Genomic DNA, 55,507 nt, shown 5'->3' with positions numbered 1-55,507 from the left:
ACTCCGGCAGCCAGCCGGGCTGCGTTTCGTCCTGCGTTTCGCCGCCTGCCGATTCACCGGCGAACGCGCGGCGCATGAATTCCATCTTGCGTGCGAGATGCGTGAGGCGCGCGAACAGGGTGTCGACGCGCTCGCGCTGCGCATCGAGGTGCGCGCGGCCGGCGTCGGTCAGCGCGTAGCGCTTGCGGTTGCCTTCCGCCTGCGACACGACGAAGCCGACTTCCTCGAGATACGTGAGCGCCGGATACACCATGCCGGGGCTCGGGCTGTAGAAACCGTTCGAGCGCGTGTCGAGCGCCTTGATCAGTTCGTAACCGTGGCTGGGTTGCTCGGCGACCAGCGCGAGCAGCAGCAGCTGGAGATCGTCGGAGCTGAACTGGCGGCCGCGCGGCATGCCGTCGTCGCCGAAATCGCCAAAGCCGCCGCGTCCGCCGCGGCCGCCAAACGGGCCGCCGCCGAATGGGTCGTGACCGCGCCGATGGCGGCCGATTGCTTGCCAGACGCTGGCGTACCAGTCAGGGCCGGCATGCGCACCATGACCGTCGCATCGGGCATGGCCGCGGGAGGGGTTGTGTCGCATGATCGTGTCCTATGTATCGTAAAACATATCGAAAGATATATATCGAAAGATAGGGTGTCAAGGAGGATTATTGGGGAAAGATGGTCGGCGGGGGCGCGGCGGGATGTCCGTATCAGTCAACGGATACGGCCGCGTCAGGCAAAACGCGGGCGCGCATTCAGGCAATATTGCTCGGTTCAGCGCGGACGTCGTATCGCTGAAGTTGTTTCGTATTACTGAATTCGAACCGTGTGTCGCCGGATCGTTTCTTCGACACCGTGCACTTCGCTCTCGCGCTACCGGCGCGGTGTAGACATGCGTGCTTACGTGTCGCACGCGATTCAGGCCGGCGGCGAGAACCGCAAAACGCGGCGATTCGAGCCGCCGGCCTGTTGCCCAAGACTTCAGACCGCGCTGGCTGCGTCGATCTTGCGGATATCTTCATCGTCGAGCCGCACGCGGATCGCTTCTCCGAGCAATGCGAGCTGCGCGAGCGACGTCGCGCTCGCAATCGGTGCGGTGATCGTCGGTCGCGCGATCTGCCACGCGAGCGCGATCGCGGCCGGTTGCGTGCCGTGCTTCGCCGACACGTCGTCGAGCGCCGCGAGAATGCGCAGGCCGCGCGCATCGAGATAACCGGCGACGCGATCGCCGCGCACGCTCTTCTTCAGGTCGGCCTCGCTGCGGTACTTGCCCGACAGGAAGCCGCTCGCGAGCGCGTAGTAGTTGACGACGCCGAGCCTCAGGTCGCGCACGACCGGCTCGAGATCGCGCTCGTACTCGGCGCGGTCGATCAGGTTGTATTCCGGCTGGATCACCTGATACGCGGGCAGCCCGTTGCGCTTGCTGACGTCGGCGGCCTCGCGCAGGCGTGCACCGCTGTAGTTCGACGCGCCGATGATGCGCACCTTGCCCGCGTCGATCAGCGTCTGGTAAGCGGAGAGCGTTTCTTCGAGCGAGGCCGTGTCGGCGAGATCGCGGTGCGAGAAATACAGGTCGATGTAGTCGGTCTGCAGGCGGCGCAGTGAATCGTCGGCGGCCTTCAGGATGTTGTCCTTCGTCAGGCCAGCGCGCGCCGCGAGCATGCCGACCTTGGTCGCGATCACGACCTGGTCGCGCTTGCCGGAACGCTTGAGCCACTTGCCGATGATCGTTTCCGATTCGCCGCCGCTGTTGCCGGGCGCCCAGGCCGAATAGACGTCGGCCGTGTCGATGAAGTTGATGCCGGTATCGGCGAGCGCGTCGAGCAGCTCGAACGATGCGTTTTCGTCGACGGTCCAGCCGAAGACGTTGCCGCCGAAGGCGAGCGGGGAAACCTGGATGTCCGACGTGCCGAGGGTACGTAGTGCCATTTTGCTCTCCGGAATCTGGGGGTGACGGGATGGGACGACAGGATTGGCCGGGATGAATGCGACGTGAAGGCGAACGGGCGAAGCGCTTGCGCCGTTGTCGCGGACGCCGGAACATTCTCGCCGATCGAGCGGAATCGCGCAGCGGGCGCGCGGTCATGAAGACGGAGGAATTGCAGCGGACAGCGGATGTGCCGTCCGCCAGATGGATGATCGGTGCGGCTGCGTTCGATCGGGAACTGAATCTTGCGGCGTCTGGGGGAGAGACCGGCGGAGACCGGCGTATCGCACCACTTCGACGGAGCGCAACGAAAAACGGGCGGCAACGTTGCCACCCGTGATCGATCGGCGCCCTAATCCGTTACCGCAACTGCACGGCCGCCAGAAACAGCACCATGCTGCCGATCGCGCCATCGAGTACACGCCACGCAACAGCCTTGCGGAACCACGGCGCAAGCAGCCGCGCGCCATATCCAAGCCCGAGGAACCACACGACGCTGACCGACATCGCGCCGATCGCGAACGCCAGCCGCGAGCCTTCCGGCTCGCGCGCGCCGGCGGTGCCGATCAGCAGGAACGTATCGAGATACACATGCGGGTTGAGCCACGTGAATGCGAGCGTCATCAGCACGATCGCGACCGCGCTCTGCGGCGGCGGCGCGACGGTGTCGCCGCGCACGTCGAGCGTTTCGTGTCCCGGCTTGAACGCGCGGCGCAGCGCGTTGATGCCGAACCACGCGAGGTACGCGAGGCCGATGTACAGCACGACGTGGACGAAGGTCGGATAGCGTTCGACGAGGACTGACGCACCGCCGACGCCCGCGCCGATCAGGACCATGTCGGACAGCGCGCACAGCAGCACGATTTTGCCGACATGCGAGCGCATGATGCCTTGCCGGAGCACGAACGCGTTCTGCGCGCCGATGGTGACGATGAGCGACCCGCACAGGGCGGCGCCGTGGGAAAAAGCGATCCAGTTCATGATGGGGAGCGGTGAAGCAGTAGACGGGTGAATCGGTTGGCGCTAGTCTGCGGTCAGCCAGAACATAAGAGAAGCTAATTCACCTAATGCCGATTAAGGAAATCTAATGCTCGACTACGCATTGCTCGACGCTCTCGCGGCGGTGATCCGGCACGGTTCGTTCGAACGGGCGGCCAGGGAGCTGAACGTCACGCCGTCGGCGGTATCGCAGCGCGTGAAACTATTGGAAGAGCGCGTCGGCAGCGTGCTCGTCAAGCGCGGGCAGCCGTGCGTCGCGACGACGTCGGGCGCGTTGCTCTGCCGGCATACGGAGCGCGTGCAGTTGCTCGAGGCCGAACTGGGTGGCCGAATGCCTGCACTGCCGGGCCAGATCGCGAGCGCATGGCCGATGCTGCGCGTGGCCGTCAACGACGACAGCGTCGCGACCTGGTTCATCGATGCGGTCGGGCCGTTCTGCACCGAGCGCGAGACCTTGCTCGACCTCGTGATAGACGACCAGGACTACACGGCCGCGCGCATTCGCGACGGCAGCGTGCAGGGCGCGGTGACCGCGCAGGCTGAACCGATCCAGGGATGCCGGTCGACGCGGCTGGGGCGCATCCGCTATCGCGCGGTGTGTTCGCCGGCGTTTTACGACCGCTATTTCGGCGCGGGCATCACGCGCGATGCGCTGCGCCGTGCGCCGTGCGTCATGTTCAATCCGAAGGACGGTTTGCAGGCGCGCTTCATCCGGCGCGTGACGCGCGCGGATCTCGATCCGCCGCAACACTGGATCCCGCACGTCGCGGGTTACCTGCGTGCATGCGAAACGGGGTTGGGATGGGGGATGTGCCCGGACCGGATGGTCGATCGCCAGCTGGCGGCGGGCGAACTGGTCGACATGTCGCGCGGGCGGACCGTCGATATCGACCTGTACTGGCAGAGCTGGCGCCTGTCGATCGGTTGGCTCGACGATTTCAGCGCGGCGCTGAAGGCGCGCGCCGCGCTGTTTCTCGACTGATCGAAGCGGGCGCGGCGGACGGTGGCGGGCGGCGGCGCGCAGGCTACGCGCCGCGCGGGGTCAGACGTGGTGCAGGCCGTCGAAGTCGACGATCTGTACGAGGCGGCCGTGCATTTCGATCAGGCCGCGCTTCTGGAACTTCGACAGCGTGCGGCTGACCGTTTCGAGCGTCATGCCGAGGTAGCTGCCGATGTCTTCGCGCGTCATCCGCAGGTTGAATTCCGACGGCGAGTAGCCGCGCTTCAGGTAGCGCGACGACACGTCGAGCAGGAACGCGGCGACGCGCTCTTCGGCGTTCAGCGAGCCGAGCAGCATGGTTTGTGACGTTTCGCGCACGATCTGCTCGCTCATCAGCTTGTGCATGCGCAACTGCATCGTGCCGGCTTCCGAGCACAGCGACTTGAGCGCGCTGTACGGAATCACGCAGACCGAGCTGTCTTCCAGCGCAACCGCGGTGCGCGGGTGCGTGTCGTCGCAGATGCCGTCGAGGCCGAGCGCTTCGCCCGCGAGGTGCAGACCGGTGACCTGCTCGCGGCCGTCGTGGCGCGTGGCGACGGTTTTCAGTGAACCCGAGCGCACGGCGTACAGGTTGTCGAAGGTGTCGCCTTCGCGGAACAGCGCTTCGCCGCGCTTGACCGGGCGCGCCGCGCAGATGACCGATTCGAGGCGGCTGAGCGCTTCGGGTGCGAGGCCCTGCGGCATGCACAGGTGCCGCATTGCGCACGACGAGCAGTGCGGGGCCTGACGGGGAGCCCAGTTGCCTGCATGGGACGAGGCGGCGGGACGTGTGGCGACGGGCGTCAACATGATCGTTTGCTCCAGCGTTGAATCGACCGAATCATTGTCCCACCGCAAGTTGCCGCTGTCGGGTGACAAAACGTCGCGACCGCGCGCAGATGTCGCGGGCATCGTAGCGGCATGCAAGCATGCCGTTGCGTGTGCGCGCCGCGACGCGCACGCTGATGCCGGTGCCGCTCAACCTTCCTGATCGTCCGCATGCGCGGCGGCCGGGATCAGCAGCACGGGCAGCGTCGCATGCCGCACGCACTGTTCGGCGATGCTGCCGAGCACGAGGCGACGGAACCCGCGGCGGCCGTGCGTGCCGAGCACGAGGAGGTCGGCGCCGAACGCTTTCGCACCGTCGAGGATCAGCGTCGACACGTCGGTGAGCGACGACGCCTCGCTCGTCAGCGTCTCGCCCTTCACGCCTGCCGCCTGCATCAGCTTCTTGAACTCCGCCGCGAGCGCATTGCCTTGCGCGATGAGCTGGTCGCGCAGCACGGATGGATCGTAGCCCGGCACGTTGTAGTAGATCGCGGCGTTCTCGACGACGTAGAGCGGTTGCAGCTCGGCACCGTGCTCCTTCGCGAGCGCGAGGGCGGCATCGAACGCGTGGCGGGCTGTGTCGCTGCCGTCGATGGCAACCAGAATGCGCTTGTACATGGTGTCTCCAAGTGGCGGGTTGAATGGAAGTCGGCCGAACGGCCGAGCAGGCCGTGCGTCGCTGCGAGGCAGGGTAAACCAACGGCCGGGACTTTGCAGCGACGTGCCGGTCGTCGCGAGTGTGCATTGAATATCATCCGTATCGCGACGACGTGACTTCGATCAACGCCGATGCATCGACGTCGCGAAACCCGACTGTCGACCCGAACCCGGCGCCGATATCGATTCCAGCACCGATTCGGAGGACCGCCGCGCGAACCCGCACGTCGCTCCGCCGCCATCGGCCGTCGGCCTCGCCTCGACCCGCCAAACGAACGATCGATTCAAACGCCGCGCGCGTCACCGCGGCACGGCCGTGATTTCGATCACCCGTTCCGGCCGGCGTCCATGACCGGGCCAGTACGCGCTGCCGTACATCCGGTGAACCGGGCCGTACAGCGCGTCGCCCGCGTGCGACGGCGCGTCGAACCCCTTCTCGATCACCATGTAGCCGTCACGCAGCGCGAACGCCGGATGGTTGCCGCCCGGCCGGCTGTCGAAGCCGGCGAAGCCGTCGCCGGCCTCGGGCATCGCGTTGACGAGCGACGCGTTGCTGCCCGTGATCTGGTCGGGCGAGAAGGCGCCGCCGCTCGCGAGACGCGCGGCCTCGCGATTCTTGCCGTCGGTGTCGACGGTGCTGTCGTGCGTGTCGTCGTTGTCGAGTTCGATGCTGCGCGGATGCGCGGTGTGCGCTTGAGCTGACGTTCCCATCACGGCTCTCCTGGCGGCGAAGCGCTCCGGATCGAAGCAAATCCCGTTCCGGGCAAGACGGGAAAAAGGCGCGCGAGCGATCGCCGCGGTGGTGTGGCGCGCGCTGATTTGTCATGATTTATTTCAGCTAGAACACCCGTTTTCTACAGAGTATGATTCATTTCCTGCGAAGCGGCGACAGGGGATGCGGTCTTGCCGCCTCTGCCCGCACCGGGGGCACCGCAGCACCCTTAAGACGGGTAGTGAACAACAAATCAAGGGACTAGAGGTGGCGGATTCATGCAAGCGACTACTGCTTTCACGCACCGCGGTTATCTGTTGAATTGCGCGCCCGCGCGCGCCAGCGACGGGTCGTTCAAACCCTACGTCGTGATCTCCAGATCGAGCGACGGGGAACTCGTCGCGAACCGTTTTTTCCCGACCGAGCTCCAGTTCAACGACGAAGGTGACGCGATCGCGCACGCGCGCGACTGGGCCGTGCGCTGGATCGACGCGAGCAGTATTACGATCTGACGCCGTCGCGCGGCGGTGGCATCGTCCGTCCGGCCGATCCCCCGACGTGCCGCTGCCGATCGAAAACGCGGTAATCTTCTGGAACCCGTCACTTTATTTGCGGCCGTGCGATCGAGCGCGGCCGCCTGCATTGGCATATGTCGACATCACCCGCCCGTCAGTGGGGCCTCGAAGAAATCGTTGCCGGCTTGCGCGAATCGCGCGAGGAACTTCATCGCACGCGTCATCCGCGCGGCATCCGCGAGCTGCCGTCGCGCGACGCGATCTGCAAGATCGTCACCGGCCTGCGCGCGTCGATGTTTCCGACGCACTACGGCGCGCCGGATCTGACCGATGAAAGCGTCGACTACTACGTCGGCCACACGCTCGAAAGCACGCTGCGGATCCTCTCGGAACAGATCCGCCGCGCGCTGCCGTTCCTGCCCGAGCATGCGGACACGCCGTTCGCCGAACTCGACGAGCGCGCGTTCGAGATCGCGCGCGAGTTCGGCCGGCAGTTGCCGGCGGTTCGCGCGCTGCTGGTCAGCGACATCCAGGCTGCCTACGCGGGCGATCCGGCCGCGCAGCACATCACCGAGATCCTGCTGTGCTACCCCGGCGTGCTCGCGATGATGCACCATCGGCTCGCGCACGCGCTGCACCAACTCGGTGTGCCGCTGCTCGCGCGCTTCATCAATGAAATCGCGCACTCGGCCACCGGCATCGACATTCACCCGGGCGCGCAGATCGGCCCGAGCTTCTTCATCGACCACGGCACCGGCGTCGTGATCGGCGAAACCGCGATCATCGGCGAGCGCGTGCGCGTGTACCAGGCCGTCACGCTCGGCGCGAAGAGCTTCCCGGCCGATGGTGACGGCGCGCTGGTGAAGGGCAACGCGCGGCATCCGATCGTCGAGGACGACGTGGTGATCTACGCGGGCGCGACGATTCTCGGCCGCGTGACGATCGGGCGCGGCTCGGTGATCGGCGGCAACGTGTGGCTTACGCACAGCGTGCCGCCCGGCACGAGCGTCGCGCAGGGCAAGGTCCGCGAAGGCGGTAGCGCCGAGAAGCCGTGACGCGGCGCGCGAACGGCGCAATGGTCGTTCGCGCAGCGCAGGTGCAGGCGTGCGCCGATGCCCGCACACCGGTGTGCGAAGGGCACACACGGCTACCGCCGAACATACCGTTCGTCAGTGTTTGCCGGCCGGCGAGCGATGCTTGTACAGCACGTCCTGGTCGACGCGGATCAGGTTCTGCCCCGCATCTACGACGAAATCCACACCGTTGTACGCGCTGCCCGTCAGCAGCAGGATCGCGCCCGCGACGTCGTCGGGGCCGGCGATGCGCGCGAGCGGCGTCGATGCGCGGCTCGCGTGTTCGAAGTCGGCCTGCGTCTGGTCGTCGCTCGGCAGCATCAGCCCGGGGAACACCGCGTTCACGCGCAGCACCGGCGACGACGACAGCGCGAGCATCTGCGTGAGGTTGCCGAGCGCGGCCTTCGCGACCGTGTAGCTGAAATGGTCGCGGTGGAAGTTTTCCTTGATCTTCTGGTCGACCACGTTGACGACGACGCCCTGCGTGCCGGCCGCGCGGGCCCGTTCGTAGAATGCACGCGTGAGCAGGATCGGCGCGCGGCAGTTGACGGCCCACGCCTGGTCGAATGCCGCGAGGTCGAAGCTCGGGAAATGATCCTGCCAGAACACTGACGCGTTGTTGACCAGCACGTCGAGGCGGCCGAAGCGCGCATACACCTGGTCGATCAGCGCGGTGATCTGCCCGGCATCCGACAGGTCGGCCTGCAGCGCGACCGAATCGTGCCCGCTCTCGGCGATCGCGCGGGCCGCCGCCTGCGCGGCATCGGCCGAACGGTCGTAGTGCACCGCGGTGCGATAGCCGTGCGCGGCGAAATACTCGGCGAACGCGCGCCCGGCCCGGCGCGCGGCGCCGGTCACGAGCACGACCGGCGCGTCTGCCGCTTGCTTCGTGGACTGCATTACGTATTCGTCAGGTTGACTGAAGAAGGATTCGCGACGATCGACAGGAATTCGCGCCGCGTGGACGGATCGGTGCGGAACGTGCCGAGCATGCGCGACGTGACCATCTCGACGCCCGGCTTGTGCACGCCGCGCGTCGAGATGCACTGATGCGCGGCTTCGAGGATCACGCCGACGCCCTTCGGCTGCAGCACGTCGAACAGCGTGTCGGCGATCTGCACGGTCATCTTTTCCTGGATCTGCAGGCGCTTCGCGAACGCGTCGACGAGGCGCGCGAGCTTGGAGATGCCGACGACGCGATGGTTCGGCAGATACGCGACGTGCGCGCGGCCGATGATCGGCACCATGTGGTGCTCGCAGTAGCTCTCGAAGCGGATGTCCTTCAGCACGATCATTTCGTCGTAGCCGTCGACTTCGCTGAACGTGCGCGCGAGGATGTCGCGCGGCTCCAGCGCATAGCCGGCGAAGAACTGTTCATATGCCCGCACGACGCGTGCCGGCGTGTCGAGCAGGCCTTCGCGGGCGGGATCGTCGCCGGCCCAGCGCAGCAGCACGCGAACGGCATCCTCGGCTTCTTCCCGACTCGGCCGGGATGCGGCCGGCTCGGGCCGCGCGGATTTTTTACCCATCTAGTCACTCCATCGAATGCGGCCGCCTGCGGCGGCGCGGATATCCGGGCATTGTTTCATGCTTTCGCGGGTCGTGCGTGCGGCCTGCCGCACACCCTGCATCACTTCGGCCATTCGTCCTGCTCGTCGTTGAACAACGACGCGACGACGCCGCGCAGCCACGCCGTGCGCGGATCGTTGTGGAACTTGCGGTGCCAGTGCTGCTTCAGGTCGAAGCGCGGCAGCGGCAACGGCGGCTCGACCGGCACGATGAACGCATGCTCGGCCGCATAGGCATAGCCGATCGCATGCGGCACCGTCGCGATCAGGTCAGTGCGGCTCAGGATGAACGGCAGGCTCATGAAGTGCGGCGTCTCGAGCACCGCGCGGCGGTGCATGCGCTGCTTCGCGAGGTATTTCTCGAGCACCTCCTGGCTGCGCCCCTCGGCGCGCACCACCGCATGGCCGCACGCGAGGAACTGCTCGGCCGTGAACGGGCGCGCCTGTTCGAGCGGATGGCCGCGCCGCATCAGGCAGACGAACCGGTGCGTGAACAGACGCTGCTGGAAGAAGTTGTTGCCGTCGAGATCGGGGAAGTAGCCCACCGCGAGATCGATCGAGCCGGCTTCGAGGCCGCGGCCGACTTCGTCGTGCGCGAGCGAGACCGAGCGCAGGTTCGCGTGCGGCGCGCGCGTCGCGAACGCCTGCAGCAGCTTCGGCAGGAACACGATCTCGCCGACGTCCGACAGCGCGATCGAGAACGTATGCGTGCTCGCCGCCGGATCGAAGTCATGCGGCGCGACGAGGCCGCGCTCGATCTGCGCGAGCGCATCGCGCGCGGCCGGCAGCAGCGCGAGCGCGCGCGGCGTCGGCTCCATGCCGCGCGACGTGCGCACGAACAACGGATCGCCGAAATACTCGCGCAGGCGGCCGAGCGCGGTGCTCACGCGCGGCTGGCTCACGCCGAGCAGGTCGCCGGCGCGGCTGACGTTGCGCGTGTCGTCGAGCGCGACGAGGTAGGGAATCAGGTTCAGATCGAGCGCATCCATCGTGAGGCCGGTATCCGGGAAACGTATACAACTTATCTCCAAAATCGCATTGCCGCATAGTCGGGAAAGCGCTCAAATGGGCTCCATTATTCGAACCAATGTTCAGGAGACGAACAATGCGCACCCAGGTCGCCATCATCGGCGCCGGTCCGTCCGGCCTTTTGCTTTCCCATCTGCTGCGCCTGCAAGGCGTCGATTCCATCCTCGTCGAAGCGCGTTCGCGCGAATACTGCGAGAACCGCATCCGCGCCGGCGTGCTGGAGCAGGGCACCGTCGACACGCTGAACGAAGCCGGCCTCGGCGAGCGGATGCGCCGCGAAGGGCTCGAACATCACGGTATCGAGCTGCTGTTCTCCGGTCAGCGCCATCGCATCGACCTGAGCGCGCTCACCGGCGGGCGCGCGATCACCGTCTATAGCCAGCATGAAGTCGTGCGCGACCTGATCGCGGCCGGCGACGCGCATGGGCACCAGATGCATTTCGAAGTCAGCGAAGTCGCGCTGCACGATATCGAAAGCGAGCACCCGTTCGTCACGTTCAAGCATGCGGACGGCCGCGCGGACCGCATCGACTGCGACTACATCGCCGGCTGCGACGGCTTCCACGGCATCGCACGGCAGACGATTCCCGCCGAGCGGCTGAACACGTTCGAGCGCGTCTATCCGTTCGCGTGGCTCGGCATCCTCGCCGACGCGGCGCCGTCGCTCGACGAGCTCGTCTACGCCCATCACGACAACGGCTTCGCACTGTTCTCGATGCGTTCGCCGACGGTCACGCGCCTCTACCTGCAGTGCAAGCCCGACGAGGACCTCGCGGAATGGTCCGACGCGCGGATCTGGGACGAACTGCACACGCGCTTTTCGAACGACACCGGCTGGACGCCGACCGAGGGCCGGATCACGCAGAAGAGCGTGACGCCGATGCGCAGTTTCGTGTCGGAGACGATGCAGCACGGCCGCCTGTTCCTCGCGGGCGATGCCGCGCACATCGTGCCGCCGACCGGCGCGAAGGGGATGAACCTCGCGGTGGCCGACGTCCGCGCGCTGTCCCGCGCGCTCGGCGCGCGCTATCGCAGCGGCGACGCGACGCCGCTCGAGCGCTATTCCGCGACCTGCCTCGAACGCGTGTGGCGCGCCGAGCATTTCTCGTACTTCATGACGAACATGCTGCACTCGTCGCCGGAGGACTCGCCGTTCGTCAATCGCCTGAAGTTTGCCGAGCTGAAGTACGTGACGCGCTCGCGGGCCGCCGCGCAATCGCTCGCCGAAAACTACGTCGGCCTGCCGTTCGACGACCAGACACCCCCCGAGGGATCCCGCCTTGACAACGCGCTGTGCGCGACTCTATGATCGGCCCATCGTTCGCTAATCGAATATGGGTTCGAATAGCGAACAAATGCCGAAGGTCGACGACGGCCTTCGACGCGGCACGCGACACGCGCGTGTCCCCTCGACAGGCCGCGCATCGTGCCGCGGGTTCGTATCAGGAAGAGACATGGTCAACAAGATTTTCGAATCGCTTCAATCGGCGGTCGCGGACGTCCACGACGGCGCGACCATCATGATCGGCGGTTTCGGTACGGCAGGCATGCCGTCCGAACTGATCGACGCGCTGATCGAGCAGGGCGCGCGCGGCCTGACGATCGTCAACAACAACGCGGGCAACGGCGAGACAGGTCTCGCGGCGCTGCTCAAGGCGAAGCGGGTGCGCAAGATCATCTGCTCGTTCCCGCGCCAGAGCGACTCGCAGGTGTTCGACGCGCTGTACCGTGCGGGCGAAATCGAGCTGGAGCTCGTGCCGCAGGGCAACCTCGCGGAGCGCATCCGCGCGGCGGGCGCCGGCATCGGCGGCTTCTTCACGCCGACGGGCTTCGGCACGAAGCTCGCGGAAGGCAAGGAAACGCGCGTGATCGACGGCAAGTCGTACGTGTTCGAGACGCCGATCCACGCCGATTTCGCGCTGGTGAAGGCGTACAAGGGCGATCGCTGGGGCAACCTCGTGTATCGCAAGACCGCGCGCAACTTCGGGCCGATCATGGCCAGCGCCGCGAAGGTTGCGATCGTGCAGGTGTCGGAAGTCGTGCCGCTCGGCGGGCTGAACCCGGAACACATCGTGACGCCGGGCATTTTCGTGCAGCGCGTCGTCGAAGTGCCGCAGGCCGCGCATGCGGCCGAGCTGGCCGCCGAACGTGCATCGCAAGCCGCCTGACAGCCTGAGGAGACCCGAAATGAAACGACTGACCCGCGATGAAATGGCCAAGCGCGTCGCCCAGGACATCCCCGAAGGCGCTTACGTGAACCTCGGCATCGGCGTGCCGACGCTGGTGGCGAACCACCTCGATCCGAGCAAGGAGATCTTCCTGCACAGCGAGAACGGCCTGCTCGGCATGGGCCCGGCGCCCGCGCCCGGCGAGGAAGACGACGAGCTGATCAACGCCGGCAAGCAGCACGTGACGCTGCTCACCGGCGGCGCCTATTTCCACCACTCGGATTCGTTCGCGATGATGCGCGGCGGCCACCTCGACTACTGCGTGCTCGGCGCGTTCCAGGTGTCGGCGAACGGCGACCTCGCGAACTGGCATACGGGTGCGCCCGATGCGATCCCGGCCGTCGGCGGCGCGATGGACCTCGCGATCGGCGCGAAGCAGGTGTTCGTGATGATGGAGCACCTGACGAAGCAGGGCGAGAGCAAGATCGTCGCGCAGTGCTCGTACCCGGTCACCGGCGTGCAATGCGTGAGCCGTATCTATACGGATCTCGCCGTGCTCGACGTGACGGCGGACGGCCTCGCGGTGAGCGAGATCTTCACCGACCTGTCGTTCGACGAACTGCAGAAGCTGACCGGCGTGCCGCTGATCGACGCGACGCGCAAGGCCGCGGCCTGAACGGCAAGCGTGCCGGCGCGCGCGATCGCGCGCACGCCGGCACGCTTGGGTAGACAATAGGCGCACGCCGTTTCCCCAATCTGATGCCATGCTCGAAGACAGCGCCCGCCTGACCTCTCTCATTTGCGGCACCGAGCCGCTCAACCGGATCTGGTCGCCGCGCGCGACGATCCAGCGGATGCTCGACGTCGAAGCCGCGCTCGCGCGTGCGCTCGCCGCGCGGCAGGTGATTCCCGCCGCCGCGGTCGCGCCGATCGAACGCGCGTGCGACGCCGGCCGGCTCGACGCCGACGCGCTCGCGCACGGTGCGGCGCTCGGCGGCAATCTCGCCATTCCGCTCGTCAAGCAGCTCACCGCCCAGGTGAAGGCCGACGACCCCGAGGCCGCGAAGTTCGTGCACTGGGGCGCGACGAGCCAGGACATCATCGATACCGCGACGGTGCTGCAGCTGCGCGACACGCTCGACGTGCTCGAGCCGCTGCTCGACGAAGCGTGCGCGTCGCTCGCGATGCTCGCGCGCGCCCATCGCGCGACGCCGATGATCGGCCGCACGTGGCTGCAGCAGGCGCTGCCGATCACGCTCGGCCTGAAATTCGCGCAATGGCTCGACGCGCTGCTGCGCCATCGCGCGCGCTTCGCCGAATTGCGCGAGCGCGCGCTGGTGCTGCAGTTCGGCGGCGCCGCCGGCACGCTGGCGAGCTTGCGTGAGCAGGCGGCCGGCGTGAGCGCCGCGCTCGCGGCCGACCTGAAGCTGGCACTGCCGGCCGTGCCGTGGCATACGCAGCGCGACCGCATCGCGGAAGCCGCGTCGTGCTTCGGGATGCTGACCGGCACGCTCGGCAAGATCGCGCGCGACGTGTCGCTGCAGATGCAGACCGAAGTCGGCGAGCTCGGCGAACCGGCAGCCGCCGGCAAGGGCGGCTCGTCGACGATGCCGCACAAACGCAACCCCGTCGGCTGTGCGGCCGTGCTGACCGCCGCGGTGCGCGCGCCGAACCTCGTCGCGACCGTGTTTGCCGGGATGGTCCAGGAGCACGAGCGCGCGCTCGGCGGCTGGCAGGCCGAATGGGATGCGCTGCCCGACCTCGCGCGCCTGACCGGCGGCGCGCTCGCGCAGATCGCGCAGATCGTCGCGGGCCTCGACGTGAACACCGAACGCCTCGCCGCGAACCTCGACCTGACGCACGGGCTGATCCTCGGCGAAGCCGTGATGCTCGCACTCGGCGACCGGATCGGGCGCCTCGATGCGCATCATGTCGTCGAGCATGCGTCGAAGGAAGCCGTGCGCACCGGCGCGACGCTGTTCGACGTGCTCGCCGCCGATCCGACCGTATCCGCCCATCTGTCGCGCGACGCGCTCGCGCGGCTGCTCGATCCCGCACATTATGTCGGCGAGGCGCAGGCCTACGTCGACGCTGTGCTCGCGCTGCACGCGGGCACGACACAACCAGGAGAACACTGATGCCTTTCGCCACAGTCAACGGCGTGAAACTGCATTACCGGATCGACCGTGCCGCGCGCGACGACGCGCCGTGGCTCGTCTTCTCGAACTCGCTCGGCGCCGACCTGCAGATGTGGGCACCGCAGATTCGCCCGCTCACGCAGCACTTCAACATCCTGCGCTACGACACGCGCGGCCACGGCCATTCCGAAGCACCGGCCGGCTCGTACACGATCGACCAGCTCGCGGGCGACGTGATCGGCCTGCTCGACCACGTCGGCATCGATCGCGCGTACTTCTGCGGGATTTCGATGGGCGGCCTGACCGGTGCCGCGCTCGCCGCGCGCTTCCCGTCGCGCATCGCGCGCGCCGTGCTGTCGAACACCGCCGCGAAGATCGGCTCGCCGGAAGTGTGGGCGCCGCGCGCGCAGAAGGCGCGTGCGGAAGGGATGGCCGCGCTGGCCGACGCCGTGCTGCCGCGCTGGTTCACCGACGCGTTCGTCGCTCACGAGCCGCGCCTGTTCGACGCGATCCGCGACACCTTCGTGCATACCGACAAGGACGGTTACGCGGCGAACTGCGACGCGCTGAACGCGGCCGACCTGCGCGAGGAAGTGAAGGGCATCGCGCTGCCGGTGCTCGTCGTGACCGGCGCGAAGGACATGTCGACGCCGCCCGACCAGGGCCGTGCGCTGGCCGCCGCGATTCCCGGCGCGCGTCACGTCGAATTCGACGCCGCGCACATTTCGAACATCGAGTGCACCGACGGCTTCAACCGCGCGCTGCTCGACTTCCTGACCGCGTGAGGCACCGACGATGGACGACCAGCAACGTTACGAAGCGGGGATGAAGGTGCGTCGCGCGGTGCTCGGCGACGCGCACGTCGACCGTTCGATCCAGAACCGCACCGAAGTGACCGACGAATTCCAGAACCTGATCACGCGCTATGCATGGGGCGAGATCTGGACGCGCGAGGGCCTGCCGCGCCATACGCGCAGCCTGCTGACCATCGCGATGATGGTCGCGCTGAACCGCGGCGAGGAACTCGCGCTGCACCTGCGTGCCGCGCGCAACAACGGCGTGACGCGCGACGAGATCAAGGAAGTGCTGCTGCAGACCGCGATCTACTGCGGCGTGCCGGCCGCGAATTCCGCGTTCCATCTCGCCGACAAGATCTTCAAGGAACAGGATGGGGCCGCCTAGGTGCGGCTGAATAACACGGCCGGCTCGCGCCGGACGTGACCCGATCGCGACACCTGCCGCTGCCGGCAGGTGTCGACGACGCATGACGCGCCGGCGGCGAATCGGCGCGCAAACAAGGAAAGACGCGGCCATCAGGTCGCGTTGTTTAAACAGGAGACTCGCGATGAATCGCGCACCCGTGGTCGATGTCCAGACCTTCATCAACGAGCAGCCGTTCGGCGGCTTCCAGTGGCTCGTATTCCTGATGTGTTTCGTGATCGTGCTGCTCGACGGCTTCGATACGGCCGCGATCGGCTTCATCGCGCCGTCGCTGCTCGGCGAATGGAACCTCACCAAACCCGATCTCGCACCCGTGCTGAGTGCCGCGTTGTTCGGCCTTGCGTGCGGCGCGCTCGTGTCGGGCCCGCTGTCCGACCGCGTCGGGCGCCGTTCGCTGCTGCTCGGCTCGGTGTTCCTGTTCGGCGTCGCATGTTTCGTGTCGGCGTTCTCCAACACCATCGGGCACCTGACGGTGCTGCGCTTCGTCACCGGTGTCGGCCTTGGTGCCGCGATGCCGAACGCGGTCACGATGATGGGCGAGTTCTGCCCCGACAAGCGCCGCGCGACCGTGATCAACCTGATGTTCTGCGGCTTCCCGCTCGGCGCCGCGTTCGGCGGCTTTCTCGCCGCGTGGATGATCCCGCATTTCGGCTGGCGCAGCGTGCTGATGCTTGGCGGCGTGACGCCGCTGCTGCTCGGCGTGCTGTTGCTGCTGAAGATGCCCGAATCGGTGCGTTTCATGGTCGCGCAAGGCCAGAGCATCGACCGGATCCGCGCGACGCTTTCGCGGATCTCGCGCGATGCGCTGAACGCCGGCTCGTTCGCGATGACCGAATCCGCGCCGCAGACGGGCGGCAAGGGGATAGGCGTCGTGCTGTCGCGCTCGTATGTCGTCGGCTCGGTGATGCTGTGGCTCGCGTACTTCATGGGCCTCGTGATCTTCTACGCGTCGATCAACTGGATGCCGATCCTGCTGAAGGATGCCGGTCTCACGCCGAAGAGCGCGACGCTGATTTCCGCGCTGTTCCCGCTCGGCGGTGTCGGCGCGGTGCTGTGCGGCGTGCTGATGGACCGCTTCAACGCGAATCGCGTGATCGCCGTGTGCTACGCGCTGACCGCGATCAGCGTGTATGCGATCGGGCAGGCGGCCGGAAACGTGGGGCTGCTCGTGCTGGTCGTGTTCATCGCCGGCGTGCTGATGAACACCGCACAATCGTCGATGCCGGCGCTTGCCGCCGCGTTCTATCCGACCGAAGGGCGCGGCACGGGCGTGGCGTGGATGCTCGGTGTCGGCCGCTTCGGCGGGATCGCCGGGTCGTTCCTCGTTGCCGAACTGACGCGCCGGCACTTCTCGTTCGCCGGCGTGTTCGCGACGATCGCGGTCGCGGGCTTGCTTGCGTGCCTTGCGTTGCTGATCAAGCAGATGGCCCAGCCGCACGGCGTCGCGCAGTCGAGCGGCAAGATCGAGTCGCTCGGGCATTGAGCGGAATCGGGGCCGGGGCGATGCGCCGGCCTTTTGCTGGTTGCGAAAGGTCGTGAGCCGGCCGACACGCAACGACAGACCGGGCCGCGTCGGCGGCCCGTCCACTTTACGGCCGTCGCGCCGCTACTCCTCCGCGTCGTGTTCCTTGACGAAGTTGCGCAGATACGCGCGCAGCGCGGCCTCCTGGCTGCGGTGATCGGCAAGGTTCGCGGCGCCCATCTCTTCCTCGTCGCCGAACAGCGTGGACGGCGCGCAGTACGTACCCACTTCGATGTTTTCGCGCAGCACGCGGATCTCGTGCGTGAGCGGGTGGTACTCGGCGACCCAGTGCATGCCCTCGATGTGCTCGCCGGCTTTCAGCATCGGCTTCATCGGCATCTCCATGCAGAACAGCGGTGCAGCCGGCGAAGCGGCTGCACGCGCCCGTACCGAAAGGGTACGCCTGCATGGCGTGAAGCTCAACGGGGGCGCTTGTGAGCGCTTACTGCGGGAGCAGATGCGCGACGAGCGGGTATAGCGACAGGATCAGCAGCACGGCCATCGTCACGTTGAAGATGCGCAGCGCGCGGCGGTTCGACAGAAAGTGGCGCAGGCCCTGGCCGAACGCGGCCCACAGGCTGATGCACGGAAAGCCGATCAGGATGAACACGACGGCCATCCACGCGGCGTTCATCCCGTAGTCGGCGGACAGGCGGATCGTTGTCGCGGCGGTCAGCACCATCATCCATGCCTTCGGATTGACCCACTGGAACGCGGCGGCTTCGAGGAACGTCATTGGCCGCGGCTTGGCGCCCTGCGCCTTCACTTCGCCGGACGTGCCGATGCGCCATGCGAGGTACAGCAGGTACGCGACGCTCGCGATTTCGAGGATCGTGTACAGGACCGGCACGCGCCGGAACGCCTCGCCGAGACCGAAGCCGACGCACAGCATCAGGATCGCGACGCCGATGCTGATGCCGAACAGGTGCGGCATCGTGCGGCGGAAACCGAAATTGACGCCGGAGGCGAGCAGCATCGTGTTGTTCGGGCCAGGCGTGATCGACGTGACGAGCGCGAACAGCATGCCGGCGGGCAATGCGCTGAGGGTGAGGAAGTCCATCGCGGATTCTCCATTCGTGTTCGAGACTGGGATGGAGCCAGTGTAGCGACGGTTGTCTGTACAGTACCGGTACAGTTTGATTGACGATTGCCGGTACGGGGAGGGGGATGGGGGCCGGGACGGAATCATCGGTTGTTGTTGTTTCTCGGAAAAGATGTCCGCAGTCTCAATAAGTTGTCTTTGAATAAAAGACTGAATTCCTCGACTGCGGGATGCTTTCTATGAGTCTTGATGAACAGATGATCGGAGGATATTTATCCTTGGATGACATTAGCGCAATGTTTGATCGGCATCATCGTGTCGCTGCGATCGCGTGGAAGGCGCTCAACTGCAGGTTCACGTCCGAGCCTTTGGGAAGGGACGGATACCGAATCGTCTCCTTGATAAGCGGCGTATGCTGCCGCCGCCTCAACGACCGAGCCGGCCAGCCCTGTTGCAACCGCTCCGTATGCGCCGCCAAATGACGAAGCCGCCGCGACGATCGCTTGAGCGGCATTTGCATACCCTTGAACATTGGTTGTGGCTGGTCCCTCGTAAAGGTCAATCGCCGCCTGAACTGCGCTCCATATGCCCGTGACTGACGCGGACGACGCTAAGTAATTCATGACTTCCCCCGAGGTTTACGGTGCGGCCACTACAAATATGCGAATTATTACCACCGTACCGAGAATGATCGCAATCATTGCGATTAGCGGGACGATTATTGTTTTTCTCTTCTCCCCTTTCGCATTGAATTCTATGAAATTATATATGGCAGGATATGATTTGATTCTGATCGGAATCGCAAACATCGCAACAAGGGTGAGCGCAAAACATATGTCTCTCAAATGAGCAATCTGAATTGATATTGGAGTTCGACCGTGGCCATAAACTACTCGAATATAGAAAAAAGACAATACCGCCAAGACCAATGTCGCGTCCATCAAGCGCAGCGCAATATTTTTCATGGTGCCACCCCGTTCACTTCATTTGCTTCGTCAAATTTGACAATGTATTTGCAATGCAGAAATTATCGAATCTTCACTTAAATTTGTAATTTTCGCAAAATTAACTGCGCAGCCAAATTGTATATTTTCCGCATGCAAAATATTTTTCACTCGGTTTAAATTAGATGCTGCGGCGTAGGAGCATTCAAGGAATCGTTAACCCTAGTGCCTACGCCAGAAAACTAACCGAAAGAATATAGGCGCACACCAATTCCCCTCGAGATTGCCATAGATCTTGCCTCAAAAATGATGGTTTTACGTTTGCGCGAAATATATGTGCTCAACAATGAGATAGATTGACTTATAAGCACTGATCATGTTAATTAAATATTTCCACAAATTATGCTCATCGGTATCAACCAGTATTCCTTCGCGCGAAGTGCTTCCGTCGATTTGTGGGGAATATCCGATGAGCGGTCGAATAGCAGAGTGCTTATTCGACTAGAACGGAGCACTCTCCGCAACCACGGCTAAGCGTGTCTATGTCCCCGGTCCTTTGCGGAGTCGCTGAGCCAAGAGGAGATGACCGCGGTTGAAGGGGACGTTCGCAAGAGACTTTGTCTTCCGGATTCCATTGTGTTCCTTTTCTTTAGCAACCGGACGAGGCAAGGTGTCAAGGACGTGTTCCGTGCGCTATGCCCCGACCAGAGTCACCTTTCCGTTTGAGTAACGCGGCGCTCCGGCGAATGTGCCTCTGACCTAGTCAATTGCGCTGTGTGATCTCGCACCCCGGCGCTTGCTGGCTGCGAGATCACATTCAAAGGGAGACCGCCGCGATCGCCACCCGAACGGCCCGTTCTCAGGGAGCCCGCGCGGTCACGCTTTTGACGTTAGACAACGTTTCCGTGCGGCGTCGCTGTAGCAAGCTTCTGCAGGTGGACGCCAAAGACAGCTTTTCTGAGAATTCTGGCAGCCAAGGACACCTTTTCTGAGGCGGTGAGCATGTGATCGTCTCAAAAAAGATGTCCAAGTCATTGATTTATATAGGGTGCTGAGGACATCTTTTTTGAGAGCCCACACCGGATCGTGCTTGGCGCGCTTGCGGGAATCGGCTCGCGTTGACGATCGACGGCCGGGCCGCGAGCCGACAGGTCGATCACACCCTTCGCCAGATCAATCGCCTTGCCCTTCCCCTAGTAGACATGGGGTGACAAGAAGCACGCATGTTTCACGTCGATGCGTCGCTTTGTGTGGCGCCTCGTTTCCGTATTGTTCGGCCGCTGCCGCATTTACCGGGCCCGGCCGTCATCCGGTTTGATGCGTCGAAAAGCAAGCAACATGGACAGGTCGTACGCGATCTTCAGCACACCGCATGCGACCAGCGGCGCGCCGAGCCAGCCGAGACCGAACAGGCCGCCGGCCAATGTCGGCGCGACCGCGGCCGCGAGGCTGCGCGGGACGGACGTAAAGCTGGCCGCTGCCGGTCGCTCCGCCGGCGTGACGACCGCCATCACGTAGGCGGTTCGTGTCGGCACATCCATTTGCGAAAGCGCGCTGCGCATCAGCAGCAGCGTCAACGTCAGCGGCACCGTCGGCGCGAGAGCGGCGCCGATGAGGCAGATGCTCGACGGGATATGCGTGAACACCATCGTGTTCAGCAGGCCGATCCTGCGCGCAAGCGGCGCGGCCGCGAGCTGCGAGCCGGCCGAAAGCAGGCCCGCCCAGAAGAAGAACCGGCCGGTGGCGGCAATCGAGAGTCCGAAGCGCTGCATCAGCCACAGCGCCAACAGCGAGTTGACGACGAGACCACCCGCGAACGCGTCGACGCTGAACAGCATCGCCAGCCTGATGACGATCGGGCGCGACGGGCCGAGCGACGGCGTCGCGTGCCTTGCCGCGTGTGTCTCCGGGCGCGGCAGTCGCCGATACAGCATGCAGACGACGATACCCGTCGCCGCATAGACCAGAAACATGCCGCGCATCGCGCTCAGCGTCGTGATCCCGGTATGCGAAGCAATCGAGATCGGCAGGCCTGCCGCAAGGGACCCGACCGCCGCCGATACGGCCCCGACCAGGCTGTATCGTGCAAACAGCGCCGTGCGAGCGTCGCCGTCGGCCGCTTGCGCCAGACGCGACTGCTCGAGCGGCAGAAACAGGCTGACGTCGCCGGAGCTCGGATTGAGCGTGCCGGCGAAGGCGACGACGAACAGCGGCCACAATGTGGAGAAGCTCGCGAAGCCGATTCCCGTCGCTGCCATCAGCGCCGCCGCGAGCGTCAGCATGCGGCGCTGCGTGAAGCGGCTCGCGAGCATGCCGACCGCTATCGTCGCGATTGCGGAACCCGCCAGCGTCGTGGTGCCGATCAGGCCGACATCCAGTTGCGAAAGCCCAAGCGACAGCAGATACGCGGGCAGCAGCACGGCAATGAATCCATCGCAGAAACCGCGCAGGCCGCGGCTCGCGAGGATGAGCCATGCGGCCCTGTCCGCGCCCGCCGGCAGTATTCGCCCGACGAGCGTGAACGCGCGCCGGCTGCCAGGTGTGCGCATCACGCCGGCACCACGCGTAAAGCGCATCGTCGATGAATCGCGCAATTTGCCGCGGGCATGCGATGCGGTCGACCTTCGGCCGTTCGCGCGTAATCCACTTCATGCATGGCGCGCCTCCTGTATGCCGGACGAATGTCGTCCAATGCGTCACGGCCGTCTCCCCGCAGTGCGGCTCAATGATGGAGCAGCGGGTAGGCCACCAGCCCGACGAGCGCGGCAGCCATGACGATGACCGGCTCCTGCAGCTTCTTGAAGCGCCACAGCAGCAGCACGGTAGCGACGGCGAGCAGTGCGGTCGGCATGTCGACGATCGAGCGTTTCGCGATGACGAGGACGGAGCCCGTGATCGCCCCGACGGCTGCGGCGGTGATTCCATCCACGAACGCCCTGACGCCCGGGCGGTGCCCGTACTTCTTCACGTACGGCGCGGGAATCACGGTGAACAGATAGCAGGGCAGGAACGTGCCGAGCGCCGCGACGCACGCGCCGGGCAAGCCCGCCACGAGATACCCGATGAAGCCGACGGTGATCACGACGGGGCCGGGCGTAATCATCGCGACCGCGACCGCATCGACGAACTGCTTGTCGTTGAGCCAGTGATGTTCGGTGACGACGCCGCCGTAGAGGAACGGCACGATCGCGAGCCCGGAGCCGAACACGAACGTGCCTGCCTTCATGAAGAACGCGCCGATCTGAACGAGCTGCGGCAGATCGATGCCGCTCAGCATGCCGCTGGCCGCCGGCAGGTTGGCGGCGGCAACCGCATTCAGCCCGCCCCGGTGCAGCCACTTGGGCGGAGCGCGCCACAGCCAGCCGACCAGGCCCGCGACGAGGAACAGCCACGCGATTTCCGATTCCGTGATGAAGGTCACGGCGGCGAGCGTCACGAAGATCGCCCAGAGCAGCTTGTCGCGGCCGACCGTTTTCGTCGTGAGCTTGTACGCACTCATCGCGATGATGCCGACCACCGCGGCGCCGACGCCGTAGAAGACGGCCTGCATCCAGGACAGCCCGCCGAAATGCGCATACGCGAACCCGAGCGCGAGCACCATCAGGAACGACGGCAGCACGAATGCGAAGCCGACGAGTGTCGCACCGAGGATGCGGTAGTGAACGAAACCGAGATAGATCGCGAGCTGGGCCGCCATCGGCCCCGGCGCGAGCTGGGCCAGCGTGAGTCCTTCCTTGTAGTCGGCTTCCGTGATCCAGCCGCGGCGCTCGACCAGGTCGCGACGCATGTAGCCCGCAAGCGCAACCGGCCCGCCGAAGCCGAACGTGCCGAGGCGCAACATGTAGGCGACCAGCTCGCCGAGCGAATAGGTCGGTTCGGTTGTGGCGATGGCAGTGGTCATGACCTGGCTCCGGTCTCGTTCTTTCCGCTCGACGAGAAATGCGCGTGCAGGGCGTCGAGCACGGCGCTCATCTGCTCGAGCAATTGATCGTCGTTCTCCGTGCGCTGGCGCGTGCCGGCCATCACGGCCTCGAAGCCGATCGCCTCGGGCGCTGCGGGGCCGCCGACGTCGAGCGCGTGCACGATCTCGGCGAGCCGCGCGAGCGCAGGGTCGTTGTCGAGTCCGAAACTGGCCAGCAGCACCTCGAACGTTACGCGCTTGCCGACGTGCGTGAACGTCGCACCGTCGAAATCGAAGCCCAGCGCGTCAGCCGGACAATCGGCAGGCGATGCGAGCCAGATGAAGCGGGCGCGTGCGTCGATGAAGCGCTGGATCAGCCACGCGCTGGCGACGCGATCGACCCACATCCGCTGCCGCGTCGCCCAGGTGCGGCCCTGATATTCGTCGATCGCCAGCGGGCGGATCGCGCGGTCCGCGGCGTGCGGCTCCCCCGGCGACAGCACGGTGTCGATCAGTGCGACGAAATCCTGCAGGGCAACTTCGGCACGGGTGGCCGAGTCGCCCGGGAAATAGTCGATCGCGCGGATGGCGTCGAAATCCTTGCGCACGCGCCGCAGCAAACGTGTCAATTCCGTGGCCGACTTACCGGCGAGGGTCTTGCGGGCATCCGCAAGGGTCTGGATGAAGGCGGCGTCATCCTCCCCGCGATCGAAGAGCGCGCGGAATTCCAGTTCCTGCGATGCGTCCAGGCTCGGCGCCCGTAACAGATGAGCCGTGCCGCCACTTTCCGCAATCGCCCCCGCGAGGTCGCGCAGCGTCTCCTCATGCTCTTCGCTGTACGGCAGCAGGTAGATACCGTCGCGCAACACCGCACAGCCCTTTGCCTTCAGCGCGCGCCAGAAGCGCATGCGGGCCGTCGCGTTTTCGGTCGGAAGGGTCAGCACGAGGAGCGACCACGTAGAAATAGTGTTCATGTAGTGAACTCTATCCAATTGTTATTCACTCTACAAATTTTTTGACGCAGTCGCTGTGTCGCGTCGCACCCATGCCCGCTTCATCGTGCCCAGGCTTGTTGCAGATCCGAGCGGAGTGGGCCGAAGCGAGCACGGTGCAGGTCCGTTCGAGCACCAGGCGCCGCTTTCCGGCTAGACCTTTCATCGGCCCGATATATACCCCTCCCCCCTATATGGAAATGCGATTTCAGATATAGTCCCCCCCGGTATATGAAGGAACCACCATGAGCCACACCATCAAGGACAAGCAGAAGCTGCTGAACCGTGTCCGCCGCATCAAGGGACAGGTCGAAGCGCTCGAACGCGCGCTGGAGGACGAGCGCGGTTGCAACGAAATCCTCCGCCTCATCACGAGCGGCCGCGGCGCGATGAACGGCCTGCTTGCAGTCGTGCTCGAGGATCACATCCGCAGCCATCTGGTCGATGCCGAGGGGCACGACGACGAAGGCAGCGCGACCGAGCAGCTGATCGAAGTCGTACACAGCTACTTCAAGTAAACGGAGGCGGAATGAGCAATTTCAGCGATGACGCCTTCGGCGCAGGGCACGACCACATTTTTCTTGGCGCGGCGCACGAGCAGAACGAACGCAGGACCTGGATGGTCATCGCGCTGTGCGCGGCGATGATGGTGGCCGAGATCGTCGGCGGGTCGCTTTTCGGCTCGCTGGCGCTGATCGCGGACGGCCTGCACATGTCGACGCACGCGGGCGCGATGCTGATCGCCGCGTTCGCCTATACGTATGCGCGCAAGCATGCGAACGATCCGCGCTTCGCGTTCGGCACGGGCAAGCTCGGCGACCTCGCGGGTTTCACGAGCGCGATCGTGCTCGCGATGATCGCGCTGCTGATCGGGTACGAAGCGGTCGCGCGTTTGCTGGCGCCCGTTCCGATCCATTTCGACGAGGCGATTCCAATCGCGGTTGCCGGCTTGCTCGTCAACATTGCGAGCGTCTGGCTGCTGAGCGGCGATCATCATGGCCATAGCCACGGTCATAGCCACGGTCACGGCCATCATCACGGGCATGGTCATGGCGATCACGACGATCATGCGCACGACCACGAAGAGGAAGCGCACCGGATCTTCGACCAGCAGGGCATATTCGTCGTGTCGGTGTTCGAGGAGGGCGTCCCGCCGGTTTTCCGCGTCGCGCCGGCGACACACGAGACGAAGCGCGTCGATGCGAGCGCCGTGTCGGTGACGACGATTCGCCCGGACGGCACGCGCCAGACGTTCGCGATGCAAAGCCGCGATGGTTATCTGGAGTCGACCGAAGCCATTCCCGAGCCGCATGAATTCAAGGCGATCGTCCGCTTGAACGGTCGCGAACACGAACTGGCGTTCGAGGAGCACGATCATGGCGCGTCCGCGGCGGCGGCGCGCGATCACAACATCCGCTCCGCCTACATCCACGTGATGGCAGATGCCGCGGTTTCCGTGCTGACGATCGTCGGGCTGCTGCTCGCGCGTGCGTTCGGCTGGGTCTGGATGGATCCGCTGGCCGGCATCATCGGCGCGATGGTGATCGCGAACTGGTCGTACGGCCTGATGCGCGACACGGGCGGCATCCTGCTCGACATGAATTCCGATCGCCGTCTGACGGACAAGGTGCGTGGCGCCATCGAAGGCACTGGAGACCGCGTCGCCGACCTGCATGTGTGGCGGCTCGGGCCGGGGCACATGAGTGCGGTGGTGTCGGTGACGACCACCGATCCGGATCGGGATGCGCGCTTCTATCACGGCGTGCTGCAGCGATTCAGGAACCTGTCGCACGTCACCGTCGAAGTCGTGCCCGCGACGCGAGGACGATAAAGCATGGCGGTCAAGTCCCCTTGTGTCGACGTGTGTTCGTTCGACGGTCGCACCGGCTACTGCGTGGCATGCCTGCGGACGCGCGACGAAGCGCGCGGCTGGAAGAAGATGACGGATCACCGGCGTCATCAAATCGTGAACGACCGCGGGCGGCGGCATGCGAAACTGACGCGGGAAACGACCGACTGAACACATCATGAGCGCCCCGTCACCGATTGCCGGCAAACCTGCGATTCCGCGGACCGTGTGGGCCCTGGGTCTCGTGAGCCTCTTCATGGACCTGTCGTCCGAGCTGATCCATGCGCTGTTGCCGATCTACCTGGTGTCGACGATGGGCATGAGCGTCGCCGCGCTCGGCGTCCTCGAGGGGGCGGCCGAAGCGACGGCGATGATCGTCAAGGTGTTCTCCGGTGCGATCAGCGACTGGCTCGGGCGCCGCAAGGGGCTGCTGCTGGTCGGCTACGGGCTCGCGGCGTTGACCAAGCCGTTGTTTCCGCTGGCGTCCACGCCGGCCGTCGTCGTGACGGCCCGTCTGCTCGACCGCGTTGGCAAGGGGATTCGCGGCGCGCCGCGCGACGCGCTGGTGGCCGACATCGCGCCGCCCGAAATTCGCGGCGCGTGCTTCGGCCTGCGTCAGTCGATGGATACCGTCGGCGCGATTCTCGGCCCGATGCTCGCGATCGCGCTGATGCTGGGGTTCGGCGATCGCATCCGGACCGTGCTCTGGTTTGCCGTGGTGCCGGCCTTCGTCGCGATCGCATTGATCGTCTTCGGCGTACAGGAGCCCGAGCAGTCGAAACCGGACCGGCGCTTTCGCTCGCCGCTGCGCTGGAACGCCCTGCGCGAGTTTCCCCGCAGCTACTGGTTCGTCGTCGCGGCCGGCGCGACGTTTACGCTCGCGCGATTCAGCGAGGCGTTCCTGGTGCTGCGTGCGCAGCAGACGGGGCTCGACGCGGCATGGATTCCGGCCGTGATGGTCGCGATGAGCGTCACCTATGCGCTGTCGGCCTGGCCGGTCGGCATCCTGTCGGACCGGCTCGATCGCCGCGTGCTGCTCGCGGCCGGGATGGTGTTGCTGATCGCGGCCGATCTGCTGCTCGGCATCGGCACGTCGACGATCTCGATGTTCGCCGGCGTGGCCGTGTGGGGGCTGCACATGGGCTTCACGCAGGGCATTCTCGCCGCGATGGTGTCGGAAACCTCGCCGGCCACGCTGCGCGGCACCGCGTTCGGCGTGTTCAACCTGGTGAGCGGCGTCTGCATGCTGCTCGCGAGCAGCATCGCCGGCGTACTGTGGACGCGTTTCGGCGCATCGACCACGTTTCTCGCGGGCGCGGCGCTGGTCGTGCTGCCGCTGTGCCTGTGCCGGTTCATGCCGCGACCCGGCACGTCGCACGCGTGACGCGGCCCCGGCCGGGTCTGCCGACGTTCGTCGCAAGGCTGAGCTGACGGCCGGGCACGACGGTGCCCGAAGACCGGACCCGCCGTCGCGGTCCGCCCGGCCCCGGCCCCGGCCCCGGCTCCGGCCGGCGAAGGCCGGCCTCGCCTCCTTTCCCGCGCCGCGCATCGCTTGTCGCTTTCAGATTTGAAAGATTGTCCGGCGTTTGCGATAGAATGCCCCCCCTGTTCGCCGTGGCCATGCCCACGGACGGGCACCGGCACTCGAAGCGGCGCGCGCCGCGCTCGCGGTCCACCGTTCCCATGTCGATGCCGGCGATCTCCCTGCCGTTGGAAACACAAGTTCTGTAATTTGGATTGCTAATGAAGAAGAAGCACAACATCACCAAGTACATCGTCATCGCGATGGTGCTTGGCATTGCCGTGGGCTACGCCTGTCATAGCGCGTTTCCCGACCCGAAAATGGCCAAGGAAGTCGCCGGCTACGTGTCGCTGCTGTCCGACGTGTTCCTGCGGCTGATCAAGATGATCATCGCGCCGCTGGTGTTCGCGACGCTGACGGTCGGCATCGCGCAGATGGGCGACAGCGGGTCGGTCGGCCGCGTGGGCGTGAAGGCGTTCGGCTGGTTCTTCATCGCGTCGTTCACGTCGCTGGTGCTCGGCCTCGTGACCGCGACGATCCTGAAGCCGGGCAGCCACCTGAGCCTGCCGTTGCCTGCCGCCGACGCGGCGCTGAACCTGAAGACGGGCGCATTCACGCTGAAGGACTTCGTCGTCCACCTGGTGCCGAAATCGATCGCCGAGGCGATGGCGAACAACGAGATCCTGCAGATCGTCGTGTTCTCGATCTTCTTCGGTACCGCGCTGTCCGCGCTTGGTGACGCCGGGAAGCGCCTGACCGGCGTGATCGACGATCTCGCGCAGGTCATGCTGAAGGTGACGGGCGCGGTGATGTGGTTCGCGCCGGTCGCCGTGTTTGCCGCGCTGGCGTCGACGATCACGACGGAAGGGCTCGGCATCCTGCTCACGTTCGCGAAGTTCATGGCGAGCTTCTATCTGGCGCTTGCGCTGCTGTGGGGCGTGCTGACGCTCGCCGGCGTGGCGTTCCTCGGCAAGCGCGCGTTCACGCTGATTCGCCTGATTCGCGAGCCGTTCCTGCTGTCGTTCGCGACGGCGAGTTCCGAAGCCGCGTATCCGAAGCTGCTCGACGCGCTCGACCGGTTCGGCGTGAATCGCAGGATCTCCAGCTTCGTGCTGCCGATCGGGTACTCGTTCAACCTCGACGGCTCGATGATGTACTGCACGTTCGCGGTGCTCTTCATCTCGCAGGTGTACGGGATCGACCTGCCGCTCGGTACGCAGATCACGATGCTGCTGATGCTGATGGTGACGTCGAAGGGGATGGCGGGCGTGCCGCGCGCGTCGCTCGTCGTGATCGCGGCGACGCTCAACCAGTTCCATCTGCCGGAAGCCGGGCTGCTGCTGATCATGGGCGTCGACATGTTCCTCGACATGGGGCGCTCGGCGACCAACGCCGTCGGCAATTCGATCGCGGCTGCGGTGGTCGCGAAGTGGGAAGGCCAGCTCGGCGAACCGCGCGCCGACTCGGATTCGGACGGCGGTGGCGAAATTGAGCAGGTGAAGGTACGGGAGACGGCGACGTCGGCGTGATTACCCTGTTGTAAATGATATGCGCCGGCCCGGATTCGACACGGACTCGGGCCGGCGCAATACCCGCCAGCGGTCATTCCTTTACCCGTTTTTACCCGTATCCGGCGATTGTCCCGATTCGCCGAAAAACCTTCCGCCATTGCCGATACGCGGCATTCGAAACCGCGGCGATATTCCCGCCATCGAAAGCTGCACTGCCCCGATAGCACACGCGAACGCTTAAGTGGTCGTTCACTCTCGCGCAGTCGTACGCCCGGCCGGCGCGAGCAGCGCGCAATTTTTTTCGATTTATATGACGCTATTCTCGGCGTTGCCGATTATCGAGCGCACGCGCGATGTAATACCGACTGCACCGGGTGATTTAGCGGAAGTATTTACGCATTGCCGATTTTCAAACCACCCGGCTGCCCCCTCACGTGAATGACTCCACCATTCAGGAGAGCATCAGCCATGGTCGCCAGAAAATCGATTCAGGCCGTGCTGCTCGCCGCCGCGGTCGCCGCGATCGCGCCGGCCGCAAACGCGGGTAACACCACCGACTGGATCGCGAATACCTACGGCACGCTCGCCGCGCACGTCGGCAACGTCGCGCGCTCGATGTGGGTCGCGCCCGAAGGCGTGATCTACACGGCGTCAATGTGGGACGAGGACGAGGGCGGTGTCGCGATCTACCAGAACGGCAAGAGCGTCGGTTCGATCGGCACGCATTCCGAGTTCCAGGGCAGTGCGATCACGGGCAATGCGACGTCGCTGTTCGTCGCGCTGCAGCCCGGCAGCGGATACGGCAGCGGCGCGGTCGGGCGCTACAACCGTGCCACGCGGTTTCGCGACAAGCTGATTCAGGTCACCGCGGCGACCAACCAGCCGCGCATCGACGTCGTCACCGGGCTCGCCACGGCCGGCTCGCTGCTCTATGCGAGCGATTTCTACGGCAATCGCGTGCGGGTGTTCACGACCGACGGCGTGTGGCAGCGTGACATCGGCGTGTCGGCACCCGGCGCGCTCGCGGTCGACGGTGCGGGGAACATCTGGGTCGCGCAGAAGAGCGCAGGCTCGGTCGTCGAATTCAGTCCGGCCGGCGCGCTGCTGAACACGATCCGGCTGGCCGCCGGGTCGCAGCCGTCGGCGCTCTATTTCGATGCGGCGGCGGGGCAGCTGATGATCGGCGACGAAGGCCCCGACATGAACATCAAGCGCTATTCCGTCTCGGGCCGACCCGCGCTGGCCGGCACGTTCGGCGTGCCCGGCGGCTATCTCGACACGACGACGGGTATCAAGGGGCAGGTCGGCGCGAAGCGCTTCACCCGCATCGCCGGCATCGGCAAGGATACGGGCGGCAACCTGTATGTGCTCAACAACCCGTGGGGCGGCAGCTGGGATCTCGGCCGCAACGGCGCGACCGACATTCACGCTTACAGCAGCGCCGGCAGCCTGCGGTGGACGCTGCAGTCGCTCAACTTCGAGGGCATCGCCGCACCGGATCCGGTCACCGACGGCGCGCTGTTCTACAGCGGCACGCACGTCTATAGTGGCACCGCGGGCGGCACCTTCGTCGCGAACACCGTCGATCCGTTCACGTATCCGTCGGACCCGCGCATCAACATGAGCGATACCCAGCGCGACGAGCACTTCGGGCTGCTGACGTCCGTTGGCGCGAACCGGATCCTCGTTGCAGCGGGGCAGAATCCGCCGGTCTACTACTTCTTCCACTTCAACGCGGCCAACGGCTACGTCGCGATTCCGGACGGATCGATCCCCGGGCCCGCGTTCAACACGACCCGGCGCGTGTCGGCCGGCTTCAGCCTCGACAGCAAGGGCGGCGTCTGGGCCGGCCTCGACAAGACCGGCGCCATTTATCACTATCCGCTGAACGGTTTCGACGCGAGCGGCAAGCCTTCGTGGGGGGCGGGCGTACCCACGCCCGTGCCAGCCAGCATCCAGCCGCTGACGCGCATCGTCTATCTCGCCGACAGCGACACGATGGTGCTCGCGCAGGGTGTGGTCGGGAGTACCGACTGGACGTCGATCGGCACGCGCATTGAGGTGTATCACGGCTGGAACGCCGGCAACACGACGAAGCCGAATCCGGTCATCACGCTGCCGCATAGCGGCGCGAAGTCGATCGACGCGGCCGGCAACCATCTGTTCGTCGGCTACTGGTTCAGCAGCAGCGGGCCGCTGTGGCCGAACATCGACGCATTCAACCTCGACACCGGCAATCTCGACACGACGCTCGTCAACGCGAGCCCCGCGACCGTGGATACCAGCAGCGCGATCGACGCGATGTACAGCGTGCGCGCGTATCGCCGCTCGAACGGAGAATACGTGGTGACGAAGAACAACGTGAAGGGGAACAGCATCACCGTCTATCGGTGGACGCCTTGATGGGCGAGGCGCGGCACGCCACGGTTCAGGCGCGCCAGATCAGGCTCGCGCTCGTCTCCGTTTCCGACGCGAGGGTGAAGCCGAGCCGCTCGTAGAGGCGCCGCGCCGGGTTGCCGCGCAGCACGCCGAGCGATACGGGCACGTGCTCGCGTGCGGCTTCGATCAGCAGCTCGCGCAGCACGGCTTCGCCGATGCCTTGTCGCTGTCGCGACGGGAGGATCTGGATCTGGTGAACGTGCCATTCGTCGGCGGAGCGCGTGACCTTCAGCAAACCGATTGCATCGGCGCCGTGGCAGACGATCATCGCGTCCTCGAAGTTCGAGCGGATGCGTTGATCGTGCGCCTTGTCGTCGGTGGGTGCGCCGACGCGTTGCAGATGCTCGGTCATCGTGAGTCGGCGGAGCCTCAGCAGGAAGGGCAGGTCGGCGGCGGTCGCCGGGCGCAGGCAAATGGCAGGGGGCATGGTCGAGGAGCGATCGCGGGTGGATTCCATGGCGCGAAGCGAATGATCCACGAACGCGGTATGGCGGTCAAAGGCCGGGCAGCCGGCATTGTCATGACGGTCGACAGAAAGCCTGCATCAACCGACGGCGGCCGGTTGACGCGCTCGGGTGAACGGCCTGACTGCCCGGTAGGCCGCCGACATTCGCGCCGGCGCGACGAGGCTGTGCGGCTCGTGGAACCGCAGCGCCTCGACCGATACGCCGAGCCGCGCGGCTGCCGCCGAAGCGCTCGGGCGCAGGGTGGGCGTGCTCATTCGGCGCCTCAGTTTGCTGTCGATTCGTGAAGCAAGTGTTCGCTGGATAACCCGAAGAACACCCCGCGCATGCGCGTCATTGTGCGGCGTGCGCGCGCCGCCGAGATACGGCAGGAACGACGGCGCCCGGGCGGGTTCGCGTCGTTGCCGGGTTGGCATTCATCGCCGGCTTTTGTAAAGAAGCCACGGCAGCGCGATCGAACGACGCGTGCCGGCTCAACAGGCACGCGTCGTCACACTCAAATGCGACCCAGCAGCACCAGTATCACGACGATGACGACGATCAGCCCGACCGAGCCCGATGGCCAGTAGCCCCAGCTTCGGCTGTGCGGCCACGCCGGAAATGCTCCGATGAGCAGCAGAATCAGAACGATGATAAGGATCGTACCGAGCATCGCACCCCTCCTGAACGTGGTGACATGACGGTGGCTCCTGCCGCAATTCGCGTGCCGCGGCGGGGAGTCGGGCGAAAGCCGGCACAAGCGCGCTGTATGAATACGTGGAATTCATGCGATGAATAGTGGGCGATTCAGAAAATAAATTTCAAAAATGCGACCCCGGTCGCTATGCTGGGCCTTCGGTTTCCCCTCAAGCGGGCACGCAATGGCTGAACTTTTTCTGGTGCGGCACGGGCAGGCGTCGTTCGGCACGGACGATTACGACCGGCTGTCCGCGGCCGGTGAGCAGCAGGGCGTCTGGCTCGGCGAATACTTCGCGCAGCAGGGCCTGACGTTCGACCGGGTGATCTGCGGCACGATGAACCGGCATGCGCAGACTGTCGATGCGATCCTGCGCGGGATGGGCGGCGAAGGCACGCAGGTCGACCGCCATCCCGGCCTGAACGAATACGACTTCCACGGGCTGTTCGCGGCCGCGGCGAGCGACTATCCGGAGATCGCGCGGCTCGCGGCCGGCTCGATGAAGGAGCACTTTCGCGCGCTGCGGCAGGTGCTGCACCTGTGGTCCGACGACAAGCTGGGCGACACCGCGCCCGAAACCTGGGCGCATTTCCAGCAACGCGTCGCCGACGCCCGCGCCGCGATCCGCGAGGGCGGTAGTCAGCGCGTGCTCGCGGTGAGTTCCGGCGGCCCGATTGCAGTGACCGTGCAGCAGGTGCTCGCGGCACCGCCGTCGAGCGCGATCGCGCTGAACCTGCAGATCCGCAACAGCAGTCTTTCGCAGTTTTTCTTCAACGCCGAAGCGTTCCACCTGGCGTCGTTCAACGGCATACCACATCTCGAGGATACCGAACGACATGCGTGGCGCACCTACGGCTGACCCTACGAACGATCGCGACGATGACGAACCCTTCCCAGCCCCTCGACGTAGCTCGCCTCACGCGCTATCTGGAAGCGCACGTGCCGGGTTTCGAAGGCCCGCTCGACATGGAGAAGTTTGCCGGCGGCCAGTCGAACCCGACCTTCCTGCTGCATGCGAAGAGCGGTCGCTACGTGCTGCGCCGCCAGCCGCCCGGCGAGTTGTTGAAATCCGCGCATGCGGTCGATCGCGAATTCCGCGTGCTGAGCGCGCTGTCGGGCACCGCCGTGCCGGTCGCGCGTCCGTATCACCTCTGCGAAGACCGCGACGTGATCGGCAGCCTGTTCTACGTGATGAGCTTCGAGGACGGCCGGATCTTCTGGGATCCGGCATTGCCGGAGTTGCCGAAGGCCGATCGTGCGATCTGCTACGACGCGCTGCTGCGCACGCTGGCCGCCCTGCACGACGTGGACGTCGACGCGGTGGGCCTCGCCGACTTCGGGCGCCCCGGCAACTACTTCGAGCGCCAGATCGGCGTGTGGACGAAGCAATATCGCGCGGCGGAAACGGAGCGCCTCGACGCAATGGAGACGCTGATCGACTGGCTGCCGAAGGCCTGCCCTGAGGACACCGGCCGGCCCGCGCTGGTGCACGGTGATTTCCGGATCGACAACCTGATGTTCGCGCGCGACGACTATCGCGTGCAGGCCGTGCTCGACTGGGAACTGTCGACGCTCGGCAATCCGCTCGCCGATCTCGCGTATTTCTGCATGTGCCTGCGGCTGCCGCCGGGCGACCAGGTGCGCGGGCTCGCGGGCCAGGATCGTGCCGAACTCGGCATTCCCGACGAAGCGGCGATCGTCGCGCGCTACTGCGAACTGCGCGGGATCGAGCCGATCCGCGACTGGCATTTCTATCTCGCGTTCAGTTTCTTCCGGCTCGCGTCGATCGCGCAGGGCGTGAAGGCGCGCGCGCTGCAGGGCAACGCGTCGAGCGAGCAGGCGCTGCGCGTGGGCGCGATGGCTGGCCGGCTGGCCGAAATGGCGGTCGACGTGATCGGCGCGCATCGCTGACATCGCGGACATCGCGGACATCGCGGACATCGCGGACATCGTCGCGCGGCCGCACGAAAAACATCAATGGAGGAGCACAGCAACATGGCAACGAATCTGTTCGATCTGACGGGGAAGATCGCGCTGGTGACCGGCGCGAGCCGCGGCATCGGCGAGGAAATCGCGAAGCTGCTCGCGGAGCAGGGCGCGCACGTGATCGTGTCGAGCCGCAAGCTCGACGACTGCCAGGCGGTCGCGGACGCGATCGTCGCGGCGGGCGGCCGCGCCGAAGCGCTGGCCTGTCACGTCGGGCGGCTGGAGGACATCGCCGCGACGTTCGAATCGATCCGCGGCAAGCATGGCCGGCTCGACATCCTCGTGAACAACGCGGCCGCGAATCCGTATTTCGGGCACATCCTCGATACCGATCTCGCCGCGTATGAAAAGACCGTCGACGTGAACATCCGCGGCTACTTCTTCATGTCGGTCGAGGCCGGCAAGATGATGAAGGCGCAGGGCGGCGGCGCGATCGTCAACACCGCGTCGGTGAACGCGCTGCAGCCGGGCGACCGTCAGGGCATCTACTCGATCACGAAGGCCGCGGTCGTCAACATGACGAAGGCGTTCGCGAAGGAATGCGGGCCGTTCGGCATCCGCGTGAACGCGCTGCTGCCGGGCCTCACGAAGACGAAGTTCGCGGGCGCGCTGTTCGCCGACAAGGACATCTACGACACCTGGATGGCGAAGATTCCGCTGCGCCGCCACGCGGAGCCTCGCGAGATGGCTGGCACCGTGCTGTATCTCGTGTCGGACGCGGCGAGCTACACGAACGGCGAGTGCATCGTCGTCGACGGCGGCCTGACGATCTGAGCGCGCGATGAAACTCGACAGCTACGCCGGGCAGGCCGTGATGATCACCGGCGCCGCGAGCGGCTTCGGCGCGCTGCTCGCGAGCGAGCTGGCCGCGATGGGCGCGCGGCTCGCGCTCGGCGACCTGAACGAGGCGGCGCTCGAACGCGTGGCCGCGCCGCTACTGGCGGCCGGCGCCGACGTGATCGCGCAGCGCTGCGACGTGCGCATCGAAGCAGAGGTCGCTGCGTTGGTGAAGGCGGCGGTCGAGCGCTTCGGCCGGCTCGACGTCGGCATCAACAACGCGGGCATCGCGCCGCCGCTGAAGGCGCTGATCGATACCGAGGAAGCGGATCTCGATCTGAGCTTCGCGGTGAACGCGAAGGGCGTGTTCTTCGGGATGAAGCACCAGATTCGCCAGATGCTCGCGCAGCGCGAAGGCGTGATCCTCAACGTCGCGTCGATGGCCGGGCTCGGCGGCGCACCGAAGCTGGCCGCGTACGCGGCGTCGAAACACGCCGTGGTCGGGCTCACGAAGACGGCCGCGCTCGAATACGCGCGGCATGGCATTCGTGTGAACGCGGTGTGCCCGTTCTACAGCACGACGCCGATGGTGACCGACAGCGACATCGGCGATCGCCAGGATTTTCTCGCACAGGGCTCGCCGATGAAACGGCTCGGCCGTCCCGAGGAAATCGTCGCGACGATGCTCACGCTGTGCGCCAAGGAAAACACCTATCTGACCGGGCAGGCCGTCGCCGTCGACGGCGGTGTCTCGGCCTTCTGAGCGAAACGAACGGAACAACGGAATCTCGAGGAGTCGATCATGGACTTTGGCTACACCCCGAAAGTGGAAGAACTGCGCGAACGCGTGCGTGCGTTCATGGACGCGCACATCGTGCCGCGCATCCGTCAGTGGAACGAGGAAGTGCATGCGGGGCAGTATCCCGTGTCGTTCATGGAGGCGCTGAAGGAGCGCGCGAAGGCCGAAGGGCTGTGGAACCTGTTCCTGCCGCACCTGAAGGAGGACGAGCCGGGCACCGGGCTGACGAACCTCGAATACGCGCCGCTCGCCGAGATCATGGGGCGCGTGGGCTGGGCGTCGGAGGTGTTCAACTGCAACGCGCCGGACACCGGCAACATGGAGCTGCTGCACATGTTCGCGACGCCCGAGCAGCGCGAACAGTGGCTGCTGCCGCTCTTGCGCGGCGAGATCCGTTCGGCGTTCGCGATGACGGAGCCCGACGTCGCGTCGTCGGACGCGACCAACATCACGACCCGCATCGAGCGCGTGGGCGACGAATACGTGATCAACGGCCGCAAGTGGTTCATCACGAACGCCGCGCATCCGAACTGCCGGATCTTCATCGTGATGGGCAAGACCGATCCCGACGCGGAATCGCACCAGCAGCAGAGCATGATCCTGGTGCCGCGCGACACGCCGGGCGTGACGGTCGTGCGCAACATCACGGTGGTCAATCACTATGCGCCAGAAGGGCACTGCGAGATCACGTTCGACAACGTGCGCGTGCCGGCGCGCAACCTCCTCGGCGAGGAAGGCAGCGGTTTCGCGCTCGCACAGGCGCGCCTCGGGCCGGGCCGGATTCACCACTGCATGCGTTCGATCGGCGCGGCCGAGCTCGCGCTGGAACTGATGATCGACCGCGCGCAGTCGCGCGAGGCGTTCGGCAAGCCGCTGAACCGGCACGGCACGATCGGCGAATGGATCGCGCGCTCGCGCATCGAGATCGACCAGGCGCGCCTCCTGGTGCTGAAGGCCGCATGGATGATCGACAAGGTCGGCGCGAAGGCGGCGCGCAAGGAAATCTCGATGATCAAGGCGCTCGTGCCGACCGTATACACGGACGTGTGCGACCGCGCGATGCAGGTGTTCGGCGCGATGGGCCTGAGCCCCGACACGCCGCTCGCCGATCTGTGGACCTGGGGCCGCGCACTGCGCTTCGCGGACGGCCCGGACGAGGTGCACCTGCAGGCGATCGCGCGCATGGAGATCAAGGACGCCGTGCGCGGTTCGACCGAGCCGTACCTGACGCGGCCGCCGCGCGGCTGAGCCGCGCGCCGCGCGGGGACGCGACGTGGAGGAGCGGTAGACGCACGCCGTATTAAGATGCCGGCAAGGAGATCCGGCGATGCGTCTTTCGAAGATTGATCTGAACCTGTTCGTCGTATTCGAGGCGATCTACAACAAGCGCAACCTGACGCGCGCGGCCGAGGTGCTGAACCTCACGCAGCCGGCCGTCAGCAACGCGCTGGCGCGGTTGCGCAAGACGCTGAACGACCCGCTGTTCGTCAGCACGCCGGCCGGGATGATGCCGACGCCGATGGCCGAGAACATCGTCGGCCGCGTGCGCGAGGCGCTGCAGCTGCTCGATTCGAGCGCGCACGAAGGCGACGTTTTCGATCCCGCTTCGTCCGAGCGCGTGTTCCGGCTCAGCATGAGCGACCTGACCGAGGCGCTGCTGCTGCCCGCGCTCGGTGAACTGCTGCAGACGCATGCGCCCGGCATGCACGTGCGCAGCTACACGATGGACCGCCGCGAAGTGGCGACCGCGCTCGCGAACGGCTCCGTCGACATCGCGATCGACGCGCCGCTGATCGGCGACCCGCACCTGCATCAGGCGCTGCTCGTGCGCGACCGCTACGCATGCATGATCCGCGACGATCACCCGTTCAAGGGCGACGCGCTGACCATGGACGACTACCTGTCGATGGGGCACATCCACGTGTCGAGCCGCCGCAAGGGCAGCGGGCACGTCGATGCGGAGCTGACGCGGCTCGGGCTGCGCCGCAACATCCAGATGCGGGTGCAGCACTACATGGTCGCGCCGCTGATCGCGATGCGCGGCGATCTCGCGCTGACGGCGCCGCTCAGGCTGCTGCAGCGTTACCCGGCGCGGATTCTCGAGCTGCCGTTCGAGATGCCGGGGCTCGAATACTTCTGCTACTGGCACCGCAGCGCCGATCAGGATCAGGGCAGTCGGTGGCTGCGTGAGCAGTTGATGATGCTGATGGGCGGGATCGGCGAGCCGCAGTGAAGGGCGCGGCGTGCGCATCGCGCGTTTGCCCGCGCTTGCCGGCTCAATACGAATCCTCGTCGAAGCGCGACGATGCGCTCCGGCGCTTCATGTCCTTCAGCCAGCTCCTGACCTGATCCGGATCCTCGAACTCGCGCAGCGCGACGGCCAGGTCCTGGTTGCTGCGCTGCATGCCGGCGATGTCGCGCGCGAGCATGCGCAGGACCGTATCGGGCGCGACCTTGTTCGACGACGCGATGCCGTAGGTCCGCCGGAAATCGTTCTCGACGTGCACGATCTCCTGATCGAGTTCGCGCAGTTGTTCCTCCAGGATGCCGTTGTAGCGCGTGAGCCGCGCTTCGCTGAGGCCGTCGATCGCGCGCCGGTCGATCTGTTCGATCTCCAGCTGCAGTTCCAGCAGCTGCAGCAGGTTGCCCTTCTCGTAAGCGCGGTTGACCCGCTGCATCAGCACGGTCTTGCGTTGTTGTTCCAGCGGATCGGTTTCGCGATCGGGATGCAGCGCGCTCGCGAGCTTGCGATAGATCTCGCGGATCGACTTGCTCGATTCGGCCTGCTCGGCTTCGACGCGGGCCTGCGCGGCCGATTGCTTCGGCGCTTTCTTGCGCTTCGCGCGCTGGGCCTCGCGGGCCGCGTGAGCGGCCATGTCGCGCTCGAACTGTGCGTCGAGTTCGGCTTGCATCCGTTCGGCCAGCTCGTCCGGCGACAGTGAGTCCAGATCGTCAGCAGGTTGCGATTGCGGTTGGGGCTCCCGCGCCGGTTCCGTTGGCTCGGGCTCGGCCGCTGCGTTGCCGACGTGCCCGGATTCGGCGTGCCGGTTGTAAATGATCTTCAGCGCCGCGTCGTCGCTCACATTCAGCAAATCGCGCGCCATGTCGGCGATCAGGTCGGACAGCGTGCGCTGTTCGGCCTTGCTCAAGCCTTTCTGCAGAAACGTGTCGTCGAGCAGATGAATCAGCCGGATCCGCAGCGCCGTCGCTTCCTGTTCGAGCGGCAACAGCGCGTCGACGAATTTCTTCTGGAACGCCGGCATCACGGCTTCCCACGCGCCGAGCCGCTCGCGCCGCTTTTCGATGTGCTTGACGAGCGTATTGAACGTTTTCTGGGCTTTCGACAGGCTGGCTGTCTCGTGACCGGGCGCGATGGCGACCGCGGCACCGCGACGTGCGGTCATGGTGAATGTCCTCCGGCCGCGGCGGGGGGCGCGGCAGGCCGGTATTTTAGCCGGACGGACGCACTCCTTCCGGCGTGCGGCGTTACAGCACGGCCATCGATTCCGTCATGTTCTGCTTCATGTAGTCGAGGAAGCGCTTCTGGAACAGCATCGTGTGCTCGTGCGCGGCGCGCTCGGAGGCGTCGGCATCGCGTCGCGCGATCGCGTCGATCAGTTCGTCGTGGTCGCGCCCGAGTTTCGCAGCCGTCGGCGAACTTACGGTGAAGTCGCACGCTGCCGTCGCGGCGAGCGCCTACGGTATCGCGGTGTCGGCCGGCGCGCGGGCCGGCCTGAATGCCGATCGAGGCGTGCGCAACCCGAGACTCAACAGGATGCGAAGCGGTTGCAAACGCAACCGTATGAAGATATCGGCGAGCGCAGTACTGCGTGTCGTCAGTCGCCGAACAACTGCCCCTGCCCGGAAATCACGCGTTCGAAATCGTCGCGCAGGAACGGCAGGATCGCATCGGCGACCGGCTGCAACTGACGGCTCACGTAGAACGCGTAGTCGATCGGCGAGCGCATCGTCTCGAGCGGCTCCGGGCCGGCCGTCGTCATCACGTAGCTGATCCAGCCGCCGCGCTGGTACTGCAGCGGCCGGCCGCGCGCCTGGTTGAATTCGTCGGCGATCCGCGCGGCGCGCACGTGCGGCGGCACGTTGCGCTGGTATTCGCTCAACGGCCGGCGCACGCGCTTGCGATAGATGAGTTGCGCGTCGTATTCGCCGGCGAGCGTGCGGCGCACGTAGTCGCGAATGAAGTCCTGATACGGTTCGCGCTTGAACACGCGCCGGTAGAGCTCGCGCTGGAATGCCTGCGCGAGCGGCGTCCAGTCGGTGCGCACCGTTTCGAGCCCCTTGAACACGAGGTCCTCGCCGCCGTTCGCCGCGAGCGCGAGGCCCGCATAGCGCTTCTTGCTGCCTTCTTCTGCACCGCGCACGGTCGGCATCAGGAAGCGCCGGTAATGCCGCTCGTACTGCAGTTCGAGCGCGCTCTCCAGCCTGAAGCGGTCGCGCAGGTGCGCTTGCCACCAGCGGTTCACGTGCTCGACGAGCGCGCGGCCCTTGGCGGCGGCTGCGTCGTCGTCGTGCTCGCGCCCGAGCCAGACGAAGGTCGAATCGGTATCGCCGTAGATGACTTCGTAGCCCTGCGCCTCGATCAACTCGCGCGTGCGATGCATGATCTCGTGGCCGCGCATCGTGATCGACGACGCGAGGCGGGGATCGAAGAACCGGCAGCCGGTCGAGCCGAGCACGCCGTAGAACGAATTCATGATGATCTTCAGCGCCTGCGACAGCGGTGCGTTGCGCTGGCGTTTCGCTTCGTCGCGGCCTTCGGACACGCGCCGCACGATGTCGGGCAGGCAATGCGCGGTGCGCGAGAAGCGCGCGCCGAGAAAGCCCGGCACCGACGTGTCGTCGCCCGGATGCGCGAGCCCCTCGATCAACCCGGCCGGATCGATCAGGAACGTGCGGATGATCGACGGATAAAGGCTCTTGTAGTCGAACACGAGCACCGAGTCGTACAGGCCGGGCCGCGAATCCATCACGAAGCCGCCGGGACTGTTCTGGCCCGTCACGTCACCGAGGTTCGGCGCGACGTAGCCGAGCCGGTGCATGCGCGGCAGGTAAAGGTGCGTGAACGCGGCGACCGAGCCGCCGGTGCGATCGGCCGCGAGGCCCGTGACGGTGGCGCGTTCGAGCGCGAAGGACAGCAGGTCGGCCTTGTCGAAGATGCGCGTGACGAGTTCGCAATCCTTCAGGTTGTAGCGCGCGAGCGCGGGCCTGTCGTGATCGAAGCGGCGCTGGATCTCGTCCATCCGCTGATACGGATTGTCGATCGACTTGCCTTCGCCGAGCAGCGACTGCGACACGTATTCGAGGCTGAACGACGGAAACGTCCACGTCGCCGATTTCAGCATGTCGATGCCGTCGAGGATCAGGCGGCCGGCCGCGCCCGCGAAGAAATGGTCGGGCTGCTGGCCGTGCGCGCGCCACTCGAGCACGCTGCCGCCGCGGCCGAGCTTCAGCGGCGCGCCGTATTGTTCCGCATGCGCATGCAGGATGCGCAGGTCGAACTGCACGAGGTTCCAGCCGATCACCGCATCGGGATCGTATTCATCGAACCATTCGTTGAGGCGTGTGAGGATCTCGGCCCGGCTGTCACAGTAGTCGAGACGGAAGTCGACGGCCGACGCGTCGCCGTTCGGCGGGCCGAGCATGTAGACCTGCCGTTGTCCGCAGCCCTCGAGTGCGATCGAATAGAGCTCGCCGTGGACGCTCGTCTCGATGTCGAGCGACACGCAGCGCAGTGTCGGCCGATAGCCGGTCGCGGGTTTCAGTTCGGCGTCGGTCAGCGTGCCGTCGTGGCCGGCCGTGCCGCGAAACAGCACCGGTGCGGTAATGAAGCGCTCCATCGCGTAGCGGTCGGGCGGCTGCACGTCGGCTTCGTAGACGTCGACACCGGCCGCGGCGAGGCGTTTCTGGAGTCCGGACAGGTGGCGGTAGCGGCGGCAATAGAGGCCGGCCACCGCGCGCTGGCGGAAGTCGCGCAGCGCGAGCGGGCGCAGTTCGGCATCGCGTTCGCCGGCGAGCGTGCGTTCGGCGAGCGCCTGCTGCTCGACCGGCACGAACGCGACGGCTTCCTGCGGGCGCAGCCGCACGCGGCGCGGACCGTGTTCGGTTGCCAGCCAGAACTCGATCTCGATGCCGGATGCGGTGTCCCGCCAGTGGCGGGTGAGGATGAAACCTTGCTCGAACTCCGTCAAAACGCTTGCTCGTCGTGGATGCCCAGGCGGCGGATTTTAGCGCCTCTCGCGCGGTTCCCGCCGAAGGGCGGATCGATGGCATCAGGTGGCAGGAAGCCGCCGCGCGACCCGCCACGCAGCGCATCGACCGCGTGCGGCAGCCGGCGTCGCGTGCGGACCGGACGACGCGTGTGCGTCACGTATTCGCCGACCGGGCGTTTAGCGCCGATGCGGCATTCAAGCCGGCATCGGCGCGAAATTCCGCTTCAGGTGTTCCGCTCGCCGTGGCCGCTGATACAGATAGCCCTGCGCGTACTGAATCCCGACCGCATGCAGTGCGCGATGCTGCTCTTCCGTCTCCACGCCCTCGGCAATGATCTTCAGGCCGTAGTGGTGGGCGACCGCCGCGATTCCTTCGATCAGTTTCGCGTTGCCCGTCGTGAGCTGCGAGATGAACTGTCGGTCGATCTTCACGTAGTCGAAGGGAAAGCGCGACAGCATGTCGAGGTTGCTGTGATGCGTGCCGAAGTCGTCGATTGCGAACTTCGCGCCTTTCGCGCGCAGTGTGGCGAATATCTCGGTGGTGCGCGGATTCTTCTCGAGCAGGATGCGCTCGGTCACTTCGAGGACCAGCGTGCTGCCTTGTGGAAGCCTGCCGATCGTGTCTTCGACGACGGACACGAAGCGCGCGCGTTCAAGATCCTTCGGCGCGACGTTGATCGCGATGCGTAGCGGCACCGACGGCGCGAGTGCGGTCAGTTCCGATACGGCCCTCCGAAGCACGAACTCGGTCACCTTCGGCAGGACCGCACTTGATTCGACCTGCGGCACGAACACGGCCGGACTGATGGCCCCCCATTTCGGATGGTGCCAGCGCAGCAGCGCCTCGACGCCGACAGTCCTGCGCGTTTCGACTTCGATGATCGGCTGGTAGACGACATGAAATTCGTTGCGCTTCAGCGCATTGCGAACGGCCTTCAGCAACAGCCGGCGCGGCGCCATCGCGAGCAGGTACGTGGCCGCGACGAGGCCGTTGACCAGCAGCGCGATCGTCAGGCAGATGAGTCGGTAGCGCCGCTGCACCTGCGAAACGTAGGGTTCCGCCGAGCTGACGGAGACTGTGAATGGCCACGCGTTCGACGCAATCTTGCTGCCCGTGGCCGGCGCCGCGCTGAGTGACGGGACGAACGCACCATGCCGATCGATGCTTCCTGCGCCCTCGATCGACAGGGTGGCCGTTTCCGCCCCGAAGCGGGTTCCGTGCGCGAGCACGTCTGCCACATAGTCGCCTTCGACCAGATAAAGGACGCCGGAGTCGGGCGCGGTCGCGCGAAACGCCACCAGCACCGGAACGTCACGCTGAAACGGCGTTTGCCGAAGCAGCGTGATGGCCGTCATCCCCGGCGCTGGCGCGTGAATGTACGCGTCGAGCGGGACGTTGATCGCGCCCAGCGCCGACGAGCAGGTGACGCGACCGCTGTTCGCCAGCCCGACGGCCCGAAGATAGCGCAGGTGAGTGCCCACTTCGGCGAGCGTCCTGAAGATCGTCGTGCAGGGCCGCCCGACCAGCGCGTTCAACTCATCCGGATGCCGCGTGCGAATCCCGTCGAGGATGCGGTCGACCGATATCACGATGTCGTTCGCGACGTCGCTTTCGTGCCGTGCAATCGAGTCGCGCGCCAGACGCCCTGCAACGACGAGCGCCAGCACGAACACGAGGATGCAGACGATCAGGGCAACCGGGAAGACGATGTGCGACCACGCGCCGCTGCGCTGGAACGCGGGTTTCGGGCGCGGTGCGAGCGCGGATGGTCCTCGGGTCGTACTTGTTGTTGTGCGCATGTGAATGCAGGTCGAACCGGTCGATGAATTGGCGCGAGGCATTCGCCGTGCCTGGCCGGGGCACCGCGGCTCGCGCCCATATCGGGACGCAAATCGATTCTACGCTCGCGAAACGCACGAAGCGGCATCGCGGCGGGAGCACAGGATTCGAGGCGCTCTTTCGTAACATACATCGACAACGGATGTATGTCGGTATCGCACACCCAAAAAAAACCCGGCCGCATCGATGTGCAGCCGGGACAGAAGACACCGTCTCTTGGCACGAGGATGGTGCGCGGCAAGTATAAGGCGTGACACGCTCAATTACGAAATATTGCTAGCCAAAAAGTGGCGAAATATCGAGATTGATGCTTATAGAGAAATATTTGCATCGCGCGTCACATCTAGCGGCCGCGCTTCAGAAGTCGTTGCGCATCTTGTGAAGCAGGTCGCGAGGCGATTGATGCGTGTCCATGGCGGTGAGGACGTCGGTCAGGAACCACGGCAGGTTCAGTTGCGTATCGGAATCGCCGACGCAGATGCGGATCGGTGGCGCCTTCGACGCCGCGCGGGAGCCGGGCGCTGCGCCGGCGGACGTCGAGGACGGCACGCAGTTTCTCGCTTGCTGCGCAACCGGCGCGGTGGCATTGTCCGTGGCGGTGCCGGCGACCGCCGGCAAGCTGACGGCGGCAAGCAGGGTCAGGATGGCGAAAGGGGCGGCGCGTTTCATGCGATTCTCCGGCGATGCACGTTCGACACCGTCGGCGGGCCCGAGTTCGGCAGGTTGCCGATGCCGCACGCGTGACAACATCGGCATGTCCGACGCGGTCGAACGCGGTGCGTGAGTGGTCTCGCGCACCGGATCGATCATTCAAACGTCAAGAATCGTTTGGATCCCCCTCAGACGCTTGCGATGCTGAATGCGCTCATTTATCGTGCCGCCACGACGGCGCCGATACAGGGCGTCGAGCCAGTTCGCAAGGAGCATTCGTCATTACCGCATTCAATCGTCGCACGCATGTTCGTGCCTTTCTCGTCGCATCGGTCGCGTATTTCAACCTGTCACAGCCCGCGTCGGCGGCCTATACGGAATCGTGGATGAGCGACCACGACGTCAAGGAATACGCACACCAGGTCAAGCATTCACCCGTGGCAGCAAGCGGTGCGGCGGCCGTGAAGCCGGGGCGGCAACCCGGTTCTTGGCGGTCGAATGCGCCGGCCGCGGCGCATGCCGACGCGAAACCCGTGTCGAAGGCGCACGCGGCACCCGCGAAGACCCGCAAGGTCGAGCATGCGGTCGGCATCGATCCGAAGGCGCCCGTCGTTGCGAAGCCGAAGGCCGTGCGGGCGACGCACAAAAGCGTGGCCATTCAGCACTGACGTTGCACGCAGGCCGGCACGTATCGATAACCGAAGCGTTCGAGCATCACGGAGAAACCCATGTCGCTGATGGACCGCCTGCTGTCACGCGGCGTGCAGAACGGCACGTCGAGAAGGCGCGTGATCGTGCGTGTCTGGCTCGACGAGCACGGGCGTGTCCGCGATCTCAAGGTCAGGCGCAGTTGCGGCGACGCCGCGCTCGACGAGAAGGCGCTTCACGCGATTGCGGTCATGCGCTTCCCCGGCGGTCATCTTGGCTCGGGCGGGAAATCGGCGAAGCGCTGGCACGATCTCGATTACCCGGTGGACTGACGACGCGTCGAGGCTATCCGTCACAGCGCTTCAATCCCGTGTAATCGTAGAAGCGGCTTCCGGCGGCGAGCTTCTCGCCGTCGCACGCCGTCAGGAAATCCGTCTCGCGCTTGTTTTACAGCATCTTCACGATGACCCGCGCGCCGTTGCGATACACGTCCCGCGCGAGCCGGCCCGTATGCAGGTGCTCAGGTCAGTGCAGGCCTGCCGATGCGATCGAGCGCATCGTGTCGGTGATGCGCACGCAACGCGACAGGCCGAACGTCTCGGCTTCGCGGCGTTCCGGTTCGCTGCTCGCGACGGCCACCGCGCGCTCGGGCGGCACGCCCAGCGCCTGCAGCGCGATGTCGAACGGATGCTGGCTTGATACGGAGTCCTGCTGATTGGCGTCGGTCACGACGACCGAGAAGCGGTCGAGGTTCGCGCGGCCGAACTGGCCTTCGAACATGTCGCTGAGCCGGGCGGCAGGCAGCGTCGTGACGAGACCGAGTCGATATCCTTGCTCCGACGCGCTGTCGAGCCACTGGATGATCGCATCGCGCTGGTTGCGCGATTCGTGCGAATCCGGTGTCGCTTCGATCTGCGCGAATGCGGCGTCGAGACGGGTGACGATGGCTTCGATGACCACGGTGATTCCTCTCCTGAGACGTGACGATCCGTTCGCGGACGGGAATGCCCCACACCTTAGCGTCGATCCTGAAATTTCAACCAATTAATATTTATAGTCGACTCATACGATTCGACTAATGAGTGGGGCGGTGAGCCAACACCGGCGCGGGATGCGCCCGATCCCATGTTTTGCGGATGATTTGCATCGTATCGACGGGCTTCCATGTGATGCACCAAACGTGCGCACGCAACGAATGCACCGGATCCGTGCAGACAAGAAAACGGCGTATCGGGCGAGGTGCGCCCGATACGCCGTCTTGCGATGCCGTGTGGCAGTCTGCGATCAGTGCAGCTTGATCGACGGCTGGTTGAGGCTTTGCAGCCAGTGGCTCAGCGACTGAAACAGTGCGCGCTTCAGTCCGTACACGCTGAACAGATGCTTGCGGTACAGGAACTTGTACAGCCCGATCGCGGCGAACCCGTCGACGATCAGCGAGCGCGAACGCACGCCGAGGTCGGCCTGATACACGGCTCCCGCCCGGCCGAGCGACACGACGGTGCCCGCGTCGCGGAACGTGAAGCCCGGCGTCGGCCTGCCGGCGAGGCGCCGCGCGAGCGCATCGCCGAGGTACACGGCCTGCTGGTGCGCAACCTGTGCGCGCGGCGGCAGGAAACCGCTCGCATCGGCCGACGGGCACGCGGCACAATCGCCGAACGCATACACGTGCGGATCGTCGGGCGTCTGCAGCGTGTCGGTCACGATCACCTGATTCGACCGGTTAAGCGCGATGTCGCCGAGTTCCCGCAGCATCGCGGGGCCCGCGACGCCGGCCGCCCAGATCGTGATGTCGCTCGCAAGCCGCTCGCCGGTCGCGGTCATGACCGCGTCCGCGCCGACTTCCGCAACGCGCGTATTCGTCAGCACGTCGACGTTCATCGTGCGCAGTTGCGCCTGCATCCTGGCCGACAGCCTTTCGTCGAGCGCCGGCAGGATGCGCGGGCCGCCTTCGATCAGCCGGATGTGTACGTCGCGCGCCGACACCAGTGCCTTGAAGCGATACGTCGTCAGCTGCTGGATCGCATGACGCAGCGCCGCGGCCAGTTCGACACCCGTCGCGCCCGCGCCGATCACGTTGATGCAGATCGGTGCCGCGCGCCGCGCCGGCTGCTGCTCGGCCAGGTGGTTCGCCTTCGTGCAGGCGGCGAGGAACTTGCGGCGGAAATCCTCGGCCTGGTCGAGGTTTTCGAGCGGCAGCGCGTGACGCGCGGCGCCCGGCACGTTGAAGAAGTTCGTCACGCTGCCGACGGCCAGCACCAGATCGTCGTAGCCGAGCTCGCGTTGCGGCAGGATCTCCGTGCCGTCCGCGTCCTGCACCGGCGCGATGGTCGCCGTGCGTGCCGCGCGGTCGACCCGCTGCAGCGCGCCTTGCACGAAGCGGAAGCCGTGGCGCTTCGCCTGCGCCGCGTATTCGATCGAGTGCGAGGCCGGATCGCGATGGCCGGATGCGGCTTCGTGCAGCAGCGGCTTCCAGAAGTGCGTCGGGTAGCGGTCGACGAGCACGACGTCGGCTTGCCCGCGGCGGCCGACCGCGTCGCCGAGGCGCGTGGCGAGCTGCAGGCCGCCGGCGCCGCCGCCGACGATCACGATGCGCGGCACGCGGGGTGCGCGGTCCGTTGCAAGGGTAGGCGTGATGTGGTCCATGTTGTGGCTCCCGCTGATGACGATTCGGATGACATTGCTCAAGGACCGACGATATAGTTTTGAACCTACGCGAACAATTTAATGTTTATAAGCAACTCATATGTATTCACTTATAGGAAAGGCCGCGACGTTCCGGCAGCTGAAGGCGCTGGACATGATTGCGCGGCTCGGCAGCGTGTCGCGCGCGGCCGAGGAGCTGAACCTGACGCAGCCGGCCGTGTCGCTGCAGGTTCGCCTGCTCGAGGAGGCGGTGGGCGCTGCGCTGCTGCAGCGGGTGGGGCGCGGCGTGCAGCTGACCGCGGCCGGTGAAATCGTGGCGCGCTACGCGCGCGAGATCCTGTATCTGTGGAGCGAGGCCGGCGACGAAGTGGCCGCGCTGACGGGCGACCTCGGCGGCACGCTGCGGATCGGCGCGATTACGACGGCCGAGTATCTGATTCCGCCGCTGCTGGTGAAATTCACCGCGACGCGCCCGCACGTGAAGACCTATTTCAAGGTCGGCAATCGCGACGACATCATCCGCATGCTCGCGACGCATGAAATCGATCTCGCGGTGATGGGCAGCGCGCCGAGGGAGCTGCGCACGCACGCGGTCGAGTTCGCGAAGCATCCGATGGTGTTCGTCGCGGCGCCCGGCCATCCGCTGATGCAGCGCAAGCGTGTCGCGCTGAAGGATCTCGAATCCGCGCACCTGCTCGTGCGCGAACGCGGTGCGGGCACGCGCTCGACCGTCGAGAGCCTGTTCAAGACGGCCGGCCATCGCTTCCATGTGGGCTCCGAACTGTCGAGCAACGAGGCGATCAAGCAGATGGCCGAAGCAGGGCTCGGCGTCGCGTTCCTGTCGTTGCACGCGTGTGCACTCGAGTTGCGCACCGGGCTGCTCGGGCAACTGCCGTTTCCGGGCAACCCGATCGAGCGCGAATGGTATGTGGTCACGCTCGCCGACCGGCGGATCTCGCAGGTGACGGGGCTGTTTCGCGACTTCCTGATCAAGCAGGGCGCCCCGGTGATCGACGGCGCGACGGTGGCGCCGCACGAGCGGCGGCGCAAGTAGGCGCACGCCGGGGACGCGGGCGGCGTATGCGAGCCGTGCGTTCCGTCGGTCAAACGATCCCGAAGTCGTCGTTGCTGTCGGGAATCGACGCGAGCAGCCGTTCGAGGCGGTACCAGCCGATCATGCGCAGGCACCGCGCGGCGAAGGCGGTCCGGTTGTTGCGGGGAGCGGGGCCGGCAGGGCGGCGAGCCGCACGGGACGGCGAAGCGAGGATGAACGCCGCGCGTCGTGGGCAGGAATGGGGCATGACGGTCTCCGTAGGTGTCGGATGAGGCCATCGTAATCGTCGCGGCGCCCGGCCGCGCGCAGGCAAGGATGCAGCGGAGCAGGAACGGATGATCTTTTTCTGCCCGGCGCGGGAATGGCGGTACGCGCCCGGCAAGCGGCCCGGAAAAGCGTCACAATGCGCGTTCGACACCCGATCTGGTGGAGGGGAACCATGAGCGATCCGATTCTCGCCGCGCCGACTGACAACGGCGTGCCGGTCAGCCTGCGCTCCAGCCGCGGGCTCGGCTGGCGCGGCTTCGGCGCGTCGCTGCTGGAGATTCGCGCCGGTACGTACCGGATTCCGGCCACGGATCATCACCGCATCGGCGTGCATATCGGCTCGCCCGTGCGCGCGGATTGCGTGTGCGACGGCGAACGCGTGTCGCGCATCCAGGCCCACGGCGACATCGACGTGATTCCCGCCGGCCTGCCGGGCCAGTGGACCGACAGTGCCGACTGCCGGATCCTGCACGTCGCACTCAGCGACACGTTCGTGCGGCGCACGTTCGAGCAACTCGAGCTGAAGCCGTCGCAGGCGCAGATCCGCCGGCGGCTGCAGGTGCGCGATCCGCGCCTGCAGCACATCGCGTGGGCGATGGCCGCCGAACTCGAAGCGGAAGACGCGTCGGATCCGCTCTATGCGGAGAGCCTGTGCACGGCGCTCGTCGCGCGGCTGGCCGACAGCCAGCCGGTGTTTCGCGAGCGCCGGCGTATGCTTGCGCCGAAAGCGGCGGCGCGCGTGATCGACTATGTCGAGGCCAACCTCGAACGCCGCATGACGCTGGCCGAGCTCGCGGCGCTCGTGTCGATCAGCGTGCCGCATTTCAAGGTGCTGTTTCGCGAGACGCTCGGGATGCCGGTGCATCAGTACGTGGTGCGGCGCCGGGTCGAGCGTGCGAAGGCGTTGCTGCTCGAAGGCCGGCTCAGCATCAGCCAGATCGCGCTCGAAGCCGGGTTCGCGCATCAGAGCCACATGGCGAACTGGATGAATCGCGTGCTGGGCGTGACGCCGACGGAGGTCGCGCGCTCCGGGGCGCGTGGCGGGCTGCGGCTCGCTTATGACGGCGAGGACCGTTGATCGACCGCTGTACCGGATTGGCCCCGCGGGGGCCGACGATCGGCGAGCCCATGATCTGCCGGAGCAGGCGACGCGGCAGACACACTCGGCAACCGTGTAATCCGTCATCCGTTCGTGTTCCGATCATCCGTCCGTGCGCGTCACGTCGGCTGTGAGTGCCGACAATCACTGCACCATCATCCCCCGGGAGCGGATCGTGTTCGTGATCTTCGGAGCATCAGGCAACGTCGGACTGTCGACTGTAACGACCTTGCGCCAGGCAGGTCATCCCGTGCGCGCGGTGCTGCGCGACGCACGCCGGCGCGAACGCTTCGCGCAACTCGGCTGCGACGTCGCGATCGCCGATCTGACGGACGCCCGCGCGGTCGCCGCGGCGATCGATGGCGCGCAAGCCGTGCAGATGCTGTGCCCGGTGCCGATCGCCGACAGCGACCCGGCGGCAACGATGGAGCGGACGATCGACCTCGTGACCGGCGCGCTCGTCGCGAATCCGCCGCCGGCGCTGCTCGCGCTGTCGGACTATGGCGCCGAGCGCGACGGCAACACGGGCATCACGCGGCTCTTTCATCGTCTGGAGGAAAGGCTGAGGACGGTCCCGACGCGGCTCACGCTGCTGCGCTCGGCCGAACACCTGCAGAACTGGACCCGCGTGCTGCCCGTCGCACTCGCAACCGGCGTGCTGCCGAGCTTTCACCATCCGGTCGACAAGGTGTTTCCGACGGTCTGGGCGCCCGATGTCGGTGTCGCGGCGGCGCGGCTGCTGCTCGATTCCGCCGAAACCGGCAATGGGCCGCGTATCGTCAGCATCGAAGGGCCGCGGCGGGTGAGCGTGCGGGACATCGCGAATACGCTCGGTGCGGTCGCGGACCACGAGATCGTCGCGCGCGAACTGCCGCGCGACGCATGGACCGCGACGCTGTTGCGCGCCGGGCTCAGCGAGCGCCATGCACAACTGATCGTCGATCTCTATGACGCGCACAACGCGGGGCAGATCGATGTCGAGGCCGGCGTGTCGGAGCGGGTGCATGGCGCGACGACACCGGCGGAGGCATTCGCCAAGCTGGTGCGCGAGCATGCGCGGTGAGCGACGCGGCGGCTGAGCGGGCGCGCGCCGCGCGTTACGTTTGCCGCCGCGCCCAGCTCGTCACCGCATACGCGACCGACCCGATCACGATCCCCCAGAACGCGGACCCGAGCCCGAGCCACGTCATTCCCGATGCGGTCGCGAGGAACGTGATCACCGATGCCTCGCGATGCGCCTCGTCCTCGAAGATCCCGTGCACGTTCGCGCCGATCGCACCGATCAGCGCGAGCCCCGCGAGGATCGCGACGAACGCCTTCGGCAGTGCAAAGAACAGCGTGACGATCGTCCCCGCGAAGAGCCCGCCGATCAGGTAGATCACGCCGTTCGCGATGCCCGCGATGTAGCGCCGGTCCGGATCCTCGTGCGAATCCTTGCCGGTGCACAGCGCCGCGGTGATCGCCGCGACGACGATCGTGATCCCGCCGAAGCACGCGACGACGAGCGACATCACGCTGGTTGCGGTGATGATCGGCCGCGCCGGCGTGTGATAGCCCGAGACGCGCAGGATCGTCATCCCCGGCAGGAACTGGCCGGTGAGACTGACGACGACGAGCGGCAGCGCGAGGCTGAGCGTGGTGCCGAGCGTCCATTCGGGCGCGATGAAGATCGGCCGCGCGATGCTCGGCGACACGTTGCCGAGATGCGCCATCCCGAGCAGCGTCGCGAGCGCGGCGCCCGTCAGCAGCACGAGCACGATGCTGTAGCGCGGCAGCAGGCGCTTGAAGAGCACGTATGCCGCGATCATCCCGAACCCGAGCACCGGCTGCGCGGTCGCGGCGGAGAACGCATGCATGCCGAACGGCAGCAGGATCCCCGCCATCATCCCGCACGCGATGCCGCGCGGAATGTGGCGCACGAGCCGGTCGAAATAGCCGGTGATGCCGATCACGAGGATGATCAGCGCGGCCGTGATGTACGCGCCGACGGCCTGGTTCAGCGTCAGCTGCGGAAAGAGGCCGACGAGCAGCGCGGTGCCGGGCGCCGACCATGCGGTCACGATCGGCACCTTCAGTTTCCAGCTCGCGAAGAGGCCCGACACGCCCGCGCCGATCGAGATCGCCCAGACCCACGACGCCACCATCTCGTTGGAGACATGCGCGGCCTGCGACGCCTGAAAGAAGATCGCGAGCGGGCCCGCGTAGGAAATCAGCACCGCGAGAAAGCCCGCGGTCACCGCGGAGACGGACCAGTCGTTGCCGATCGAGCGGATCGCGCCGGGCGAGGTGTTCGGTTGCATCGTCGTAGGGGAGTGCGGCGCGCGGCCGGGCGGCTGAGCCGGGGCGAATGTCTGTCGGAGGCCCCGGACGATCCGTCATTCTGGGCATTGCCGTCGAAATTGGCAATTTGCCGATGAAGATCGATGCCGTCGGCTTTTCGTAAGAAATGCGCGTCGGGGCGGCCGTGCGGCATTGCGCGGGCGTCGTCGCATCGGGCGCCTTCACGGCGAAGCGCGACTCACTCAAGCACTACGTACTGATCTGAAGATACCCGTCGACGGCGGCGACCTTCGCACCACTGCCCGTCGACAGCGACGCCGTGCCCTGGTCGAACGGATGCACGGGCGTGTCGGTTGGCGTCCACGCATGGCGCGCCAGCAGTTCGCGATAGCCGCCGCGGATCACGAAGCCGCCGCATTTCTCCGCATACGCATCGCGCCGCATCCGGTACGCGCGCGGCAGGTCGTACCACGGCAGCGTCGGCAGGTCGTGATGCACGAGGTGATAGTTGTTGTTCAGGTACAGCAGCCGCATCGCGAAGCCGGCTTCGTTGATCGCGATGCGCGCCTTCGGGTGCCGCGCGGCGCGATGCTCGTACAGCGAACGGATCATCGCGAGCGACAGCGCGGGCCACGTGATGGCCAGCAGGTAGTACCACCACGGCACGCCGATTGCCCACTGCAGCCATGCGAGCAGCGCGACCACGCAGGCGGCGTGCGTGATCCACATCCGCAGATGGCGGAAGTCGCCGCGCCGGAACGCGGCGAATGCGTCGGCGAACATCGCGGCGACGCTCGTCGGCGGCCCGAACACGAGGCGTCCGGCGAAGGTGGTGCGCGCAACCGTCAGCGTGCGACGCCAGCGCGGTAGCCGCGCCCACCGCTCGCGCGACACGTAGTTCGTTTCCGGATCGACGCCCGGCACGGTCAGGTCCTCGTCGCGGTGATGGTCGAGGTGCGTGTCGCGATAGAGCGTGTACGGATACCAGATCGTCAGCGGCGGGTAGCCGAGCAGCCGGTTCACGAACGCGGAACGCGTCGGATGGCCGTGCAGCAGTTCGTGCTGCAGCGACATGTGCCATGCGCCGAGCAGGATCAGCGGCGGCGTCGCGGCCGCGAGCGACAGGCGCTCGGCGCGTACGAGCAGCAGCACGGCGAGCCAGCCGCCGTAGATCGCGACGACCAGCAGCCACGTCGGCCACTCGGTGCGGGCTGTGAAGCGGGCGTTGATTGCGGCGATCGCGCGCGCGTGGTCGACGTCGAAGTATTCGGCCATGGTGCTGGGGCGGGATGAAGCGGGTGATTCGGGTGCTATACGGGTAACGGGTAGTGGACGATCGCGCCGGTATGGGCCGCGATGCTGTTGACAGAAACGGGGCGCGGCTCGCGGTCGGCCGCTACGGCGGCTTGCGACGGTGTCGCGACACTGGAACGCTAACCGGCTCGCGTAGTCAGGCCAACCAAGCAATTCGCATTTGCTTATCGTTGCGCGGCAGATAAGCATTGACCGCCCCTGCGCGTGCCGGACCGGCGCGAAACCCAGGCGAACGGGCTTTCTCCAACGCATCGCCGATGCGTAGAATGCACGCATGAGCCCATGGATCGCCGGACTGCCGATGTACAACGTGACGCCGCGCCACGCCACACTGTGGCACGCGTTGCTGCGTGACGCGCTCGATGCGTTCGCGCGTGCCGGCGGGCCTGCCGGCGTCGCGCTGCTCGACGAGCCGTTCGGGGATCTGCATGCGCTGTGGCACCGCAACGACTTGCTGTTGTCGCAGACATGCGGTTATCCGTACCGGATGCTCGGATTGCGCGATGCCGTGTACCTGATCGCGACACCGGCATTCGATGCGCCCGGCTGCGACGGCGCGCGCTACAGCAGTGTGCTGGTGGTGTCGGCGCGCGTGTACGCGGGCGGCGCGACGACGCTGACTGCCTGTCGCGGATTGCGGGCAGCATTCAACGGCGCGGATTCACACAGCGGGATGAACGCGTTCCGGCATGCGGTCGCGCCGCATGCGCATGACGGGCGTTTCTTCAGTTCGGTCGTGTCGTTCGGCTCGCACCTGAACGTGCTGCGCGCGCTGGCGGCAGGCGTTGCCGATTGCGCGGCGATCGACTGCGTGACGTTCGCGTATGTGCGTGACGCGCTGCCCGAGTTGTTGAACGACGTCCGGATCATCGGCATGACGGCGTCGGCGCCGGGCTTGCCGTTGATTGCGTCGAAGGCGCTGGACGCCACGCTGGCAGGCGCGTTGCAGGATGCGCTCGATCACGCGGTCTCGGTCGATCCGGCGCGGGCGAACGCACTGCGGCTGAAGGGTTTCGAGCGTCTGCCGCCGAGTGCTTACGACACGATTGCCCGGCTCGCGCAGGACGCGGCCGCGCACGGGTATCCCGAGCTGGCGTGAGCGCAGCGTCCGCGCAACGGTGGCTAGAACGGCAAGGTGCCGGGCGGTGCGTTGCGTACCACGGCGAGCGTCGTGCCGATATGATCCTCGAGCGCGAGTGCCGCGCGCGCATCGGCGCGGCGCATCGCGGCTTCGAACAGGCATGTGTGCTCCGCATGCACG

The 55,507-nt window shown here is 66.1% G+C and carries 56 protein-coding genes and 1 pseudogene (2 of these 57 cut by a window edge); 29 read left to right on the top strand and 28 right to left on the bottom strand.

Going from position 1 to position 55,507, the window contains the following annotated elements; translation table 11 throughout:
- The 3 genes from DIE11_RS24840 to DIE11_RS24830 form a co-directional block, all read right to left on the bottom strand.
- Positions 1-580 carry the 5' portion of a PadR family transcriptional regulator gene (locus DIE11_RS24840; protein WP_124627797.1) on the bottom strand. The gene continues 131 nt to the left of window position 1, outside the view, so the window shows 580 of its 711 coding nt (coding positions 1-580); it begins with the start codon at positions 578-580; the stop codon falls past the left edge of the window.
- Positions 581-963: 383 nt separating this feature from the next.
- Positions 964-1,911 (bottom strand): aldo/keto reductase, encoded by a 948-nt coding sequence (locus DIE11_RS24835; RefSeq protein ID WP_124627795.1) that lies wholly within the window; start codon positions 1,909-1,911, stop codon positions 964-966.
- A gap of 358 nt (positions 1,912-2,269) precedes the next feature.
- Positions 2,270-2,890 (bottom strand): LysE/ArgO family amino acid transporter, encoded by a 621-nt coding sequence (locus DIE11_RS24830; RefSeq protein ID WP_124627793.1) that lies wholly within the window; start codon positions 2,888-2,890, stop codon positions 2,270-2,272.
- Positions 2,891-2,996: 106 nt separating this feature from the next.
- On the opposite strand from DIE11_RS24830, the gene DIE11_RS24825 reads away from it, so the two are divergent.
- Positions 2,997-3,890, top strand: coding sequence for a LysR family transcriptional regulator ArgP (locus DIE11_RS24825; RefSeq protein ID WP_059598694.1), 894 nt, complete (start codon positions 2,997-2,999; stop codon positions 3,888-3,890).
- 60 nt (positions 3,891-3,950) lie between these two features.
- On the opposite strand, the gene fnr is transcribed toward DIE11_RS24825, so the two are convergent.
- From fnr to DIE11_RS24810, 3 genes are all read right to left on the bottom strand, one after another.
- Positions 3,951-4,697, bottom strand: a complete 747-nt coding sequence (gene fnr / locus DIE11_RS24820) for a fumarate/nitrate reduction transcriptional regulator Fnr (protein WP_059447453.1) — start codon at positions 4,695-4,697, stop codon at positions 3,951-3,953.
- Between the two features lie 168 nt (positions 4,698-4,865).
- Positions 4,866-5,333 carry a universal stress protein gene (locus DIE11_RS24815; RefSeq protein WP_124627791.1) on the bottom strand — a complete coding sequence of 156 codons (468 nt, stop codon included), beginning with the start codon at positions 5,331-5,333 and terminating at the stop codon, positions 4,866-4,868.
- A 339-nt stretch (positions 5,334-5,672) separates the two neighbouring features.
- A complete protein-coding gene (locus DIE11_RS24810) occupies positions 5,673-6,083 on the bottom strand; it encodes a DUF3005 domain-containing protein (protein ID WP_059598697.1) in 411 nt (136 codons plus the stop codon).
- A 279-nt stretch (positions 6,084-6,362) separates the two neighbouring features.
- Between DIE11_RS24810 and DIE11_RS24805 the strand changes: the two genes are divergently transcribed.
- Together DIE11_RS24805 and epsC are read left to right on the top strand one after the other, a co-directional pair.
- A complete protein-coding gene (locus DIE11_RS24805; RefSeq protein ID WP_011659947.1) occupies positions 6,363-6,596 on the top strand; it encodes a hypothetical protein in 234 nt (77 codons plus the stop codon).
- 137 nt (positions 6,597-6,733) lie between these two features.
- The gene (gene epsC / locus DIE11_RS24800) at positions 6,734-7,654 is read left to right on the top strand and encodes a serine O-acetyltransferase EpsC (protein ID WP_059533573.1); all 921 of its coding nucleotides are present in this window, start codon (positions 6,734-6,736) and stop codon (positions 7,652-7,654) included.
- 114 nt (positions 7,655-7,768) lie between these two features.
- On the opposite strand, the gene DIE11_RS24790 is transcribed toward epsC, so the two are convergent.
- The 3 genes from DIE11_RS24790 to DIE11_RS24780 all read right to left on the bottom strand — a co-directional run bounded on the left by DIE11_RS24790 (position 7,769) and on the right by DIE11_RS24780 (position 10,229).
- Positions 7,769-8,572, bottom strand: coding sequence for an SDR family oxidoreductase (locus DIE11_RS24790; protein WP_124627789.1), 804 nt, complete (start codon positions 8,570-8,572; stop codon positions 7,769-7,771).
- Positions 8,572-9,201 (bottom strand): GTP cyclohydrolase I FolE, encoded by a 630-nt coding sequence (folE, locus tag DIE11_RS24785; RefSeq protein WP_048250599.1) that lies wholly within the window; start codon positions 9,199-9,201, stop codon positions 8,572-8,574. The genes DIE11_RS24790 and folE overlap by 1 nt, the downstream gene beginning before the upstream one ends.
- 101 nt (positions 9,202-9,302) lie before the next feature.
- Positions 9,303-10,229: a LysR family transcriptional regulator gene (locus DIE11_RS24780; RefSeq protein ID WP_059598699.1), complete on the bottom strand. Its 927-nt coding sequence runs from the start codon at positions 10,227-10,229 to the stop codon at positions 9,303-9,305.
- Positions 10,230-10,345: 116 nt separating this feature from the next.
- Here DIE11_RS24780 and pobA point away from each other — a divergent pair, with 116 nt between their 5' ends.
- The 7 genes from pobA to DIE11_RS24745 all read left to right on the top strand — a co-directional run bounded on the left by pobA (position 10,346) and on the right by DIE11_RS24745 (position 17,279).
- Positions 10,346-11,578, top strand: a complete 1,233-nt coding sequence (gene pobA / locus DIE11_RS24775) for a 4-hydroxybenzoate 3-monooxygenase (protein ID WP_059598700.1) — start codon at positions 10,346-10,348, stop codon at positions 11,576-11,578.
- A 145-nt stretch (positions 11,579-11,723) separates the two neighbouring features.
- On the top strand, positions 11,724-12,437 hold the full coding sequence (locus DIE11_RS24770; protein WP_014900666.1) for a 3-oxoacid CoA-transferase subunit A: 714 nt from the start codon (positions 11,724-11,726) through the stop codon (positions 12,435-12,437).
- Positions 12,438-12,456: 19 nt separating this feature from the next.
- Positions 12,457-13,113 (top strand): CoA transferase subunit B, encoded by a 657-nt coding sequence (locus DIE11_RS24765; RefSeq protein ID WP_012365076.1) that lies wholly within the window; start codon positions 12,457-12,459, stop codon positions 13,111-13,113.
- A gap of 88 nt (positions 13,114-13,201) precedes the next feature.
- Positions 13,202-14,575: a 3-carboxy-cis,cis-muconate cycloisomerase gene (locus DIE11_RS24760; protein WP_124627787.1), complete on the top strand. Its 1,374-nt coding sequence runs from the start codon at positions 13,202-13,204 to the stop codon at positions 14,573-14,575.
- Positions 14,575-15,360, top strand: coding sequence for a 3-oxoadipate enol-lactonase (gene pcaD / locus DIE11_RS24755; RefSeq protein ID WP_124627785.1), 786 nt, complete (start codon positions 14,575-14,577; stop codon positions 15,358-15,360). The genes DIE11_RS24760 and pcaD overlap by 1 nt, the downstream gene beginning before the upstream one ends.
- A gap of 10 nt (positions 15,361-15,370) precedes the next feature.
- Positions 15,371-15,757, top strand: coding sequence for a 4-carboxymuconolactone decarboxylase (gene pcaC, locus DIE11_RS24750; protein WP_059598704.1), 387 nt, complete (start codon positions 15,371-15,373; stop codon positions 15,755-15,757).
- Between the two features lie 163 nt (positions 15,758-15,920).
- Entirely contained in the window at positions 15,921-17,279 is a 1,359-nt protein-coding gene (locus tag DIE11_RS24745) for an MFS transporter (RefSeq protein ID WP_124627783.1), read from the top strand.
- A 123-nt stretch (positions 17,280-17,402) separates the two neighbouring features.
- On the opposite strand, the gene DIE11_RS24740 is transcribed toward DIE11_RS24745, so the two are convergent.
- Positions 17,403-17,651, bottom strand: coding sequence for a hypothetical protein (locus tag DIE11_RS24740; protein ID WP_059598707.1), 249 nt, complete (start codon positions 17,649-17,651; stop codon positions 17,403-17,405).
- Positions 17,652-17,760: 109 nt separating this feature from the next.
- Complete coding sequence (locus DIE11_RS24735) at positions 17,761-18,378, bottom strand: LysE family translocator (protein WP_124627781.1); 618 nt, start codon at positions 18,376-18,378, stop codon at positions 17,761-17,763.
- A 603-nt stretch (positions 18,379-18,981) separates the two neighbouring features.
- On the opposite strand from DIE11_RS24735, the gene DIE11_RS24730 reads away from it, so the two are divergent.
- Positions 18,982-19,209, top strand: coding sequence for a hypothetical protein (locus tag DIE11_RS24730; protein WP_124627779.1), 228 nt, complete (start codon positions 18,982-18,984; stop codon positions 19,207-19,209).
- 1,384 nt (positions 19,210-20,593) lie between these two features.
- Here DIE11_RS24730 and DIE11_RS24725 read toward each other — a convergent pair.
- The 4 genes and pseudogenes from DIE11_RS24725 to DIE11_RS24710 all read right to left on the bottom strand — a co-directional run bounded on the left by DIE11_RS24725 (position 20,594) and on the right by DIE11_RS24710 (position 24,179).
- Entirely contained in the window at positions 20,594-21,754 is a 1,161-nt protein-coding gene (locus DIE11_RS24725; RefSeq protein ID WP_260437173.1) for an MFS transporter, read from the bottom strand.
- Between the two features lie 121 nt (positions 21,755-21,875).
- A pseudogene (locus DIE11_RS24720) lies at positions 21,876-21,956 on the bottom strand (chromate resistance protein ChrB domain-containing protein); the annotation flags it as partial.
- A 70-nt stretch (positions 21,957-22,026) separates the two neighbouring features.
- Positions 22,027-23,205: a chromate transporter gene (locus tag DIE11_RS24715; protein WP_124627775.1), complete on the bottom strand. Its 1,179-nt coding sequence runs from the start codon at positions 23,203-23,205 to the stop codon at positions 22,027-22,029.
- Positions 23,202-24,179, bottom strand: coding sequence for a chromate resistance protein ChrB domain-containing protein (locus tag DIE11_RS24710; RefSeq protein WP_124627773.1), 978 nt, complete (start codon positions 24,177-24,179; stop codon positions 23,202-23,204). Before DIE11_RS24710 ends, DIE11_RS24715 begins: the two co-directional genes overlap by 4 nt.
- Positions 24,180-24,442: 263 nt before the next feature.
- Here DIE11_RS24710 and DIE11_RS24705 point away from each other — a divergent pair, with 263 nt between their 5' ends.
- The 6 genes from DIE11_RS24705 to DIE11_RS24680 all read left to right on the top strand — a co-directional run bounded on the left by DIE11_RS24705 (position 24,443) and on the right by DIE11_RS24680 (position 31,482).
- Entirely contained in the window at positions 24,443-24,715 is a 273-nt protein-coding gene (locus DIE11_RS24705; RefSeq protein ID WP_124627771.1) for a metal/formaldehyde-sensitive transcriptional repressor, read from the top strand.
- A gap of 11 nt (positions 24,716-24,726) precedes the next feature.
- Positions 24,727-26,028 carry a CDF family Co(II)/Ni(II) efflux transporter DmeF gene (gene dmeF / locus DIE11_RS24700; protein WP_124627769.1) on the top strand — a complete coding sequence of 434 codons (1,302 nt, stop codon included), beginning with the start codon at positions 24,727-24,729 and terminating at the stop codon, positions 26,026-26,028.
- A gap of 3 nt (positions 26,029-26,031) precedes the next feature.
- A complete protein-coding gene (locus tag DIE11_RS24695; RefSeq protein ID WP_124627767.1) occupies positions 26,032-26,217 on the top strand; it encodes a DUF1289 domain-containing protein in 186 nt (61 codons plus the stop codon).
- A 7-nt stretch (positions 26,218-26,224) separates the two neighbouring features.
- On the top strand, positions 26,225-27,430 hold the full coding sequence (locus DIE11_RS24690) for an MFS transporter (protein WP_124627765.1): 1,206 nt from the start codon (positions 26,225-26,227) through the stop codon (positions 27,428-27,430).
- Between the two features lie 359 nt (positions 27,431-27,789).
- Positions 27,790-29,097 (top strand): dicarboxylate/amino acid:cation symporter, encoded by a 1,308-nt coding sequence (locus DIE11_RS24685; protein WP_124627763.1) that lies wholly within the window; start codon positions 27,790-27,792, stop codon positions 29,095-29,097.
- Positions 29,098-29,547: 450 nt separating this feature from the next.
- Positions 29,548-31,482 carry an SMP-30/gluconolactonase/LRE family protein gene (locus DIE11_RS24680; RefSeq protein WP_124627761.1) on the top strand — a complete coding sequence of 645 codons (1,935 nt, stop codon included), beginning with the start codon at positions 29,548-29,550 and terminating at the stop codon, positions 31,480-31,482.
- A gap of 25 nt (positions 31,483-31,507) precedes the next feature.
- On the opposite strand, the gene DIE11_RS24675 is transcribed toward DIE11_RS24680, so the two are convergent.
- The 3 genes from DIE11_RS24675 to DIE11_RS24670 form a co-directional block, all read right to left on the bottom strand.
- Positions 31,508-31,945: an N-acetyltransferase gene (locus DIE11_RS24675; protein WP_124627822.1), complete on the bottom strand. Its 438-nt coding sequence runs from the start codon at positions 31,943-31,945 to the stop codon at positions 31,508-31,510.
- Between the two features lie 117 nt (positions 31,946-32,062).
- Positions 32,063-32,239 carry a hypothetical protein gene (locus tag DIE11_RS36540; protein WP_185633817.1) on the bottom strand — a complete coding sequence of 59 codons (177 nt, stop codon included), beginning with the start codon at positions 32,237-32,239 and terminating at the stop codon, positions 32,063-32,065.
- A gap of 239 nt (positions 32,240-32,478) precedes the next feature.
- Positions 32,479-32,634 carry a DUF3309 family protein gene (locus tag DIE11_RS24670; RefSeq protein ID WP_011881216.1) on the bottom strand — a complete coding sequence of 52 codons (156 nt, stop codon included), beginning with the start codon at positions 32,632-32,634 and terminating at the stop codon, positions 32,479-32,481.
- 208 nt (positions 32,635-32,842) lie between these two features.
- Here DIE11_RS24670 and DIE11_RS24665 point away from each other — a divergent pair, with 208 nt between their 5' ends.
- The 6 genes from DIE11_RS24665 (at position 32,843) to DIE11_RS24640 (ending at position 38,453) form a co-directional block, all read left to right on the top strand.
- Entirely contained in the window at positions 32,843-33,517 is a 675-nt protein-coding gene (locus tag DIE11_RS24665; RefSeq protein WP_124627759.1) for a histidine phosphatase family protein, read from the top strand.
- Between the two features lie 20 nt (positions 33,518-33,537).
- Positions 33,538-34,569, top strand: a complete 1,032-nt coding sequence (locus DIE11_RS24660) for a phosphotransferase (RefSeq protein ID WP_059604855.1) — start codon at positions 33,538-33,540, stop codon at positions 34,567-34,569.
- Between the two features lie 84 nt (positions 34,570-34,653).
- A complete protein-coding gene (locus tag DIE11_RS24655) occupies positions 34,654-35,418 on the top strand; it encodes an SDR family oxidoreductase (protein ID WP_059605181.1) in 765 nt (254 codons plus the stop codon).
- A gap of 7 nt (positions 35,419-35,425) precedes the next feature.
- The gene (locus DIE11_RS24650; protein ID WP_059604859.1) at positions 35,426-36,184 is read left to right on the top strand and encodes an SDR family NAD(P)-dependent oxidoreductase; all 759 of its coding nucleotides are present in this window, start codon (positions 35,426-35,428) and stop codon (positions 36,182-36,184) included.
- A gap of 39 nt (positions 36,185-36,223) precedes the next feature.
- Positions 36,224-37,468, top strand: coding sequence for an acyl-CoA dehydrogenase family protein (locus DIE11_RS24645; RefSeq protein WP_124627757.1), 1,245 nt, complete (start codon positions 36,224-36,226; stop codon positions 37,466-37,468).
- A gap of 79 nt (positions 37,469-37,547) precedes the next feature.
- Positions 37,548-38,453 carry a LysR family transcriptional regulator gene (locus DIE11_RS24640; RefSeq protein ID WP_059604864.1) on the top strand — a complete coding sequence of 302 codons (906 nt, stop codon included), beginning with the start codon at positions 37,548-37,550 and terminating at the stop codon, positions 38,451-38,453.
- Positions 38,454-38,496: 43 nt separating this feature from the next.
- Here DIE11_RS24640 and DIE11_RS24635 read toward each other — a convergent pair whose 3' ends face one another.
- The 4 genes from DIE11_RS24635 to DIE11_RS24615 all read right to left on the bottom strand — a co-directional run bounded on the left by DIE11_RS24635 (position 38,497) and on the right by DIE11_RS24615 (position 44,959).
- A complete protein-coding gene (locus DIE11_RS24635; RefSeq protein ID WP_124627755.1) occupies positions 38,497-39,624 on the bottom strand; it encodes a molecular chaperone DnaJ in 1,128 nt (375 codons plus the stop codon).
- 432 nt (positions 39,625-40,056) lie between these two features.
- Positions 40,057-42,429 (bottom strand): DNA polymerase II, encoded by a 2,373-nt coding sequence (locus tag DIE11_RS24625; RefSeq protein ID WP_124627753.1) that lies wholly within the window; start codon positions 42,427-42,429, stop codon positions 40,057-40,059.
- A 216-nt stretch (positions 42,430-42,645) separates the two neighbouring features.
- Positions 42,646-44,292, bottom strand: coding sequence for an EAL domain-containing protein (locus tag DIE11_RS24620; protein ID WP_124627751.1), 1,647 nt, complete (start codon positions 44,290-44,292; stop codon positions 42,646-42,648).
- Between the two features lie 355 nt (positions 44,293-44,647).
- Positions 44,648-44,959 carry a hypothetical protein gene (locus DIE11_RS24615; protein WP_059605184.1) on the bottom strand — a complete coding sequence of 104 codons (312 nt, stop codon included), beginning with the start codon at positions 44,957-44,959 and terminating at the stop codon, positions 44,648-44,650.
- Positions 44,960-45,327: 368 nt separating this feature from the next.
- On the opposite strand from DIE11_RS24615, the gene DIE11_RS24610 reads away from it, so the two are divergent.
- The gene (locus tag DIE11_RS24610) at positions 45,328-45,609 is read left to right on the top strand and encodes a transcriptional regulator (protein WP_124627749.1); all 282 of its coding nucleotides are present in this window, start codon (positions 45,328-45,330) and stop codon (positions 45,607-45,609) included.
- Between the two features lie 60 nt (positions 45,610-45,669).
- Complete coding sequence (locus DIE11_RS24605) at positions 45,670-45,921, top strand: energy transducer TonB (protein ID WP_059447486.1); 252 nt, start codon at positions 45,670-45,672, stop codon at positions 45,919-45,921.
- 193 nt (positions 45,922-46,114) lie between these two features.
- Here the strand turns inward: DIE11_RS24605 and DIE11_RS24600 are convergent, their stop codons facing one another.
- Positions 46,115-46,549 (bottom strand): phosphatase, encoded by a 435-nt coding sequence (locus DIE11_RS24600; protein ID WP_124627747.1) that lies wholly within the window; start codon positions 46,547-46,549, stop codon positions 46,115-46,117.
- 324 nt (positions 46,550-46,873) lie between these two features.
- A complete protein-coding gene (locus tag DIE11_RS24595; RefSeq protein ID WP_124627745.1) occupies positions 46,874-48,232 on the bottom strand; it encodes an NAD(P)/FAD-dependent oxidoreductase in 1,359 nt (452 codons plus the stop codon).
- Positions 48,233-48,332: 100 nt separating this feature from the next.
- On the opposite strand from DIE11_RS24595, the gene DIE11_RS24590 reads away from it, so the two are divergent.
- A complete protein-coding gene (locus tag DIE11_RS24590; protein WP_124627743.1) occupies positions 48,333-49,286 on the top strand; it encodes a LysR family transcriptional regulator in 954 nt (317 codons plus the stop codon).
- Positions 49,287-49,335: 49 nt separating this feature from the next.
- Here the strand turns inward: DIE11_RS24590 and DIE11_RS24585 are convergent, their stop codons facing one another.
- Positions 49,336-49,533 (bottom strand): hypothetical protein, encoded by a 198-nt coding sequence (locus tag DIE11_RS24585; RefSeq protein WP_059604892.1) that lies wholly within the window; start codon positions 49,531-49,533, stop codon positions 49,336-49,338.
- Positions 49,534-49,725: 192 nt separating this feature from the next.
- On the opposite strand from DIE11_RS24585, the gene DIE11_RS24580 reads away from it, so the two are divergent.
- On the top strand, positions 49,726-50,631 hold the full coding sequence (locus DIE11_RS24580; protein WP_124627741.1) for an AraC family transcriptional regulator: 906 nt from the start codon (positions 49,726-49,728) through the stop codon (positions 50,629-50,631).
- Positions 50,632-50,827: 196 nt separating this feature from the next.
- Positions 50,828-51,715, top strand: coding sequence for an NAD(P)H-binding protein (locus tag DIE11_RS24575; protein ID WP_124627739.1), 888 nt, complete (start codon positions 50,828-50,830; stop codon positions 51,713-51,715).
- A 34-nt stretch (positions 51,716-51,749) separates the two neighbouring features.
- On the opposite strand, the gene DIE11_RS24570 is transcribed toward DIE11_RS24575, so the two are convergent.
- Complete coding sequence (locus DIE11_RS24570; RefSeq protein WP_124627737.1) at positions 51,750-52,952, bottom strand: benzoate/H(+) symporter BenE family transporter; 1,203 nt, start codon at positions 52,950-52,952, stop codon at positions 51,750-51,752.
- Positions 52,953-53,181: 229 nt separating this feature from the next.
- Positions 53,182-54,207, bottom strand: coding sequence for a fatty acid desaturase (locus DIE11_RS24565; RefSeq protein ID WP_124627735.1), 1,026 nt, complete (start codon positions 54,205-54,207; stop codon positions 53,182-53,184).
- A 313-nt stretch (positions 54,208-54,520) separates the two neighbouring features.
- On the opposite strand from DIE11_RS24565, the gene DIE11_RS24560 reads away from it, so the two are divergent.
- The gene (locus tag DIE11_RS24560) at positions 54,521-55,345 is read left to right on the top strand and encodes a phosphate/phosphite/phosphonate ABC transporter substrate-binding protein (protein WP_124627733.1); all 825 of its coding nucleotides are present in this window, start codon (positions 54,521-54,523) and stop codon (positions 55,343-55,345) included.
- Positions 55,346-55,368: 23 nt separating this feature from the next.
- Here DIE11_RS24560 and DIE11_RS24555 read toward each other — a convergent pair whose 3' ends face one another.
- Positions 55,369-55,507 carry the 3' end of a GntR family transcriptional regulator gene (locus DIE11_RS24555; protein WP_059604908.1) on the bottom strand. It continues 602 nt past the right edge of the window, so 139 of the gene's 741 nt are visible here — the last part of the coding sequence; its start codon lies off the right edge, out of view; the stop codon is at positions 55,369-55,371.

The organism is Burkholderia sp. Bp9012, from assembly GCF_003853825.1.
Lineage (GTDB): Bacteria > Pseudomonadota > Gammaproteobacteria > Burkholderiales > Burkholderiaceae > Burkholderia > Burkholderia diffusa.
Note: the sequence above shows the minus strand (reverse complement) of the source record. Positions and strands in the feature narration are given on the sequence as shown.

Coding starts and splice junctions, on each gene's coding strand:
- DIE11_RS24615 (WP_059605184.1), bottom strand. CDS start 44,959: ATGAAACGCGCCGCCCCTTTCGCCATCCTGACCCTGCTTGCCGCCGTC.
- DIE11_RS24610 (WP_124627749.1), top strand. CDS start 45,328: ATGAGCGACCACGACGTCAAGGAATACGCACACCAGGTCAAGCATTCA.
- DIE11_RS24595 (WP_124627745.1), bottom strand. CDS start 48,232: ATGGACCACATCACGCCTACCCTTGCAACGGACCGCGCACCCCGCGTG.
- DIE11_RS24645 (WP_124627757.1), top strand. CDS start 36,224: ATGGACTTTGGCTACACCCCGAAAGTGGAAGAACTGCGCGAACGCGTG.
- DIE11_RS24730 (WP_124627779.1), top strand. CDS start 18,982: ATGACTTCCCCCGAGGTTTACGGTGCGGCCACTACAAATATGCGAATT.
- DIE11_RS24715 (WP_124627775.1), bottom strand. CDS start 23,205: ATGACCACTGCCATCGCCACAACCGAACCGACCTATTCGCTCGGCGAG.
- pcaC (WP_059598704.1), top strand. CDS start 15,371: ATGGACGACCAGCAACGTTACGAAGCGGGGATGAAGGTGCGTCGCGCG.
- DIE11_RS24650 (WP_059604859.1), top strand. CDS start 35,426: ATGAAACTCGACAGCTACGCCGGGCAGGCCGTGATGATCACCGGCGCC.
- DIE11_RS24590 (WP_124627743.1), top strand. CDS start 48,333: ATGTATTCACTTATAGGAAAGGCCGCGACGTTCCGGCAGCTGAAGGCG.
- DIE11_RS24620 (WP_124627751.1), bottom strand. CDS start 44,292: ATGCCTCGCGCCAATTCATCGACCGGTTCGACCTGCATTCACATGCGC.
- DIE11_RS24560 (WP_124627733.1), top strand. CDS start 54,521: ATGAGCCCATGGATCGCCGGACTGCCGATGTACAACGTGACGCCGCGC.
- fnr (WP_059447453.1), bottom strand. CDS start 4,697: ATGTTGACGCCCGTCGCCACACGTCCCGCCGCCTCGTCCCATGCAGGC.
- DIE11_RS24680 (WP_124627761.1), top strand. CDS start 29,548: ATGGTCGCCAGAAAATCGATTCAGGCCGTGCTGCTCGCCGCCGCGGTC.
- epsC (WP_059533573.1), top strand. CDS start 6,734: ATGTCGACATCACCCGCCCGTCAGTGGGGCCTCGAAGAAATCGTTGCC.
- DIE11_RS24825 (WP_059598694.1), top strand. CDS start 2,997: ATGCTCGACTACGCATTGCTCGACGCTCTCGCGGCGGTGATCCGGCAC.
- DIE11_RS24660 (WP_059604855.1), top strand. CDS start 33,538: ATGACGAACCCTTCCCAGCCCCTCGACGTAGCTCGCCTCACGCGCTAT.
- DIE11_RS24815 (WP_124627791.1), bottom strand. CDS start 5,333: ATGTACAAGCGCATTCTGGTTGCCATCGACGGCAGCGACACAGCCCGC.
- DIE11_RS24805 (WP_011659947.1), top strand. CDS start 6,363: ATGCAAGCGACTACTGCTTTCACGCACCGCGGTTATCTGTTGAATTGC.
- DIE11_RS24675 (WP_124627822.1), bottom strand. CDS start 31,945: ATGCCCCCTGCCATTTGCCTGCGCCCGGCGACCGCCGCCGACCTGCCC.
- DIE11_RS24565 (WP_124627735.1), bottom strand. CDS start 54,207: ATGGCCGAATACTTCGACGTCGACCACGCGCGCGCGATCGCCGCAATC.
- DIE11_RS24585 (WP_059604892.1), bottom strand. CDS start 49,533: ATGCCCCATTCCTGCCCACGACGCGCGGCGTTCATCCTCGCTTCGCCG.
- pcaD (WP_124627785.1), top strand. CDS start 14,575: ATGCCTTTCGCCACAGTCAACGGCGTGAAACTGCATTACCGGATCGAC.
- DIE11_RS24765 (WP_012365076.1), top strand. CDS start 12,457: ATGAAACGACTGACCCGCGATGAAATGGCCAAGCGCGTCGCCCAGGAC.
- DIE11_RS24710 (WP_124627773.1), bottom strand. CDS start 24,179: ATGAACACTATTTCTACGTGGTCGCTCCTCGTGCTGACCCTTCCGACC.
- folE (WP_048250599.1), bottom strand. CDS start 9,201: ATGGGTAAAAAATCCGCGCGGCCCGAGCCGGCCGCATCCCGGCCGAGT.
- DIE11_RS24835 (WP_124627795.1), bottom strand. CDS start 1,911: ATGGCACTACGTACCCTCGGCACGTCGGACATCCAGGTTTCCCCGCTC.
- DIE11_RS24705 (WP_124627771.1), top strand. CDS start 24,443: ATGAGCCACACCATCAAGGACAAGCAGAAGCTGCTGAACCGTGTCCGC.
- DIE11_RS24655 (WP_059605181.1), top strand. CDS start 34,654: ATGGCAACGAATCTGTTCGATCTGACGGGGAAGATCGCGCTGGTGACC.
- DIE11_RS24665 (WP_124627759.1), top strand. CDS start 32,843: ATGGCTGAACTTTTTCTGGTGCGGCACGGGCAGGCGTCGTTCGGCACG.
- DIE11_RS24745 (WP_124627783.1), top strand. CDS start 15,921: ATGAATCGCGCACCCGTGGTCGATGTCCAGACCTTCATCAACGAGCAG.
- DIE11_RS24790 (WP_124627789.1), bottom strand. CDS start 8,572: ATGCAGTCCACGAAGCAAGCGGCAGACGCGCCGGTCGTGCTCGTGACC.
- DIE11_RS24780 (WP_059598699.1), bottom strand. CDS start 10,229: ATGGATGCGCTCGATCTGAACCTGATTCCCTACCTCGTCGCGCTCGAC.
- pobA (WP_059598700.1), top strand. CDS start 10,346: ATGCGCACCCAGGTCGCCATCATCGGCGCCGGTCCGTCCGGCCTTTTG.
- DIE11_RS24695 (WP_124627767.1), top strand. CDS start 26,032: ATGGCGGTCAAGTCCCCTTGTGTCGACGTGTGTTCGTTCGACGGTCGC.
- DIE11_RS24635 (WP_124627755.1), bottom strand. CDS start 39,624: ATGACCGCACGTCGCGGTGCCGCGGTCGCCATCGCGCCCGGTCACGAG.
- dmeF (WP_124627769.1), top strand. CDS start 24,727: ATGAGCAATTTCAGCGATGACGCCTTCGGCGCAGGGCACGACCACATT.
- DIE11_RS36540 (WP_185633817.1), bottom strand. CDS start 32,239: ATGAGCACGCCCACCCTGCGCCCGAGCGCTTCGGCGGCAGCCGCGCGG.
- DIE11_RS24690 (WP_124627765.1), top strand. CDS start 26,225: ATGAGCGCCCCGTCACCGATTGCCGGCAAACCTGCGATTCCGCGGACC.
- DIE11_RS24760 (WP_124627787.1), top strand. CDS start 13,202: ATGCTCGAAGACAGCGCCCGCCTGACCTCTCTCATTTGCGGCACCGAG.
- DIE11_RS24810 (WP_059598697.1), bottom strand. CDS start 6,083: ATGGGAACGTCAGCTCAAGCGCACACCGCGCATCCGCGCAGCATCGAA.
- DIE11_RS24770 (WP_014900666.1), top strand. CDS start 11,724: ATGGTCAACAAGATTTTCGAATCGCTTCAATCGGCGGTCGCGGACGTC.
- DIE11_RS24580 (WP_124627741.1), top strand. CDS start 49,726: ATGAGCGATCCGATTCTCGCCGCGCCGACTGACAACGGCGTGCCGGTC.
- DIE11_RS24605 (WP_059447486.1), top strand. CDS start 45,670: ATGTCGCTGATGGACCGCCTGCTGTCACGCGGCGTGCAGAACGGCACG.
- DIE11_RS24735 (WP_124627781.1), bottom strand. CDS start 18,378: ATGGACTTCCTCACCCTCAGCGCATTGCCCGCCGGCATGCTGTTCGCG.
- DIE11_RS24740 (WP_059598707.1), bottom strand. CDS start 17,651: ATGAAGCCGATGCTGAAAGCCGGCGAGCACATCGAGGGCATGCACTGG.
- DIE11_RS24830 (WP_124627793.1), bottom strand. CDS start 2,890: ATGAACTGGATCGCTTTTTCCCACGGCGCCGCCCTGTGCGGGTCGCTC.
- DIE11_RS24570 (WP_124627737.1), bottom strand. CDS start 52,952: ATGCAACCGAACACCTCGCCCGGCGCGATCCGCTCGATCGGCAACGAC.
- DIE11_RS24670 (WP_011881216.1), bottom strand. CDS start 32,634: ATGCTCGGTACGATCCTTATCATCGTTCTGATTCTGCTGCTCATCGGA.
- DIE11_RS24640 (WP_059604864.1), top strand. CDS start 37,548: ATGCGTCTTTCGAAGATTGATCTGAACCTGTTCGTCGTATTCGAGGCG.
- DIE11_RS24685 (WP_124627763.1), top strand. CDS start 27,790: ATGAAGAAGAAGCACAACATCACCAAGTACATCGTCATCGCGATGGTG.